The organism is Streptomyces sp. HUAS 15-9, from assembly GCF_025642155.1.
Classification (GTDB): Bacteria; Actinomycetota; Actinomycetes; order Streptomycetales; family Streptomycetaceae; genus Streptomyces.
Genome location: NZ_CP106799.1, coordinates 1 through 56,612, shown reverse-complemented (window position 1 = coordinate 56,612; position 56,612 = coordinate 1). Strand labels below are relative to the sequence as shown.

Here is a 56,612-nt window from a genome sequence, read left to right as displayed (position 1 = left end):
GGTGACGAGCGGCAGGACTACGAAGAGTTCTTCTCGCGCTACGACGCCGCCAAGTACCGGCTCGAACCCCACATCCCGGGATGTCTGGACAGGCTGGGCGTCTCCGGCCGGCGACTTCTGGAGATCGGGCTCGGACAGGGCTCCGAGGCCGAACAGCTGATCCGCCGGGGCGCACGGTGGACGGGAGTCGATCTGACCGAGACGGCGGTCGGAAGAACCGGCACCCGCCTCGCCCTGCGCGAACTGCCGTACGAGGGACTGCACCGGGCCAGCGTTCTGGACCTGCCGTTCCCCGACCGGTCCTTCGACGTGGTCTTCAGCCACGGGGTGCTCCACCACGTCCCCGACATCCACCGGGCCCAGCAGGAGATCCATCGCGTCCTGAAGCCCGGCGGGGAACTGGTGGTCATGCTGTACGCCCGCTGGTCCCTCAACTACCTCGTCTCCATCGGGCTGTTGCGGCGCATGGTCCTCCTTGCGGCGCACCCCGTGGCACGGCTGGTCGGCCTGCCCCGTCCCAAGGGGCTCATCGGCGCCCACCTGGACAACGCGCGCAGGCTCGGGCTCGCGCGGTATCTGCGCCTGCGGACCTTTCTCCACAGCAACACCGACGGGCCGCACAACCCGTACTCACAGGTCTACGACGTGCGCCGGGTCCGCCGGGACTTCCCGGACTTCGACGTCCGCCACGCCGAGAAGCACTTCCTGCACGCCCCGCCACTGCCCGTGCACGGCCTCGGCAGCGGGAAGGCACTGGGATGGCACCTGTGGGTCCGCATGACACCGCACGCCCGCTGACCAGAAACCCGTCGTGACCAAGGCGACTTGCGAGCCATGGGCACAGTGCTGGACTCTCCCACCGTGGGACGGTCCAGCATGATGGCGTGCAAGTCGAACTTCTCACCATCGGGCGCTTCGCCCGCCTGTGCCGGCTCAGCGTCAAGCAACTACGGCACTACGACGAGACGGGGCTGCTGGCTCCGGCCCGCGTGGACGCCGGCTCCGGCTACCGCTACTACGCGCCTGAACAGGCCCGCGACGCCCTGACCATCGCCCTGCTCCGCGAGATGGACCTCCCCCTGGCGGTGATCGCCCAGGCGCTGGCCGCCGAACCCGAGCACCGGGCACGGATCCTGCGCGCCGAACGGGACCGGCTGGCCGAACGGATCAGCAGGGACCGGGCCCGAATGGAGATGCTGGAGCGGCTGGCCGAGGGCGGTCTGCCCGGCTACGAGGTGACGCTGAGCAGGGAGCCGGAGCGACGGCTGGCAGTGGTGCGAGCGGTCTGCACCCCCGCGGAGATCGGGGCGAAGGTCGAGGAATGCGTGGGACGGCTGCTGCCCGCGCTCGGCAAGGCGGGCATCGCGTGGGAACCGCCGTTGTGGGGGCTGTACCCGCTGGACCTGGACGAGCGGATCCGGATCGCCGTCGGAACGCAGATGCCGCCGGGACAGGGAACACCGGGCCTGGAGTTGGAGACGCTGCCCGGCGGACTCGTCGCCGAGACCGTGCACATCGGGCCCTACGGCCAACTGCGCGTGGCCTACAACGCACTCTTCGCCGCCGTCCACGAGCGCGGACTGCGCCCGCAGGCGCCCGTACGCGAGGCCTATCTCGTCGGACCGGCAGAGGCACCGGAGGAAGAACTCATGACCCGGCTGATCATCCCCGTCCAGGAGGACAAGGCATGCCCACGCTGACAGACATCGACGCCCGCGGTACGCAGCACTGCGAGACGTCGGCTCTGGGGGTGCTGCTGCGGCACCAAGGACTCGATCTGTCCGAGCCCATGCTCTTCGGCCTCGGCTCGGGTCTGTCCTTCATCTACTGGGACAGCAGGAACCTGGGCTTTCCCTTCCTGGGCGGACGGGTCAAGCCGTTCGACCTCACCAGAAACCTGGCAAGCGGGCTCGACCTGGGGCTCCTGGTCCAGGAGACCATTTCGCCCCGCAGAGCATGGGAGAACGTGGCGGCTCCCATCGGCGCGGGCCACCCCGTCGGACTGCAGCTCGACAGCTACTACCTGGACTACTTCACGTCGAAGGTGCACTTCGGCGGTCATGTCGTCGCCATGTACGGCTACGACGACCGCGACGCCCACCTGGTGGACACCGAGCAGCAGGGCGGAGCGGTGTCCACCAGCCTGGCCGGCCTCGCCGAGGCCAGGGCCGCGCGCGGTCCGATGACCGCCAGGAACCGGTCCTTCACCCTCACCGCTCCGGCGGAACTCCCCTTGCTACGGGACCGGATCATTCCCGCCGTCACCGCCTGCGCCGACGCCTTCCTCAACCCGCCGATCGCCAACCTGGGCCACCGCGGCATCGAGAAGGCGGGGGAGCGGGTACGCACCTGGCTCCAGCGCACCGACAACCCGCAACGGGACCTGCCGCACGCCGCCCTCATGATGGAGAAGGCCGGTACCGGCGGCGCCCTGTTCCGCAACCTCTACCGCGACTTCCTCGCCGAATGCGGCCAACTGCTCGACAGCGGCCACCTGCGCACCGGTCACAAGCTGTACGCGGAGGCGGCCGTCCTCTGGACGGAAGCCGCGGCACTGATCACAAAGGCCGGTGAAGCAGGAGATGAGCAGTGCCTCGAACGGGCGGGTACCGTCCTGTGCGACCTCTCCCGCATCGAGCGCGAGGCCATGCAGGCGCTGAGCCGACTGAACGGTGAAATCCTGCCCTCGTAGCGGAGACTTCGCGGCATGCGCAGGCCAGAAGCGTGTTTCACCCGGCCGTATGGAGATCTTGGTCCGTCTGGTCCGCTGCCTGGGAGAAGGCCCATATGCCGGTGAGCCGCCCTCCGTACAGTGCGCCGTGGTCCTGCCCCTATGACCGGCCTGGCGCAATTCGGGAGCACAACCATGAAGAGACTCGAATTCGGTGTGAACGCATGCTTTGTCCGACACGGCCGGGTGGGTGGCTCCGAGCAGGCAACCGTCAACCTTCTTCAGGGGTTGCGTTCCGAGGCCGCCGCACATGAGCGTTGGGTCGTCTACGACCGCGAGCCGCTTGTCACCCGAGAGCCGCTCGCCCCGGTCCGTGAACGCACACTACGCGACATCGCCCCGGTGAACCGCATGGTGTACGAGCCGGTCGCGCTCTCCCTGATGCGTCAGCCGTCCGCATGGCTTCACCTCAACTACGTCACACCCTTCGGGCTGCGCGCGCCGTCGGTGACGGTCGTTCATGACCTTCAGTACCTGTACTTTCCCGAGAACGTCCCCGCGGTGAAACGAGCATGGCTGAGCCGGGCCCATGCCATGACCGCGCGTCGCGCACAGGCGATCGTCGCCATCTCACAGTTCACCGCGAAGGACCTCTACCGGTTGCACGGCTCGACCATCGACGGCAAGGTCGAAGTCATTCCGAACGCGGTTTCCTTCGACCGCCTCATCGCGGCGGCACCGGAAGAACTGCCGCCCCGTCTCGTGCCCAGGAGACCATTCCTGCTCGCGGTCGCCGCACAATACCGGCACAAGAACCTCAAAACACTGATCGCCGCATACGAGTTGATCGCAAAGCGACGCGAAGTGGATCTCGTACTCGTCGGCCAGCGCCTCGATCAGCTCAGCGGCCATTTCCGTGCTCCCGCCGTCGAGTCCAAAGAGGCACGCCCCGGCATCCGTTTCACGGGCTTCGTCCCCGACGCCGTCCTCGGCGCCCTCTACCGCTCCGCGAGCGTCTTCGTGTTCCCCTCCCTGTTCGAAGGCTTCGGTCTGCCCATCGTCGAAGCCCTCGGCCTGCGGGTTCCCACCGTCACCACCCGCTGCGGAGCGATTCCCGAGATCGGAGCCGACCACCCGGTCTACGTCAACGACCCTTGCTCCGTCGGTGAGTTGGCCGAGGCAGTCGAAGCCGCACTCGACAAACCCGACATCGCGCGTCCCGACGAAGCGGATGCGGAAAAGCTCAGAGACGTCTACTCGCCCTCGGCAGTCGCGGCCAGATACGCGGACCTCCTACGACGCGTAGCCGGCCAATGCCGTTGACCGACGGCCGTTGTGCGCCGTATGGGGGGTCAAGCGGCCACGACCATGAGTGATTCCCGGAATTCTTTCTACGCTGTGGTCGAAGGAACAAGGAACCGGCGTGTTATGGACAGCCCATTTCCGTCGGCATCGGCATAGGAGTCGCGTGTGACAGCCAGAACGGCGCTCATCACCGGAATCACCGGCCAAGACGGTTCCTACCTTGCCGAGTTGCTCGTGGCAAAGGGATACACCGTCCACGGCATCGTCCGGCGTGCCTCCACATTCACCACGGGCCGTATCGAGCACCTGTACCAGGATCCTCATGACGCGGACACCCGGTTGTTCCTCCACTACGGTGATCTGACCGATGCCAGCAGGGTGGCCGGCCTCCTGGAGCGCGTACAGCCCGACGAGGTGTACAACTTGGCCGCGCAGTCGCATGTGCGCGTGTCCTTCGACGAGCCCTTGTTCACCGCGGACACCACGGCGTTGGGCACCACACGGCTTCTGGAGGGCATCCGCACCACCGGCCTGCCCTGCCGTTTCTACCAGGCGTCGAGTTCGGAGATGTTCGGCGCCTCGCCTCCGCCGCAGCACGAGCGGACGGAGTTCCACCCGCGTTCTCCCTACGGAGTGGCCAAGGTCTACGCGTACTGGATCACGCGCAACTACCGTGAGGCATACGGGCTCTACGCGGTCAACGGCATCCTCTTCAACCACGAATCACCCCGCCGCGGGCCGACGTTCGTCACCCGCAAGGTGGCCATGGCGGCGGCCCGTATCAAGGCGGGCCTGCAGGACACCCTTTACCTCGGCAATCTGGAGGCGCGCCGCGACTGGGGGTATGCCGCGGAGTACGTCGATGCCATGTGGCGGATGCTGCAGCAGGACGAACCGGACGACTATGTCGTCGCCACCGGCACCAGTTACAGCGTGCAGGACTTCGTCGAGCACTGCTTCGCCCACGTCGGCCTCGACTGGCGTGACCATGTGCGCTTCGACGAGCGATACCTGCGCCCGGCCGAGGTCGACGACCTGGTGGGGGACGCGTCGAAGGCGGCCCGGGTCCTTGGCTGGCAGCCGACCGTGCTCACCCCGGAACTCGCCGGGTTGATGACCGACGCGGAGCTCCGGCAACTCCTCGGCTCGGACGGGGCAGCGGTGCCCGCTGTGCCCGCACCGGCGCACACGCTGGCCCCGCGCTGACCGGTTCGCGCGGCGATGAACGGCAACTCCCCTTTTTCTTCCGAAGGTTGTCCTCATGATCAAGCTGATCAAGTCCAGCTTCCACCGCGAGGCGGACACCAAGCGAGCCCTGGCCGACTTCGTCCTCAGTCATGACGTGTTCAGCATGACCGAACAGTGCGCGGCATTCGAGACGGCCTTCGCCGCGAAGCAGGAGCGGGCGCACGCGGTGTTCGTCGCGAACGGAAGCGCGGCCAATCTGCTCCTCATCCAGGCACTGCTGAATCAGGGCACGCTGCGACGCGGCGACCGGGTCGGCTTCTCCGCCCTGACCTGGCCGACGAACGTCATGCCCCTGATCCAACTCGGCCTGGAACCGGTGGCGTTGGACTGCGAACTGGACACCCTGAACGTGTCGCCCGAGACGTTCGAAGCCCACATCTCACAGTGCAAGGCGTTGTGGCTGACGAACGTCCTGGGGTTCTGCGACGACCTCGTGGCGCTCAGGTCGAGGTGCGAGGAGCGCGGAGTCCTCCTGCTCGAGGACAACTGCGAGGCGCTGGGCTCGCGCATGCACGGCACACTGCTCGGCAACTTCGGGGCGGCATCGACCTTCTCGTTCTTCGTCGGCCACCACCTGTCCACCATCGAGGGCGGGATGGTGTGCACCGACGACGAGGAGCTGTACCACCAGCTGCTGGTCGCGCGGGCGCACGGTTGGGACCGCAGCCTGCCCGCCACGGCACGGGCCGCGCTGCGGGCCGAGGCGGGTGTGGACGACTTCTACGCCAAGTACACGTTCTACGACCTCGCCTACAACGTCCGGCCGACCGAGATCAACGGCTTCATCGGCAATCAGCAGATCCGCTACTGGGACGAGATCGTTCAGCGCCGCGCGTCCAACTTCGCTCTCTTCCACGCGGCGATGACCGGCAACGACGACTTCCATCAGCTGGACGTGAGCCACATGGACTGTGTCTCCAACTTCGCGATGCCCGTCGTGTGCCGCACACCGCAGCTGGCGGAGAAGTACCGTGCCGCGTTCGAAGCCGCCGACGTGGAGATCCGCCCGGTCATCGCGGGGGACGTCACGCAACAGCCGTTCTACCGCAAGTACGTCAAGGACGACGCCGGACGGCCCCATGCGCGTCTCGTGCACACAGCCGGCTTCTACTTCGGCAACAACCCCGAGCTGACCGACGATGAACTGGCCACCCTGCGCGAGCTGCTGCGCGGCTGACCGGCACGGACGGAAACCATCGGGAGAAGGGCGGCCGCACATGGACCGGCACGCGAAGATCTATGTCGCCGGCCACACCGGGATGGTGGGCGCGGCGATCGTACGGCACTTGAGAGCCGGCGGGCATGAGAACCTGCTCCTCGTCACACGCGGCGAGCTCGACCTCACCGACCAACGCGCCGTACGCGCCTTCATGGTGAGTGAGCGGCCCCGGTACGTCATCGACAGTGCGGCCCGGGTCGGCGGCATCCAGGCGAACATCAACCATCCGGCCGAGTTCCTGTACGAGAACCTCCAGATCCAGAACAACCTGATCTGGGCGGCCAAAGAAGCAGCCGTGGAGACGTTCCTCTTCCTCGGCAGTTCCTGCATCTACCCCCGTATGTGCGCGCAGCCCATGCGGGAGGAGCACCTCATGGAGGGAAAGCCGGAACCCACCAACGAGGCCTACGCCTACGCGAAGATCGCCGGAATGAAGCTGTGCGAGTACATCCACGCCCAGTACGGCATGAACTTCATCTCCTGCATGCCGTCGAACATCTACGGCCAGAACGACAACTTCGATCCCGAGACCTCCCATGTGATCCCCTCGCTCCTGCACCGGGTCCACCAGGCCAAGGCGACGGGCCGGCCCGAGGTCGTGATCTGGGGGACGGGGGCGACGCGACGCGAGTTCCTGTACGTGGACGACCTGGCCGACGCCGTCGTCTGGCTCCTGGGCAGCTATACGCAGCGCCAGTTCCTGAACGTGGGAACGGGCGAGGACGTCTCGATCCGCGAGTTGGCCGAACTCGTCCGCGACGTGGTCGGCTACGAGGGATCGCTGCGCTTCGACGCCACCAAGCCCGAAGGCATGCCGAGGAAACTGCTGGACGTCAGCCGGCTGCACGCGGCCGGGTGGCGCCACCGCACCGGGCTCGCCGAAGGGCTCACACGCACCTACGACTGGTACCTGGACCGGTATGCGGGCACGGCGTCGCTGGAGCGCCGTACCGTCACTGCCGACCGGTGACCGCGCGTCGCCCGGCCGAGGTGACCAGGGCCAGCGCCCAGCCGCCCACGAAGGCGATGTCCTGCAGGCCCCGCATGCAGGACACGGGGCGGGCCGTGACCGTACCCGACAGGACCCGGCACAGGCCCCGCGCGCCCTTGCCCGCCCTGCGGACGGCGCGACGCGGCGCCGAGAGGTCTTCGATCGCGGCCTCGACGACGACGGAGGTACGTCCCGCGCGATAGGCACGGCGCACCACTCCGGTGGGCGTCAGCCTTTCCGGGTCGGGTGTTTCCCACACCATGGCGGCACGGGTGAAGAACAGCCGCGCCCCTTGCCGGACGAGCTCGTTGAAGAACACCGCGTCCTCGCCGCCGGTCTCGTCGAAGGCGGAGTCGAAGCGCAGTTGCGTACGGTGGACCACCGACATGCGCACAAGTGTGTTGCCGGACTGGCCGAATCCCTGCAGGGGGCCGTCCTGCTGCGTCCGCACCTCGCGGATCAGCCGTCCCTCGTCCAGCCAACGCGGCGCCCCGGGCGGCAGACGCACCGCGACGGGACCGATGACGACATCGGCGTCGTCGGCCTCGGCAGTGGCGACGAGGGCGTGCAGCCAGCCGGGAACCGGCTGCTCGTCGTCGTCGATGAACACCAGCGCGGCGTAGGTGCGGGCGGTGTCCAACGCCGCGTTGCGGACCTGGGCGAACCCCTTCCTCGCCACCCTCATGCACTCGATGCCGCAGGCGTCGGCAGCCGCACGAGCGGACGCCGAGCCGGTCGTCGAGTTGTCCAGGAGCACCACCGACACCGTATGTGTGCCGTCGCTCTCCAGAGCGCGGGCCTGTTGGACAAGCTCATGGAGCAGGGGCCGTACCGATCGGGCCCCTGTCGTCGGTACGGCGATGAGAATGCTCTTCAGCGTGCTGGGCATCGAAGTGGCTGCCTGTCAGAGCGGAAAAGAATTGGGTGCTGCGCGGGAGGTGCCGCCGAGCTTAGTGATACCGCCGCGGGCAACTGCGGTCCGTCGTGCCGGACCCGGGGAATGTCACCCAACGAGCCTAGGAACGCCTTCGGGCTCCTCGCCCGCAGGCGCAACCCCTGGCGCCGTCGCCGGTATCCGGTCGTCAAATGAGCCCGAGGCCACGCATGTTCGTCAGTGCCGCCGTCACGCGTGTGCTCAGGTCTCCGACCTCCTGAAGCCGGCTGAGCGCCCTGTCGGCGACGGGCTGGAACCTGTCCGGTGAGGCGAGGATGTCCAGCACCTGGCGGGCAGGGTCGTCCCAGTCGACCTCGATCACCGGGTTGAACCCCATGAGGTCCACCAGCTCCGCGGGAGCATGCCCGAGCAGGAGACAGCCTGAAGCCATGCTCTCCAGGTAGCGCTGTGTCATCGTCTCCACCCGGCCGGAGCGCTGGGGGTGGGTCAGCGAAGAGGGGAAGCAGACGGAGATCACCGCGTTCGACAGTCCGCGCCGCAAGGCGTGTTCGTCCGGGTACACCAGTTGGCCCGGTTCCGGCTCGTACAGGTGGGGAAGCGGTGAGTGCATCTGGACGGGCCGTGTGATGGCGTCGTGCCATGTTCGGTGGCGTCGGCCGAGCTCCAGGACACCGACCGTTCTGTCCGCAAGGCGCAATCCGGCGTCGTGCCGGGAGATGCGCGTTGCCTCGGGGAGGTGGATCACCGTGGAGTCGGGCAGGGACTCCTCGAGGACACGTGCCGCCTGTTGGGCGGTGACGAAGACGGCCGGGGGACGCAGCGGCCGTAACCCTGCTACCCACAGCTCCCATCCGGGTTCAAACACGTCCCAGCAGTAGGGCACGACGCTTCCGGCGAGGGCGGCCTCGTAGAGCTGGTCGAACAGGGCTCCCATCATGGGGACGACGATCGGCCCCCGACGGCTGCGCGGAAGGGGAATGCGGGCCTTGGCCAGAGCCTTGCCGAACAGCGGGGGTTTTGTGATCGGTTGCGCAACGGCGCCTTGTCTGATGAATTGCTCGACGAGATGCCGCACTGCATGGTGCGCGGGATGCTTTTCTGACCGGGGGTCGCAGCAACTCGAAGCCGCTTCGAAGAATATGACGAGAGTCGGTGGCGGTGGGCACTCGTGGGTTCCTCATTACGAAGCTGACCGAGCATGTACCCGTGGTTCATTTTCTGCGCCCAGCTGCGAATGTACCTCGATTGTCACAGGCACTGTCGTAGCATGCTCAGGCACTTCACTTTGAAGGGAAGTCCGCACGTGGATCTTGGCACTCACCGTTCTGTAAAGCCGTTCGTGTCGTGACCGGTGAGAGAACCCCACGCGGAGGTGTCAAGGAAGTAGCCGTCCAACCGTTCCCGCCCGCGAAACCCCCACCCCGTCCTGCGCAGCCGTCATCGGACCCGAGTGACGTCCCCGGCGCCCGTGGTGCTGGCCTGGGCCCCCATCTGCGGTCTGCCGGGCGGGCATTGGGCGTCAAGGCGGTGAGTCTTCCCGTCGCGGCCATGACGACGCTGGTCGGGACACGGGCTGTTGTGGACGCTGTGGGCCCGTCCGGGTTCGCCTTCGTTGCGCTCGTCACCACCCTTCCCATGCTGTTGCCCCTCAATGACCTCGGTACCGGCGCAGCCATCGTGGACGCGATGGGGAATAGGCGCGGCGCCAATGACGCCGCGTTGCGCAGCACCGTCATCACCAGCGCGCGGGTACTGACCTGCATGGGAATTGTGAGTTCCTTCGTGGGTGTCGTTCCGGCCTGTATGGGTGCTTGGGGAACCCTGCTCAATTCCGCAGCGCAGCAGTCGGTCGAGTTCGCCGTCGCCGTCGCCTTCATCCTGTCTGGATGCAGCCTGCCACTGAATCTGGGGAACTCGATTCTCATTGCGCTGAATCGGTCCCATGCCTCTCTGCTTTTTCAAATGCTGGGCAGCCTGCTCACGCTGGGGCTCATCCTGCTGGCGCAAGCGGTCCACGCACCCCCCGTCGCGTTCATCACGGCGCCTCTCGCCACACAGTGCCTCATCGGCGTCGTCTCTTTGCTGTGGGCGGGGCGGATCCTCGCACTGCCGGTGCTGGGCTGGATTCTGGGCAGTCTCAACCCGCGGCATGCCGCCAGGCGCATCTGGCACCTCGCAGGCCCCATGGCCGTCATCAACGTCGCTCTGGCGGTGGCCTTCGCCACCGACCGGGTGGTCCTCGTCCACGTCGCCGATCCGTCCGCGGTCGCCGCGTACTCGGCCGGCGCGCGACTGTTCGCTCCCACACTCGCCCTGGCCAGCGCGACCGGCCTGCCTCTGTGGACCGTCTTCGCCCGGCAACGTGGCACGTGCGTTGGCCCCGGCCCCCGGGACATTGCCCGGCTGACGGTGTATTTCGCCATGGGGGGTGCCCTTCTGGGCACCGGCCTGATCCTGTTCGGCCCCGGGTTCGCCTCATGGATGTTCCGCGGTCAGGTCGAGGTCGAAACCGGTCTCATGGCTGCGTTCGCGGTCCTGCTGCTGATCCAATCCGCGGCGTACCCGACAGGCATGTGGCTGACCGACGCCCAAGGGCTGAAGTTCCAGGCCAAGACATCCGTCGTCATGGCCGCGGTGAACCTTGCCCTGTCGATTCTCCTGGCGCGGCACCTCGGCGCCGCCGGGCCGGTCATCGCATCGGCCGTCGCGGTTCTGACGTGCCTCTTCCTCCCCAACTTCAGGCGGTCCATGTCCCATGGCTGACACTCAGACGGCACCGGCTCCACCGGCGGCATCAGCGGCCCCGGCAAAGGCTTTGCTCGCACCTGCGGTCGACCGGCCGCGTACCCCGGGCGGCGCCCTGCCGGCGGCGGTACTGGGTCTGGGGTGCGCCTGGAGCCCGTTCTCGCAGACCGGCCTGACGCTCGGCCATGCGCTCACCCTGCTGATCGTGCCCGTGTGCCTCGCCGCCGTGTGGCGGGTGAAGGCGGCGCGGTGGTACATCGGCCTGCTGTGCCTGTGGCTGCTGGCCGCCGCCGTGGCCGAATACGCCGCCGGCGACTCGCTTCACCAGACGCTGCTGGCCCTGTCCCGTCCCGTCGCCGTGTTGTTGAGCTTCTGCGGTGCCATGTGGGTGCTGCAGCACAAACCCGCCGTCGTCCGCGTCTACGTGGTGACGTTCACCATCGGGCTCCTGGCGAACATCGCCCTCTTCCTCCACCGCCATCCCAGCACGGACCCGTGGAAGTACGGCTACGGTCCCGTCGTCGGTCTGGCGGTCGTCCTCATCTCTTTCCGTCTGGTCAGCCGGGAAAAGCACGCAACCGCCTGTGTCCTCATCCTCTCGCTCGCCCTGGTCAACATCCTCCAGGGATTTCGCTCGGAGTTCCTGGTCGTCAGCCTGGCGGGAGCGGTGGCGATGCTGGTCGGACGTCGTGTCCGCACGCCCGACCGGAAGAGGATCCTCCTGGTCGCCGCAGCCCTGGTGTGTCTGTTCACGGCTGTCGGGGCCGCCTACGGGCACCTCGCTTCCAGCGGGAGCCTGGGGGTGGAGCAGCAGAAGCGATGGGAGCGGCAGAGCGGTGGGGAAGGCGGCGTTCTGGTGGGCGCGCGGCCGGAGATCGCGGCGTCCTACGTGATCGTGGAAGACTCACCGCTGATCGGCCAGGGCTTCAAGCCCGCCGTGGACTACCGCACCCGCAGCGCGTTCATGGAGAAACTACGAGCCGAGGACGGCGACTTCAACCAGCTGCGGGAGAACTTCTACTTCGGCAACGGCCTGTATCTGCACTCGGTCCTCTTCCAGCTCTGGGCTGAGACGGGCGCCGGAGTCCTCCCCGGGATCGTGTTCCCCCTGGCTATGGTCTTCCTCGCGCTGGGCCTCGCCGTCAAACGGGGCGCCAAACCGTACGCCCTGCTGTTCACGTTCCTGTGTGCGCAACTCGGCTGGGACATCCTGTTCTCGCCCTGGCCCAGGCTCGAAGGACTGTATCTCGGCACCGCCACGGCGGCCGCCGTGCTCTATCGCCATGCGTGGTCGCAGTCCGCTGCCGTGGTGTCCCCTCAACGTCGGTGAACCAGAAAGGCTTTCCCATGCAGGTCGGTATCGTGGTGCCCACGCTCGGTGATCGTCCCGAGCTCCTCACGGTATGTCTGCGGTCGCTCATGGCCCAGACCTGCTCCGCAGTGCGCCTCGTCGTGGTGTCGACTCCCGTCGCGGTGGAAGAGGTGACGCGATGCGTACCCGCGGACGTGCCCGTACTCGCACAGGACGGGTCCGGAATCGTCGATGCCGTGATGACCGGATGGAGGCACTTCGGCGACAGCGTGGACGTACTGGGCTGGCTCGGCGACGACGACCGCCTGCCGTCCGGGTCGGTCGCCCTGGCGCTGCGTACTCTCGAACGCCACCCCGAAGCAGCCATGGCCTACGGCCAGGTCCGCTACATCGACATCGACGGAAAGGCCATCAGGTGGGTACGGCCGGGGCGGGTGGGCTCGTGGTGGTTGTATCTGGGGCACAACATGGTGCTTCAGCCCGGCTGCCTGTACCGGCGCTCCGCCGTGGAGGCCGTCGGAGGACTGGACGGCAGCCTTTCGCTGGCGTTCGACGTCGATCTGCATCGTAGGCTGGCCCGGCAAGGTTCACTGCGGTACGTCGCCACGGTCCTCGGTGAAGCCCGATCGCACCCGGGTTCACTGACGGTCCAAAGACGAGCGGAGTCCCGCCGGGAAATGGACCTCGCTCTCAGCCGTCAGATGCCGGCCTGGCTGCGCCGGTCGAGGGGGCTGTGGCGGCCGACGGCCGCCTTCTTGGTCCGCGTCACGGCCAAAGTCGTCAGCCAGCCGCTCACAACGGGGTGAACCGACAGTACGGCGACCATGCTCACTGCCCAGCACGGACAGGAGTACAGCCGGGCACGAACCCGTAGCGGATCAGGTCTGCGCTGCGCCTGCTGAGAGCTGCCTTCGACTGGAGGAAGTCCACCAACCAGACCGGGAGCTCGCTGCCCACGTCCATGGGCACTCCCCGGGTGAACGCCACGCCGCCGCCGGCTTCCTCTTGCCCGCCATCGGCGCCGGTCGGCCCCGACTGCCGCTCCGGCATGGGGGGCCGGAGGCTGAGGAGATCGCCGTATTCCAGCATATATGGCCGATACCAGAGATAGGGAGCGTCGGACAGGAAAGCCGCCAGCATGGAGAACGTCGACACCGAGCAGACCAGCAGATCGGCGGACGTCATGAGCGAGAGGTCCTCGAACATGCTCCGCGAACGGGTGGCGCAGAGGCTCCACTTCGGCAACGAACGGGCCACCAGCTCGGGTTCGTCGCTCACGATGTCGATGTGAAGCATGTCCCCGAAACGTCGCTGCAGAGTGCCGAGCACGTCCTGGTACCAGTGCCAGGGGATTCGACGGTTGCAGGCGCCGATCCGCGGTCCGACGGCATCGGGGGCGAAGTCACCCAGCCGGATGTGGACCGCGACGCGGAGTTGGCGTGCGCGGGCATCAGGACTCCAGGCACAGTCCTGTTCAGGAAGGTGCCCCAGCAGTTCATTCCGAAGATAATTGCGAGCCCGCTCAATGCCGAGATGACCTCCTGCCATTCCTTTGTGAAGCAGGATGAGCGAGCGCCGTTGAGACCATTTGTACTCACCGTCGAGCACACGCACGGCGGTTCCGTAATCGGTTTCCCCGGTGGACTGGATCATCTCGTCGGTGACCGTCATGACCGGCATGGCCGCCCGTAGGGCCAGGTAGCCGACCCAGTCCAGGCGAGATGTGCCGAAGTCCCGCCAGTAGCCTCTGGAGTTGAGACCCCAAGCAGGTCGGAAGTGCCGGAAGCCCAGCTCGCGACTTGCGAGATATGCTTTCGCCCAAGGGAAGATCTCGTTCCCCAGACCCCCGCCTCGCCATCCCATGCGCTCCGGCATGCAAATTCGGAGTGATGGGGGAAGCAGCTGCGTCATCGGCGCTCCTATTCGGACGTGGGAACGGCTCACTCTAGCCCGCGACATGGGTGCTTCCGCTGGGCACCACACGTGTCTTGGTCCATTCGACTGACTCCTTGAGAACACGCGGGAACGGCGGTACTGGACGCGGGAGTGGATTTCCTCCAGTGTCCTCAATGCCCCTGATGCGTACCAGAAGGGGCAGCCTGCCTCTCGAGTCCCTTCGCCAGCTCTACCAGTGAGGAGTGTTCGTGTCGGAGAAGACGGCGCTCATTACCGGTATCACGGGCCAGGACGGTTCCTGTCTCGCCGAATTGCTCCTGGCCAAGGGCTACACAGTGCATGGTATTGTCCGCCGGGCCTCGACGATCAACACCAGTCGAATCAACCACCTCGACCGTGATCTGCACGATCCGGAGATGCGGCTTTTCCTGCATTACAGGACGACCGGGGCAACCGACCGTGCGCACACCCGAGTTGGCCGGTCTCATGATTGATGCGGAACTCGAGGCGCTCCTGGGGAGGGGCGGGCCCGCAGGGCCCGCCGTGCCCTCTCCCGCCCGCAGGTTCGAGACGGCGTGCCGTCCCACGGAAGAGGTGTGATGTGCATCAGCGGAGAATCACCATTGTGCAGCCGTATGTTGCGCACTACCGAGTGCCGTTTTTCCGTCGCCTCGCAGCAGATCTCCACAGGCAACTGGGAGCGGAGCTGATTGTCGCACACAGTGCACCACCTCCGGAGGCGGCTGAGGGCCGCGATCGGGGAAGCGCTGAGTTGGAGTGCGCTGTTCGATTGGTCCAGCACTCCTGGCGGATCGGCGGGTTTCCGGTCCGTGTGAAACGGCTCGGAGATCTTCCCCGTCGGTCGGACGCGGTGATCGTGCCGCAGGATCTCCACAACCTGGAGACGTTCCCCTTGGTGGCCAGGGCGATGTGGCGGGAGGCACGGGGCAGATCTGGCCCTGCGCTGGGAATGTGGGGCCACGGCCGGACTTACGACAAGCATGCAGGCCCTCTGCTACGGACAGTGAAGCGTACCCTGACCCGGCAGGCGAACTGGTTCTTCGCCTATACAGCGGGTGGCGCCGACCACGTGGCTGCACAGGGATTTCCGCGCGACCGCATCACCGTGGTACAGAATTCCACGGACACCACGGCCCTGGCAGAGGCCCGCAAGCAGGTCACGGATGAGCAGGTTGCCGAGTTCTCCTCCCGGCATGGGTTGGTACCCGGGCGTACCGGGCTCTACCTCGGGCGCCTTCATACCACCAAGCGGCTCCCATTTCTCTTGGAAGCGGTTACTCACATCGTCAAGCGGATGCCCGATTTCAAGCTTCTCGTTGCGGGTGACGGCGCTTGCCGGTCATTGATCGAGGCCGCGGCCGAGCGCGGAGAGGGAGTGGTGTACGTGGGCCCCGTCCACGACGAGCGGCGTGCGCTGCTGGGGGCCGCATCACAGCTCATGCTCATGCCTGGGCTGGTTGGGCTCTGCGCGGTTGATTCGTTCGCACTGGGCACCCCTTTGGTGACGACCGCCTGGCCCTATCACAGCCCGGAATTCGAGTACTTGGAGCATGGTCGCAACTCCATGACGGTTGAGGGTGGTCCGGAGGAGTATGCGAAAGCGGTGGTCCACACCCTGTCCACCCCCAGGCTGATGGCTCGCCTCAAGGATGCCTGCGCGTCGGATACCGACAGATACACAGTGGAAGCAATGAGCGCCCGATTCACCGAAGGTGTGGCGGGGTTGTTGGAGACGCGCCCTCCCATCATTTCAGGCGGCTGACTGCGAGGCGCGGCACGGCCTCCGACTGGTTCGCCGCCCCCAGCACGATCGCGACCGCCAGGCGAACCAGCACTGCTGCACGGTCCCGCCGACCGGCCACCGAGGCAATCCGGCGGGACTTGGGGCGAGCCCGGTACTCGGTAACGGTCCCGCCGGGTTCGGGAGGTGGTGCGGGGAAACCCACCAGCAGCAATGCCGGCAGTGACGAACGGTGCTTCGAACTCGCACCACCGGCCGCTCCCGCCGCTTGACAGACGCATGCGGCCAGTGCCGGGAGGATCTGGAGGTCCTACACCGGCAAAGGGCGCGAGGTGTTCACCCGGGACCCCTCAATGCGTCGCAGCTCAGGTAGTCCCTGCACCTCGGATCTGACGCTCGGGGCCACTAGGATCACGCAGCCGCGTCGGGCACCACTTTCCTTGCCCGAAGGGCAGTTCGGCCAAAATGCCTCATAGCGACCGATGGCCTTACTGCCCAGATAATCCATCGACAGCTCGTCATCGCCGTATGCGTCAAACCCGTAGCCGCTGTCGTCGGGAACCTTGAAGTCGTCGATGACAATGATCGAGTCCGCCCACCGGCTGGTGATCATATCGACCTCCTCCCGCAGAGGAAGATCCGCTTCCCAGTGAGCGTCGAGATAGAAGAGAGCACGCGAGGCAGGGAAATCGTTGGAATCTCTTAGAGATCTCAGCGCAGCTCGAGAATCACCCGAAAGAACCCGAATTTCTGGAATGGTGCGGAATCGCCTCTTCGCGCAGTACGCCCAGCCGCGATTTTTCTCGACGGTCCAGATCGGGCGACCGGAAAGAGTCCAGAGAAAATGCGTTGAAGCCCCACCGTAGGTACCAGATTCGAAGATGGCTTCAGGATCAAACGCGCGGATCAGGGAACGGAACAACCTTTGACGGAAGCGCTGCCCATTGAGGGCGGAGGGATACCGTCCATAAATCCAGGGCTTTGCTGTGACAATAAGCCCCTGTGCCGATCGCCGAAGTAGATTGGGCATGCCTTGAGGAGGCCCGCTGATCGGGTCGCCACTCATGCTTGCCGGAGGCTGCAACATTTGGCTACTCCCATCGACGAGGCATTTACTTTAGGCTATTGCCTATCCACACCTGCCAAGTGCTGAGTTCAGTGTGTCGACACGTTACTTCACCCAACTGACGCAACGTCAGCCTCGATTCTTCGGCGGTCGCGATTGCAGACAGCGCCGGGAACGGCTCGGGTCCAGCAGGTTGCGGCCGTCGAAGAGGACCGGTTGCCGCATCCGCTCAACCGCCCGTGCCCAGTCCGCTTGCTTCGGCTCAGACCACTCCGTGAGGGGCGGAGCACTTCGACGGAGTGTCGGTGTACTCCGCCCTCGGGTGGACGGTCTGCGGGAGGTGGCCCGCGCTGTCATGACGGCTGTTTCGGGTCGTCGTTGAACTTGGAAGTCGACCAGAAGTAGCCGAGCACCGCGAGCCCCAGGCACCAGGCGACCGCGAGCCACCCGTTGTTGCCGATCCCGGTGCCGAGCAGCAGACCGCGCAGCGTCTCGATGGCGGGTGTGAACGGCTGGTACTCGGCGATCGGCTGGAACCAGCCCGGCATCGAGTGCAGGGGGACGAAGGCGCTGGACAGGAGCGGCAGCAGGATCAGGGGCATGGCGTTGTTGCTGGCGGCCTCGGCGTTCGGGCTGACCAGTCCCATGCCGACCGCGATCCAGGTGAGCGCCGTGGCGAACAGCACGAGCAGCCCGAACGCCGCGAGCCACTCCAGCACGGTGGCATCGGTGGAGCGGAAGCCGATGGCCACGGCGACCGCGCCCACGAGGACCACGCTCGTGACCGACTGCAGCACACTGCCGACGACATGCCCGACGAGCACCGAACCGCGGTGGATCGCCATCGTGCGGAAGCGGGCGATGATGCCCTCGGTCATGTCGTTGGAGACGGAGACCGCCGTCCCGATCGTGGTGCTGCCGATGGTCATCAGCAGGAGCCCCGGGACGATGTAGGCGATGTACTCGGAGCGGTCCGGACCCCCGCCGCCGATGCCCGCGCTCATGGTGTCGCCGAAGATGTAGACGAAGAGCAGCAACAGCATGATCGGGGTGAGCAGCAGGTTCAGCGTGAGGGACGGATAGCGCCGGGCGTGCAGGAGGTTGCGGCGCAGCATCGTGGAGGAGTCGCGTACGGCGAGAGAGATCCGGGTCGGGCGGGCGGGAGCCAGGGGGGAGCTCATCGGACAGCCTCCTTGGGCTGGTTGGGGACGCCGCCCCCGGTCAGGGCGAAGAAGACGTCGTCGAGATCGGGGGTGTGCACGGTCAGCTCGTCGGTCTCGACGCCGGCCGAGTCCAGCCGGTCGAGTACGGTGCGCAGCTCGCGCTGGCTGCCGTCGCTCGGGATCCGCAGGGTGAGCGACTCGTCGTCCCGGGAGGCCGCGCGCAGCGCTCCGGCGGCGCTCTGGTAGGCGGCCGGGTCGGTGAAGCGGAGCCGGACGTGTCCGCCGGGGACGATCCGCTTCAGCTCCTCGGCGGTGCCCTCAGCGGCGATCCTGCCGTCGTCGAGCACGGCGATGCGGTCGGCGAGTTCGTCGGCCTCCTCCAGGTACTGGGTGGTGAGACAGACGGTGACGCCGCCCGTGACGAGTTCGCGGATGATCTGCCACATGGTGTGCCGGGAACGCGGGTCGAGGCCGGTGGTCGGCTCGTCGAGGAAGATGATCCGCGGGGTGCCGACCAGGGTCATGGCGATGTCGAGGCGGCGCTTCATGCCGCCGGAGTAGGTGGAGGCGGGCTTCTTCGCGGCCTCGGTGAGGTCGAAGCGCTCCAGCAACTCGGCGGTGATCCGCCGCCCTTCACGCTTCGACAGGTGATGCAGGTCCGCCATGAGGAGCATGTTCTCCTCGCCGGTGATCAGCCCGTCGACGGCGGAGAACTGCCCGGTGACGCCGATCGCGGCGCGCACGGCCTGGGGGTCGGCGGCGAGGTCGTGGCCGCCGACGCGGATCTGTCCACTGGCGGGGCCGGGGGAGACGAGGGTTGAGAGGATCTTCACGGCGGTGGTCTTGCCGGCGCCGTTCGGACCGAGCAGAGAAAAGATCGTTCCTTCCGGGACGGCCAGGTCGACGCCGTCGAGCACGACCTTGTCGCCGTACGACTTGCGCAACCCGTTCGCCACGATGGCCAGGTCGGTCATGAGCAGTACCCCCTTCTACTGACTGCGGAGTTACAGGCTGCGGGCGGTGATGTCGCCGTGGGAGGTGGTGGCGCGGATGTCGAGTTCGGCGCTGCCGTCGTTCTTGAGGGCGTTGCTGATGCGGCCGTGGCCGGTGCCGGCGTCCAGGGCGGCCGAGACGCCGGCGGCGGCGCCGACCGAGATGCTGCCGGACTGGGTACGGAGCACCACCGTGCCCCGCACGGCCTCGGCGATCCGGATGTCACCCCGTGCGGTGCTGATCTCCGCGGGCCCGCCCAGCCGCCCGACCTCGACGTCGCCGTCGATCGCGGTGAGGCGGACGCTCGCGGCTTCGTCGATCTTGATCTGCCGGTACGCGCCTTCGAAGACGATGTCGCCGAGGCGCCCGACGCCGCGCAACTCGGCGCAGGCGGCCTTGCCCTCGATGCGGGAGCCGGCGGGCAGCTGAACGGTCACCTCGACGGACCCGGAGTTGCCGAGGACCCGGTTCTTCGCAGCCGGCGCCTCGACCCGCAGGACGCCGTCGCCGAATACGACCTCGATCTGCTCGGCCGCCTTCACATCACGGCTCTTGGCGGCATCCACGGGCAGGACCTCGACGGTGGTGTCGGCCCGGTCGGCGGCGATGAACCGGATACGCCCCGCGGGGATGTCGAGGACGACGGAGACCGGGGCGGGGGTGTCGTACTTCTGCATCGTGCGCTCCTTCGGTTCTTCGTTTCTGATGAAGGAAACGCTACGTTGCGTTTATAGATCCGGCAACAGATTCGTTGCGCACAACTACTATCTATGCAGGTAAAAGCAGTGAAAGTGTTGCAATGGCTAAAAATCTAACGCAACAATCCGCGCCACGCACGTTGCAATGAATGAGAAGTGAAAGCTACAGTGAAGACACCACCGACGACGAGGGAGGCCGCGATGCCGGGAGGCAGACTCACCCAGCAGGAACGCCAGCAGATCGCGCTGGGACTGGCCGACGGCCTCGCCTACGCGGAGATCGCCAGACGCCTGGACCGCCCGACCTCGACCATCACACGCGAGGTCATGCGCAACGGCGGCCCCACCGCCTACCGCGCCGACCTGGCCCACCGCGCCACCGAACGCCGCGCCCACCGCCGCAGGCGGACCACGCCCCGGGACTCGAACACCCCCGCGCAGGCCCATGGACGCGACGCCGACGCAGTGCGCGAGTACGAGGAGGCGTTCACCACCCTCCTCATGCAACAGGGCCTGCCCAAAATGATGTCCCGGGTGCTGACCTGCCTCTACACCACCGACGACGGCAGCCTCACCGCGTCCGAACTCGTCCGACGCCTCCAGGTCAGCCCGGCGTCCATCTCCAAGGCGATCACGTTCCTCGAAAGCCAGGGCCTCATCCGCCGGGAACGCGACGAACGCCGCCGCGAGCGCTACCTCGTCGACAACGACGTCTTCTACGAGTCGATGATCGCCGCCGCCCGATCCAACGCCCAACTCGCCGAGACCGCACGGCAGGGCGTCGGCGTCCTGGGCCCCGGCACCCCGGCCGCCGTACGCCTGGAGAACATCGCCCGCTTCGTCGACTTCGTCTCCGAGAGCCTCACCCGCGCCGCGGAACAGGCCCGCGACGTCCTCTACACAAAACCCGAAACCGATTGACGAGGACCGGGGCCGACACCACCAAGCCCAAAGGTTGAGCGACTTCGAGAGAGGACCCCATGCCCTGGTCCGAACGCACCGTGCGGCGTGACGGCGTCCGCATTTCCTGTCGTGACTGGGCAGGTCCCGGACGCCCTGTCGTACTGCTGCACGGGCTGGCCGGCCACGCGGGCGAATGGGATGCCCCTCGCCCGGCACTTGAGTGCCCGGCACCGGGTCGTGGCAGTCGACCAGCGCGGCCACGGCGCCGGCGAACGCCTTCCCGCAGACGTGTCCCGGGCCACCTACGTCGCCGATGTCGTCGCCGTACTCGACCAGCTCGACTTGCGGATGCCCGTCCTCGTCGGCCAGTCGCTGGGCGGCCACACCGCCATGCTCACCGCTGCCGCGCACCCCGACCTCGTCCACGCACTCGTCCTGGTCGGTGCCGGACCCGGCGGGCCGAATCCCCGTGTGCAGCAGGAGACAGGCGATTGGCTCGACTCGTGGCCGACCCCCTTTCCGTCACGGGAGGCCGCCGTGGACTTCCTCGGCGGCGGGGCCGTCGGCGAAGGCTGGGCCGCCGGCCTGGAGGAGCGCGACAGCGGCTGGTGGCCCCGCTTCGACCTTGACGTCATGGTCGGCTCGTCGGCCGAGAACGCCCGTCGCTCCTTCTGGGACGAGTGGACGAGGATCGCCTGCCCGACCCTGGTCGTCCTCGGCGAGTTGGGCATCATCCGGCCGCAGGAGATCGACGAGATGCTCCGCCTGCGACCGGACACCGCGGCCGTGAGCATCCCCGGAACAGGCCACGACCTCCACCTCGAACGAACCGACGTGCTACGGCAAGTGCTCCAGGACTTCCTCTCCGGCAGCCCCCGACGCCCCCCGAAACCCCGCCCGCAGCCGCGCCTGACCCCCGTCGGGCGCGATACGGGCGGGTACTAAGCGAGTCCCGCCGCCTCCCGTTCCGCGTGGCTCAACGGAGGCCCGCTCAAAGGGCCCTTGCGCTGCCCGAAGGCCATGTTCCACAGCATGTCCGGGGCGAAGAGGCGGGGGGCGGGTGTCTTGAGGCTCATCACGTCCAGCAGAGCGCGCAGGGCGTGTGGGTTCTCGGCCCCGGCGGCCACTGCCCGGTCGACGTAGGCCGAGAGTGCGCGTTCGATCGCGGTGGGAGGGTTGGGGGCCGCACCGGGGTAGTAGGCGTCCTGGCCGACGGCAAGGTTCCAGGCGTTCGCCACGGGCCGCGCGGCGGCTCGCTGGATGCGACGGCCGTTGCCCTGTGAGACCGGGCCGTGCCGGTCCAGTACCTTCCGCATCGCGATCACGGACTGGGCCGCCACGGTCAGCCCGTGCCCGTAGACCGGGTTGTACCCGGCGATCGCGTCACCGAGTACGGCGAATCCCTCGGGCCAGCCGGGGCTGTCCTCGTAGTAGCGACGACGGTTGCGGGTGCTGCGCGTGGTGACGGGGTCGGTGATCGGGGTGGCCCCGCGGAGCAACTGTCCGATGATGGGGTCCTGCAGACCGGTCAGCGCGAACTCGAGGAATTCGTCCGGGGCGTCCGTCGGCTCACCGCCGCGGGTGCCGGAGAGGGTCACCATCCAGCGTCCCCCTTCGATGGGCACGATGACGCCGCCCCTGCCCGGCGCACTGCGAGGGTCGGCCTGGACGTTGACGATGGGGTAGGGCAGTTCTGCCGTCGTGCCGGGCGCTCGGTACAGGCGGCTCGCATAGACGACTCCGGCGTCCACCTCCCGCTCGACGACCGGCGGATGGCCGAGGTCCCGCAGCCACTTGTGGGCCTGTGAACCGCGGCCGCCGGCGTCGATGACAAGGTCTGCGCCGAGGGTGCTCATGCCGCTGTCGGCGGACAGGCGAACGCCGGAGATGTGGTTCTTCTCGCCGGTCAGGCCGTGGACTCTGGTGCCCTCGATGAGCGTGATGCGCGGCTTCGGCAGGACGTGGTCACGAATGGCGGCATCCAGCAGATCGCGACTGCAGGTGATCATGTGGTGCCGGGAGTTGTTGAATCTGCGGAACCACTGACCTGAGGGCGCCTTGCTCACCAGGTCCGTCATCACGTTGACGAGCCTGGCACCCCGGGCCACGAGGATGTCCGTGATGGTGGGCAGGAGTTCCTCGAGGGCGGCCACCCCGCCGGACCAGAGCAGGTGGGCGTGGTGGGCCTGGGGGAGGCCTTTGCGGTGCTCGACGCCTGCTGGAAGTTTGTCGCTCTCGATGACGGTGACCTCGTCGAAGCGGGTCGAGAGCACGGAGGCGGCGAGCATGCCGGTTGTGCTGCCGCCGATGACTATGGCGCTACGGTGGCGATTGCTGGGTCTTTCAGACATGGGAAGTGACGCCTTCTGTCGCGGCCGCCTGCCGGCGGAGTGTGTCGATCGTGGCCGAGTGGGCCCGTAATGCGTGTGAGATGGCGACCAACTCGCTGTCGGGCCGCACGCGGTCGCTCACCGGCTGGTCGGGTGCCTCATGCCGGGGCGGCGGGGCAGCGAGGTCCGAGGCCGTCCTCAGGAGGCTGATGGCGACGAGGATGTCGACGGCACCGGCGATGGCCCGGGACTCGGCCTCGGGGAAGCCTTCGACGAGAGCGTCGCGGCAGGCCTGTTCGCGTCGGGAACGGCTCAGGTGCGGGGCCAGCTCGAGCAGACCGTCGTTGATGCGTGCCTTGCGGTGCTCCAGTTGGAGTTCCGTCCCGCTGACCCGTCCGGTGGCCGGGGCCGGTGCGTCACTCACCGTCTGCATCAGCGCCCACAGCGGTGCCAGACGCTGATGGGTGCGCCACATGTTCCAGCGGTCCTCCGCCAGCGGGCCGACCTGGCCGCCGATGAAGCCCACCGCCACGAGGAGCGCTTCGGCGATGGCGAAGGGCGGAGCCACATAGGTGGACAGCCAGTCGAGGTTCCGTCCGCTCCACCGTGCGCCGATGGCCACGACCTTCGCGATGTCGAAGATCAGCCCGAGCGCGTACGCCACCTGGAGGCAGATCACCGCACGGCGCAGCCACTTCTGGTTCGCGAGTTCCTTGAACCAGGCCCACAGAATGGAAGCGGCGACGACAGCCGACACCATGTGGGCCACGAGGTAGAGCATCGAGTGCTCGACCATCCACGGGGTGTTGGCGTAGTAGACGTCGAGATCCCGAAGGCGTTCGACGCTGTGGTCGCCGAGGAAGAAGGTCACCCACAGACCGAGGATGATGACGCTGTACGAGACCCAGACCATCCGGGTGCGCCTGCTGCGGGCCGCGGAGGGCGGTTCCCGCCAGACGATGATGAGCCACAGGCATGCTCCGCAGTAGGCACTGAGCAGGGAGTAGACCCATACGCCGGCGAAGTTGGGCACACCGGTGACCGTGTTGATGCGGTGCAGGTTGTCGGGCGGCAGGGAGGCGAAGACTACGGCGCCGATGCCGAGCAGCAGGGCAGTGGCCCGCAGGATCGGGTCGCGCCAGGCGCGCCGCAGGAGCGGGAGTTTCATCACGAAGGCCACGAAGAGCAGCACGGCCGGGATGGCATAGCCGAGGAAGGATCCGGCGATGTCCCAGCGCATCACAGCCCGCCGAAGTTGCCGAGTGAGGACGAGAGCCGGTCCGCCAGTGTCTCCTGGGTCGGGTGGCCGGTACCTGCCTGTGGGCCGACGAGCTTGTGGAACTTGGCGGCCAGGCGCAGTCCGCACTGCTCCGCTTCCCACTCGGCCTCGGGGTCCGTGGCGTCAGCCGATCGAGTGGCCATGGCCGCGACCTCGTCCCAGGGGACGTCGTCGTCGTTGCGGGCCAGTAGACGCCGGGCGGCGGCGCTCAGCCCCGTGGGGTAGTGGACACCGAGAGTCTGGAAGTAGCAGTGCCCGAGTTCGTGGCCGGCGATGACGAACTTGTGCTGATCGGGGGCGGTGTCCTCCACCACGACGATGTATTCGTCGTCCTTGGCCAGCGTCACTCCCGATATCCCCATCTCGTTAGGGAACTTCACGAACTTCAGCCGGACGGGGCGATCGAGCTGAGGACTCAGCGTCGCGCACACGGCGTTCAGTACGGCTTTGGGGTCCGTCGGCGGCGTCAGCGTGCGCGCGGTGTCCCGTAAGAGCTGGTCGAGGAAACGCTTCGGTGTCTTCTTGCTCATTGGTCATCCTTGAGGGCGAGGATCAGCAGCGCCGCCATCTGGTGGGGCGACGGCTTCGTCCCACGGAAGGCGATCGCGTCGGGGTCGACCTTGAACTGCTGCATGAGGGCGCGCAGTTGCTCATTCTCGTCGAGCCCCCTGAAGCGCTGCAGGAGGTCCTCCAGTGTGTCCGAAGCCGTGGCCGACGGCTCGGCGGGCTTCGGCTCGGTACGCAGGCGCAGCTTGTCCAGCTCGGGGGCGAGGGCGAGGTCGAGTGCCTCTGCCGCGGTCATGCCGAAGAAGCCGCGGCTGACTCCGAAGAACCGTTCCAGCCCCAGCAGGGTCGGAACGTTCGGCATCTTGCGTCCGCAACACAGATCCGTGGCCCACCTGTCGGAGCAGCCGAGGGCCGCGGCCAGACTCTTTCGGACAGCGGCTTCGTTGCTTTCGGCGGCCTCCACGTGGATTCTGAAGGTCTGGGAGATTCGCCTCGTGACATGCTCTTCGACCGTCCGCGGCTCCCGGACGGTCTTCCCGTCCAGCAGCGCCCGAGCCTGCTGAGGTGTCAGTGAGGAACGGCGGGCGAGCTCGGGGATGTCCAGCTCTTTGCTCAGGTCAAGGCCCCTGCCGCGGATGAGCTCGTGCAGAGCTCTGAGCGTCCCTTCAGGAAGGGGCTGTGATGCGTTGGGGAGGTGACTCACCTGGCAGCCTCCGGGAATTGGGGGGTGTACGGAGTACGGGCAGACCCTATGTCCTCGAACAGTTGAGTGGCCAGATACACCCTGCCGGGCACGATCGTTCCTTACTGTTGGAACGAAGGATCGTTGACATCCAGGCGGTCTTCATAGCACGATCCAGGCGCGAACAGATTGTCGTGCACACCTCCACGCTGAGCGACCAAGCAAGCCACAAGCGGTCCGCGACTCCACGCGGCGGACCGTGATCACCGACGGGTGCCGGAGCGCGATGCGTCCGGCGCCCCGTCATGCGCGTCACAGGGGGATCGATTGACCACGCAACACCCGACCAGCACGGACTTCACCCAGGCCGAGATCGCCGAATACCGCAGCCTGGTGACGGGCCTGCTCGCCGCCTGCAGGCGGGTTGCGGACCAGCACTCTCCTGGCGGCGCCTGGGCACCGTCTTCGCACGACCTTCCCGACCAGTTCGGTGAGGCCATGGGGATCATCGCGGACCTCTCCCGTGTGCTGAACGGCACACGCCACGGGATGCGCCGGATCCACGGCCGGGCGCGCGAGCGGTTGCACAACTCGGCCGCATCCAGCGGCAATGGGCGCTCGTCGCACCCATGGAGGCCTCACTCGCTGCTGGCGTCCTCCCCGTCCGGCGGCAGCGATCGGACCGAAGGACATGACACCCTGCGCGGCGGCTCCTGAACCACGTGATGGCCTGACGTCCGGCACCGGAGCCACGATCCCAGGACACTCCGTCGACATTGGGACTTCGTCACAACCCAGTCACAGGAACCCCATGGCGCCGCCAAGAGCCTGCATGATCTTCTTCGGCATCAGCAACCACTGGGGGAGATATGAGAGCCCGCACAGCCGCCTGCACCGTCCTGCTCGCCCTCTCGGCAGCTCTTACAGCGTGCGGCAGCAGCGACTCCAAGGCCGACCCGGCTGCCTGCAAGGCTGCCATGGAGAAGCAGTTCAAGGACGCCATGGCAGCCGGTGACAAGGCCAAGGCCCAGGACCGGCCCGACGCGTGCGTGGGCGTGGACGACCAGACCGTGAAGAAGTACGCCACCGAGATCATGCAGAAGCAGCTCGGCGACACCCTGGACAAGGACAGCGACACCCTGGACAAGGATCTCAAGGACCTTCAGACCGCCCAGCCGTAAGGAGCCCAGCAGGTTCTTACGACGCGTGCCTCGGACCGAAGAGCGCGGGCACGCGGGCCTCGATGACATGGGGGCCGGGCTCGTTGAGGGCCTTGGCCAGCAGGGTGGTGAACTCCTCGGCGGTGGCGGCGTGGAAGGCGGGCACTCCCATCGCCTGGGCGAGTCCGACGAAGTCCAGGTCCGGCCGGGACAGGTCCAGCAGGTCCCGGCCGGCCCGCCCGCGACCTTGGCCCTCCGGCGTCGGTACCAGGCGGTCGTACTCCATCTCCAGGACGGAGTACGACTGGTTGGCGTAGACGACGGTGGTGATGTCCAGGCCCTCGCGGGCCATCGTCCACAGCGCCTGGGCGGTGTACATGGCGCTGCCGTCGGCCTCCAGGCACACCACCGGCCGGTCGGGGCAGGCGATCGCGGCGCCGACGGCCAGCGGCAGGCCCTGGCCGATGGCACCGCCGGTGAGGGTCAGCCAGTCATGGTGCGGGGCACCGGCGGTGGCCGAGGGCAGCCACAGGCCGGACGTGTTGGCCTCGTCCACCACGATCGCCCCCTCCGGCAGCAGCGCTCCCACAGCGGCCGCGACCGACTCACCGGTCAGCCCGCCCGCGGGTGACTCCGGCCTGGCCAGGCCCGCCGTGGTCGCCGTCGCGGGCGGCAGCAGGTCCGCCAGATGCGCGAGGGCCTCTACGACGTCGTCGCCCGGGCCGGCCAGGGTATGGACGTGGCAGTCGCGAGGGACGAGGAGGCCCGGTGTCTCCGGGTAGGCGAAGAAGGACACCGGGGTGCGGGCACCGACCAGCACCAGGTGCCGCAGACCGTGGAGTTGGGCGAGAGCGCCCTCGGGCAGATATGCGAGCCGCTCGACGGCGGGCAGGCCCGCGCCGCGCTCCAGGCGCGCCGGGAAGGTCTCGCACAGCAGCCGGGCCCCGGTGGCCGCGACACGGGCCGCCGCGCGCAACGCCGCGCGCGCGGGTGGCCGGGCCACCGAGCAGGATCGCGGCCGGTTCTCCGGAGCGCAGCGCGGCGGCGACGGTCATCACCGTGTCGTCCGGCACGGGTGCGGGCGGCTGGGACGGCAGCGGCGGGGCCGGGGAGGCCCCGGCGACCAGGAGATGTCGGCGGGCAGGATCAGCGTGGCCACCTGGCCGGGGGGAGCCGTGGCGGCGGCCACGGCGGCAGAGGCGTGGATACCGGCGGCCGGCGCGTCGCCGCAGCGGCGCACCCAGCCGGAGACGGTCCCGGCCAGCGCGTCGATGTCCGACTCGAGCGGGGCGTCGAGCGGTTTGTGGTGCGTGGCGTGCTCACCGACGAGGTTCACCAGAGGTGTGGCCGCGCGCCGCGCGTTGTGCAGGTTGGCCAGGCCGTTGCCGAGGCCCGGTCCGAGATGCAGCAGGGTGGCGGCGGGCCGGCCGGTCATCCGGCCGTAGCCGTCGGCCGCCCCGGTCGCGACGCCCTCGAACAGGCAGGGCACCGCCCTGACCGCCGGTTCCCTGTCCAGCGCGGCGACCAGATGCATCTCGGATGTGCCCGGGTTGGCGAAGTACACCTCCACGCCGCACGCCCGCAGGGTCGCCACGACCGCTTCCGCACCGTTCACGTCTCGTCCCGTCCTCGCCTGGTGATGGTCATGTCCGTGGGCAGAAGAAACCGGCGGTTTCAGTCGAGGAGCACACCGGGATTGAGGATTCCACCCGGGTCGAAGGCTTGCTTGATCCTGCGCATCAGCTCGACCCTGGCCGGGTCCTCCAGCTCCAGGAAGTACGACTTCTTCGCCCTGCCGATCCCATGCTCGCCCGAGACCGCGCCACCGCGCTCCAGGCCCGCCCGGAACAGCCGCCGCAGCACCTCGTCACGGCGGACGGGGTCCGGCTGGAAGACCGACAGATGCACGTTGCCGTCGCCGGCGTGGCCGCAGCCGGTGACCAGCGACCCGGTGTCCTCGGCGGCCGCCCGGGCGGCGGCCAGCAGCCCGTGCAGCTCGCCGCGCGGCACGACCACGTCCACGATGTCGTCGGCACCGGCCGCCTTCGCCGTCCAGAAGGCTCGCTCACGGGCCTCGACCAGGCTCCTCGCCGTGGCCGCGGGCAGCACGAAGACGTCCGCCGCGCCGAGTTCGAGCAACTGCTCGCCGACCGCCTCGACATCCTCCTGGAGCCGCGTCCCGGAGCGGTCCTCCAGCACGACGAGCAGATAGCCGAGCGCGCTCAGGCGCACGGACGCGGGAATGCCCAGCCCCTTGCCGTGGCCGTCCGCGATCGCCGCCATGGCCAGCGGGTCCACGTACTCCAGCGCGGCCGGCTCCAGGCCCCCGCCCGCCAGCGGCGGAACCGACCGGAAGGCGTCCTCGGCCGACGCGAACGCCGCCAGTACGGTCGTGGAGTGCCGGGCCCGCGGCCGCAGCCGCAGCGTCGCCTCCGTGACCAGGGCGAGCGTGCCCTCGGAGCCGACCAGGAGCTGGGCCAGGTCGTAGCCGGTGGACGTCTTGACGTACTTGCCGCCGCCGCGCACGATCTCGCCGGACGCCAGGACGGCCTCGACGGCGAGCACATGGTGGCGGGTGACCCCGTGCCGTACGGCGTGCATCCCGCCGGCGTTGGTGGCGATGGTGCCGCCGATGCTGGCGGTGGGTTCGCCGAGCCGCACCGGATACTGCAGGCCTGACTTGGCGGCCTCGTGGTCCAGTTGGTCCAGGGTGACCCCGGGCTGCACGACGGCCACGTGGTTGACGGCGTCCACTTCCAGGACGCGGTTCATCCGCTCGAACGAGACCGTGATCCCGCCCGGCCGGGGCACACATCCCCCCGACATGCCGGTCCCCGAGCCGCGGGCGGTCACCGGGATCCCGGCCTCGCCGGCGATTCTGAGCACGTCCGCCACCTCGGCGGCCGCGGCGGGCCGGACCAGGTACGCGGGCGTCTGCGGCAGGGCGGTCAGCGACTCGTCACCGGCGTACTCAGGGGGGACCTCCGCCCCGGCCAGAACGTGCCGTGCCCCCACGGCGCCGGCCAGCAGCGCCTCGGTGTCCGCCATCGCACCCCCTCCTCGGCCCCCGCTCCCGCGATCCTTGCCGCGCACCCACTCCACCGGAGGGGGCCGTCCGGCCCTTGCCCAGGGCCATGTGGACCGGCATGCGTTGTGGACCCCCTCGGGCGGCGGCTCGCCGACGGCGGGTGTGTGGCAGGATGCGGGTGACGGATGCGGAGGAAGTCCGGTGCGGGCCCGATGGCCCAAGTCCGGTGCGGGCCCGCCACTGTAACCGGGGAGCTGCCTCCCGCTGATGGCCACTGGCAGCCGGTGCGAACCGGCCGCTGGGAAGGCCGGGAGCCGGCGCCGGTACCCGTGCTGCACAAGCCGGGCGCCGAGATCCGGGAGCCAGGATATTCCGGCCGTCCCGCAGCCAGGCACTACCCGCCCGGGCACGGCCTGTTCACGGCGGCGTGGAGAACCGTCGACAGCGGAAGGAACTCCCTTCATGGTGCCCTCGTCCGGCTCCGACCCCACCCTTCGGTCTGCCGCCGACCCCGCCGTCGGCCAGTTGCTGGAGCGCACCCTGGCCGCCATCACGCCCGCGGACCCCGACGCCCGCACCGCGGCCCGTGACCGCCAGAACAACCTGACCAAGCCGCCCGGCTCGCTGGGCCGGCTGGAGGATGTGTCGGTCCAGCTCGCGGCTCTGGCGGGAAGCTGCCCGCCGCCGCTGCCGGAACCGGCCGCGGTCGCCGTCTTCGCCGCCGATCACGGTGTCCACGCCCAGGGCGTCAGCGTCTGGCCGCAGGAGGTGACGACCCAGATGGTCGCCAACTTCCTGGCCTGCGGCGCCGCGGTGAACGTCCTGGCCGCTCAGACCGGAGCCAGGGTGGTCGTGGTGGACGTGGGCGTCGCCACCCCGGTGGCGACCTCGGACACGAACCCGGACATGCTGCTACGACGCCGGGTCCGGGCGGGAACCGCCGACATGACCCAGGCTCCGGCCATGACCCGTCAGGAGGCCGTCGACGCCATCGAGGTCGGCATCGGCGTCGCCACACAACTCGTCGACGACGGCTGCCGCTGCCTGCTCACCGGCGACATGGGCATCGCCAACACCACCGCGTCCGCGGCACTGATCGCCGTGTTCACCGGTGCGGACCCGGACGACGTCACCGGTCACGGAGCGGGAATCGACGACACGGCCCGACGGCACAAGGTGGGGGTGGTGCGCAGCGCCCTGGAGCTGCACGGGCCGGACCCGCACGACCCGGTCGGGGCCGTGGCGGCGGTCGGCGGCCTGGAACACGCGGCGATAGCCGGGTTCGTACTGGGCGCCGCCATGCACCGGGTCCCGGTGATCCTGGACGGGGTGATCGCCACATCGGCCGCTCTGGTCGCGGCCGCGCTCTCCCCTGATGCCCTGGCCGCCTGTGTGGCCGGACACCGCTCGGTCGAACCCGGGCACACCATCGCCCTGCGCCACCTCGACCTGCATCCCATGGTCGACCTGGGACTACGGCTCGGCGAGGGCACCGGTGCCGTGCTGGCCCTGCCGCTCGTACAGGCGGGGGTGCGCGCCTTGCGCGACATGGCCACATTCGACTCCGCGGAGGTCTCGAGCAAGAGCCTCTGAAACAGCCTGCCTGCCGCGCCACAGGCAGGACACCTACTGCGCCCGCCGTCCACGAGGCGGGCGTCTTCCACCGGAGCCCGGTTCAGGACGTGCCTGAACCGGGCTCCGGTCACGTCCGCGACACCCACTGCGACACCCACTCATTACGACGCCCGCTACTGAACCCGGGGGAGGGATGGCGCGAATTTTGGTTACGGTATCGTAGGTTACGGAACCGTAAGTACGTGTTCCGGACCCGGCTAGCATCCTTGCGAGGACCCATGAGCACACCCCGGACGAGGGCAGACCTGCCCTGGCTGATCCAAGGCGGAATGGGGGTGGGCGTGTCCGGCTGGCGCCTGGCTCGTGCCGTCGCGCGTACCGGACAGTTGGGTGTCGTCTCCGGTACCGCCCTGGACACCCTGCTGATCCGGGTGCTGCAGGGCGGTGACCCCGGCGGCCACCTGAGGCGGGCGCTGGCCGCCTTCCCCGTACGGGAGCTTGCCGATTCCATACAGGAGCGCTACTTCGTCGAGGGCGGGATCGGCGCCGACGAGCGCTTCGCGGCCACACCCCGGCTGACGGCCGAGGAAGCGTGCCCGGGCCGGTCGCTGACCGTGGTGGCCAACTTCTGCGAGGTGTGGCTCGCCCGGGAAGGCCACGAAGGACCGGTCGGCATCAACTACCTGGAGAAGGTCCAGCTCGCCACGGTCCCCGCCATGTTCGGCGCGATCCTGGCCGGCGTGGACTATGTGCTGGTCGGTGCGGGCATTCCCGCACAGATCCCGGGCATCGCGACCCAGCTCGCCCAACTGCGGCCCGTCACCGCGCGACTGGACGTCGACGGTGACGACAAGCCCGTGGACCTGCGCTTCGATCCGGCCTCGATACTGCGCGGAGCGCAGCCGGGGCCCCTGCGCCGTCCCGACGTCCTGGCCATCGTCTCGCTGCCGGCCCTGGCGTCGTATCTGAACCGTTCCCCGGAGACCACCCCGGACGGCTTCGTCGTCGAGGGCCACCGCGCCGGCGGGCACAGCGCGCCACCGCGCGGGCCGATGCGCCTGGACGAGCAGGGCGATCCTCTCTACGGCCCCCGGGACACCCCTGATTTGGCGAAGATGGCCGCCCTCGGCCTGCCCTTCTGGATCGCCGGCGGCCAGTGCGGACCGGACCATGTCCGCCGGGCCAGGGCAGTGGGCGCGGCCGGCGTCCAGCTCGGCAGTGTCTTCGCGCTCTGCGAGGAGTCCGGCCTTGACCCGCAGTTGCGGCGGGACATGGTCGAGCGTGAGCTCCGCTCCGAACTGACCGTGCGCAACGACCCCGCGGCCTCTCCGACCAGTTTTCCGTTCAAGGTCGCCGACCTGCCGGGCACGCTGGCCGACCCGGGCGTGAGCTCGACACGCCCCCGGGTCTGCGACCTCGGCTATCTGCGCACCCCCTACCGCACCGAGCGCGGCACCATCGGCTATCGCTGCCCGGCGGAGCCCACCGCGATGTACGTCCGCAAGGGCGGTACGGCCGAGCAGACCGAGGGACGGCAGTGCCTGTGCAACGGTCTGCTGGCCGCTGTCGGGCTGGGGCAGCGCCGTCCGCACGGCATGGTGGAGCCCCCCATCGTCACGATCGGCCAGGACCTCGGCTTCCTGCGCCAGATCGCTCCCCAGGGGCGGCCGTACCGCGCGGAGTCGGTGGTGCGCTGGCTGTCGGAGGGCCTGGTGGAAGCACCGGTGTGAGCGGCGCGCCGTTGGACGGGCTCACCCATGACCACGACCATATGCCGGTCGACGATGGCGAGTTGGAGTTGGGCGCGGTTCTTCTGTGGTGAGACCGTCGGTCAGGAACGGCAACAGCGCTGTGTACGACGACCAGTTCACGGCGGACGCCACCGATGTCACCTACGTCCGTACCGCCTACCACGGCGGTACGGAGACGGGCCGCGCCCACCGGGCCCGCCGTTCAGAAGACGCGGCGCGAGCCTGTGATGGACGGCCTGACCTGCCGCCAGGTGGGCACAAGGCCGCCGTTGCAAAACTCCAGGCCCCTGCGCGAAGACGTTCGCGCCCGCCGGACCCGGAACAGCACCGCATCATGGCCGGACACGCGGGCTACGGCTACTGCCGCGGCCACTCGCGGTTCATACCGGCTGTACCTGCTACCACCGCCGAGGGCATGACGGTCTCCTGGTGCCTGGCCGGCCCCAAGCTCGGCGAGCGAGAGGTGGTGACCGCGTTACTGGAACGCGATCACCACCTGATCCGGGCCGGGCAGGTGATCCTGGCCGACAAGGACTTCGCCGGGCGGGAGTTCGAAGGATTCGTCGCCGAACGGCTCGGAGCTCACCCGGCGCGGCCGGACCGCACGGACGAACCGGCCCCCTTCGGAAAGACCGGAGTCGCGATTCCATGGGCTTCGTCGAGCAGCGTGAGGTGCGCGGTGCAAGCTTGATCGAGGCGCCACGGCCGGGCGCAGCAGCAACGGTGCGCACGGCCGCGGCCGGCTGGGATGTCAGCCGACGAACGTGAACCTCTGGTAGGACAGCGCGTTGTACCCGAACGCGCGCAGACCGAAGTCGGTGCTGTCGTCGATCACGCGGCCGGTGTTCTGATTCCTCAACGTTTTCGTGCCGTCGGACTGGTAGATGATCGTCCACCGTTGGTAGGAGAGGTAGTTGCAGCCGAACGCGCGCAGGCCGTAGTCGGTGCTGTCGTCGATGCAGCGGCCAGTGTTCTGGTTCTGGACGACCCAGGTGCCGTCGGTCTGTTTGTACCAGTTGAAGTTCTGGTAGTTGAGCCCGTTACAGGTGAACGCGCGCAGGCCGTAGTCCCAGGAGTCGTCCACGCAGCGGCCAGTGTTCTGGTTCTGGAGCGCGTAGTAGTAGATCTGGCCGTCGGCGATGGCCGGACCCTTGGGCCTGGGTGTGACGGCGTGCGCGGCCGTGGTGCCGGCCAGCAGCAGCGCCGCAGTGGCGAGAACAGCCGCCGCCGATCTCGCGGTGGCGGTAGCGAGGGCAGTGCGCAGGCTCATGATGGTCCTCCGTTGGCGGTGGCCCGCTGTGGTCGAAGGGCGGGCATGGGTGCGCGGCCGTGTGCTGTGATGCGGGGCATCACCCAGCCGCGGATGCCTCGCACACGCTATGGGTCAGGCATGAACACTACAATCCGACGTGCGGCGTATTATCCGATATGGCCGGTTCTGCACGGTCTGACCCCTGCCAAGGGAAATCTGCTGACCCGGGGCGCGACTGTCCCTACGGGCGAAGCCTTTGGTCCGGTGGCGTCAGAGCGGCTGTAGCTGCCGGTGCACGGCACGGATTTCCAGTCGCAGCTTCTCGTGCTGCGCGCCACGCACGTAACGCTGGAACCGGTCTGCTGTGCGAGCAGCAATTGGTCAGGGACTGTGGCTGCTGCACGGGCGGCTCGTGGTCCTGCCACTCATATCCCTGGCGGAGGCTGTCGTGCTGCAGCGCAGCATTCGCACGGTCCGGGCAGCCGCCCAAGGGATGCCGGGTCACCCGCATGGGGTTTTGTTCAAGTCGGGCGTGAGAACGCACGCTGCGAGGTCGCAGCTCCCGTGTCGAGGAGGACCTTGTGCCCGCTGAAGCCGACGTCCTGACCCCGCCGCAGACAGTGACCGCGCAGGTGGCCCAGTCGGAGGCCGTCCTGGATGACGCCGTACCAGCGAAGTCGGGCGGCTCGAATTCTCCTGGTGGCGACCTGGAACCTGCGAGCCTTCCGTGACCTGACGAAGGCGTGGCGGACCCCGAAGGCGCCTCGCCGAAGCGGAACTTCACCGACGTACACCTCATCGCAGCTCAGATGACACCGGCCGCCGGCGCCGCTTTGGCCCCAGGTGTCGACCACGAGTGTGGCGTAGCCGAGCGCGGGCCACAGCAGGTTGTCCAGAACATGGCCGCGGCCTTCGCCGTAGCCGAGGAACTGGACGGTGCACGCGTACGGGCCGTCGTTCTCGCCGCGCGCGGGCAGGGTGAGCCAGGCACACCTCTTACTCCTCCGGTGAGGCGGTCACCGGAGCGAACGGCTCTGACCTGTACCCGGAGACCGACCACCCTGAACTGGACAACGTCGACCCTGCGACCGGTGAAAGGACGAGTGACACCACAGGCGCCCTCAAGGACTGGCCCCGAAGTGGCTGCACGACTCCGTGCGGCCGCAGATCGCCCTGACTCTGAACGCCATGCACACCCAGGCCCCGCACGCGGAGGTCGTCCTCATGGGCTACCCCGCCTGGTGGAGAAGGACCACAGCTGTTTCCCCGGTCCCTACGAGACCGTCAGAACGACTGGGTACGGGATCTGGCCGACAGTCTCGCGGCCGGGATGAAGGGCGCCGTCGAGCAGCTCGGCGGAACGTGGGCAGTCTTCGCCGACCCGCGGGCCAACTTCGACGGCAAGGCCGCCTGCGGCAGTCCGGAGACCATTCACGCCGTCGTGGAGAACGGACGGGAGAAGGCGGACACCGAAAGCCCGAAGGCGTCCATGCAGACCCTCCACCCCAAGATCGCCGGTGCCCGTATCTACGCGGACACCTTGGAACAGACCCTTCGGAAGCCATGACCGACAACTGACCCGGGGGCCTGAGTACCGGTACTCAGGCCCCCGGCCGTCGCATACGGAAGGCTGCACGACATGACCACCCCCCGTACAGAACCGGCGCCCGCCCTGCCACGGCTGCTGGGCGCCGCCGCCAGCGGAGCTGTCCTGGCCACCGGCGCCTTGGCCTACCTGTCATGGGTCCACCGGCGCAGTGACCGCATCTGCGGTCCGGACCCCGGCGTACTCTGCTTCACCGGATGGAACCTGACAGCCATTCCGTTCCTTTTCGCGAGCTCCTTGACCGTGCTGGTCGTCGTGTACAAGGGACTGGGCATCCGGCCACGGCTCGCCGTCATCCCACCGACGCTGATACTGGCGCCGATTCTGCTCGGGGCTGCGCACGCGACAGCCGGCTGGTGGGCTGTCGCGTGCACGGGCGGGGCCTGGTCGTTCTCATGCGCCCTCGCCGCATGGAGCCGTTACCGGATTCCGGCCCTCGCAGCCTCGGCCGTGCTGCTACTCGCCTCCATGGTCGTCCTCTACGGCTGACGGGCACTGACTTGCCGCGGGGGTGCTGTCTGGCAGGGTTTCGGTGTGGGAGCGGGGCCCGCCATGGCGCTGGCTTGGTGATTGGTGGGTTTGTGCCAGTGCACGGACAGAAATGCAGATCCGCTGAATGACGCCGCCCTGCCTACGGGCCAACAGACCTCAGAAACCAAGGAGCTATTTATCAACAGCTCCCTGCTCATCACCGTGTGAAGACCGTTGCGATCTTATCGGGAGGGGGGTGGTGCCGTGGGGCCGCCTTCCCGCAGAGCTTTCCAGACCGAGGCGAGGGCCACGATCTGCGCCAGAAAGAATGCGACCGAGGCAAGACGCATCCGGTAGATGTACACGACCAGACTGGCGCTCGTGGGCCAGTAACGCCGTTCACTCTGGAACGTTTGCACATCCATAACCAAACCTGTAACGGTCAACACCGATGTGAAGGTGGCAATAGCGGCGACCGTACCTTGAAGGCTCTGCCCGCTGAGTTCGCCAAGAATCCGGTGAACGCCAACGGGAATTGAGAAAGCGACAGCGACCCAGAATGCTTTCGTCGGCCCATGACGGCCGGGAAGGTCACGCCAAAGCGCTCCCAGAAAGAATGCTCCGCCCATCCAGGTGAGCTGCCAGTAGAGAACGTCAAGCACGATTGAAGGAAATACAGGGGAGACAAGGGTTGTCAGGACCCAGTTGTTGTTTCCGACCATGTCGTTCCAATACATCACCGCGGTCGCGGGGAGGCCGACGAAGCAGGCGATGATCGCGCACCTGCAGGCATTGGCCCACCATGTGGCCATGGGGCCCAGGGCGAAGGCCACGTCAATGGGCCTGACCCCTTCGGGCAGGCATCGATCCAGTTGATCGATTTGCTGCTCGATCGACTGAGTCACCGTACGTCCGGCCCCGTTTCCGGAGTCGGCGTGATGAAGCTGATCCTGGAGCTCTCGATAGTGGCGCACCATGCTCAACAGGTGCGATCGATCGGTCTGTGAAATGACTTGGCCCAGGGGAATGCCCCCTGCGGAAGACTGTCGCAGCACGGACTTGGAACGCGCCAAGGACAGAATCATCCAAGCAGCACAGAGACCGATAAGTGGGCCCAGAATGTAACCCGCGATGCCGAAGTAAGTTGAGTAGTCAGGCAGCGCAACCAGTGCGAAAAAGACCACGAGAAGAAACATTTCCGGCCGAGTGGGCGTGAACGAACCAGTGTCACTTCGTTCTGCTCGGCAGACGCGAAGTGCCCCCAGCAACACCAGCGCCGTCAAGACAATCCATGTACATTCCCACAGATACGGAAGTGCCGCGTCAGGGAACCTGTCCCACCACAAGTCGTATGACTCATTAAATCTTTCCTTGTATGTCGGCCAGGCGGGGTCGGCAAGCCAAGTGCGGCGATTCCAGTCGCGGAGAAGGGCCGGGACCTCCCACAGGACAGTCAACACCGAAAATCCTGTGGAAATAGAGACCAGCTGCCATGTCGACAATCTTCGCCCCTCCGGCGGCAGAGGTCTCTGCCCTGCCGAAATTATGCCCACGCAAAACACAAAAACTGCGGCCGCATACGCGATCAGTACTACGCGGGTTCCGGCAGGGGAAATATAGACATCAGATACGGGCAATAGTGCATCTTCTGACAGTTCAGAGCCGACGGAAAGTCCGACGATAGATAAGGTCAGTGCGCACGCGAGGGCAAGCAAGGACTTCTGCAACTTTCCGAAGAGACAAAGTGTGAGCCCCAGGAACAGCAGCGAAAACAAAGCCACGGTTGACCAGTAGTCGTGAATCCAGGAAAAGCGATCCGCCATGAAGTAGTAGACATTGTCGCCCATGTAGACGAGCAGGCTGAGGCCCACCTGCAGGAGTGCCCAAGTGTGCAGTGTTCTCAATGCCTTTTCTTCCTCCTCGATCGGATGTCGCCCAAGCCCTTGTCGAAGTTTTCTAGCCGCGATGAGCAAGAGGGCACCTGCCACCACGTTCCAGGCCGCGGCCGATCCGCTGTAGACCCCCAGAGCTTCCCAGGCCTGCCCCCACGACACCGCGATTGCTCCCCACTGCTGGGCTGCGGGCGGGCGGAACGTGACCATGCAGCCAGTCGGCCTCTTGTTGTGCCAGCTCATTAGGGTGCCGTTTTCGCCACTGGCCGGCAGCGGGGCGACCGACAACGGCCGGGGACCCCCCGTATGGACCTGCACGTCTTCCCACGCCGCCTTGGCAAGACTCACCGGGGGCGCCAGTTGGATACTCCAGATGCTCTTGCCGGCCGCTAGGCTCCAGGGGCCAACGTGATACGTGCCAAGCCCTTGCACCCAAGCAACGGCCTCGTAGTGAACCACTACGCCCTTCTCGTCGGAATGCACCGTGAGCGGCTTCAACCGCCACTCATTCTCGTCATAGAAATCCTCTTCGGAGACTTTCCCAAGAAGGCAGCGCAGCACCTCACGATAACGAGACGCGTGAGTGTCCAGGAGTAGATCCGCGGAGCGCCCCCATCCGGCCGGAATCTTGATTTCCATCACGCTGGTGACCATGCTGTAGTCTTGGCCACGGTGATCAAATTCTGCCGATGCGGCTACCTTAACGCCACGAACCTTGTCGACACCGCAGGAGTCGGCCTGATAGGCCTCGGCCGCATGAGAAATGACTGCAGTGCCCGACATGGAAACGAGAGTCAGCAGGAGAACGGACAGCAGGTGCGGCACGGAGCATCTACGACGGATCACCGCTACAGGATCTTCCCGCCCGAGCCGTCGTACTTCCGGTGGCACGGCGGGCACCTGCAGGTCCACCCTGACAGCCGATGGTGCCTTCCCCCATGGCCGGAAGCTGCCGAGCTGATCCGCCCCGCATCATGCGGCAGCGATCGCCCATAGTCCGTTGTGGCGGTGGCGAGGTATCGCAATGCTCTTCGTTCGAGGAACACACCCGATGTGGGCAACCACGCTGGCCAGATAGCTGTCGATAAATAGCTCGTTGGGTCTACTGTCGTGCGGCCTCCTGAACCCCCGGCCGCGGGCGGGATAGGCCCGTGGTCACGTTCCCGCGCGCTCGCCGCAAGCGGCTGGCGCGGAATCGATGTCCCATGACTACCGCCCAATCCAGCCGTACGTATCGCGATGAAGCATCTGAGCCGTCCGGCAGGACAACCGGATAACTCCGCTGCAGGTCAAAGCACCTGCAGTGGACAAACGCCAGACAGCATGGGGCGCGCGCAACGGCCAAGTGCGCCCCGAGCCCGAGCGGCGCAGACGCCCTCTGCCGGGTGTTCGTCACGGCCAGCAAACTGGCTCCGTCCCGGACGCGACGGACTGTTCGATCCATCCGAACGGTCCGGTGGACCCTGAACCGCCTGAAGGGTGAGGGGCACTGCCTGTCCGCAAGGGCACACGAGCGATCCAGCAGCTGCCAGCCTCGCCGGACGGGACCCGGCCGGAACACCGGACCTGCCATGTCCGGCAAGCCGGTCTGGGCCCCGAGGGGCCGGGACACAACAGTGAAACCGCCGGGACGTGTCTGGTACAACCGGCGTCGCACGCGCGGCGTCATGAGTGTCACACGGCCAATGAGCCGCTCCGCGCAGCAGAAGGGCAACCGCGTTGTCAGCTCCACTCATACTCCGGCGAGTACTCCCCGCCACCGCACTCGCCTGCATCGCGGCGATCGCCACCGGCTGCAGCGCGGGCTCGGCCGGCTCCTCCTCCGGTGGCACCGCCGCAGCGACGGTTTCCGACGCACCGGCTACTTCTGGCGCACCGGCTACTTCCGGTGCACCGGCTACGACGGCGTCTGCCGCGGCGGCTGCAGTTCGGGCCAGCGGTACGGGCACCGGCACCGAGGCGCCGGCCGGCACCACGCATAGGGGTACCGCCGCCTGCCCGACCCGCTATCTGAACGCCAGACCGGGTGTCAGCCAGGGCGCCGCCGGCAGCGTCTACCAGGTGATCGACTTCACCAACATCTCCAAGACCGCCTGCACCCTGTACGGCTACCCCGGGGTGTCGCTCGCCGGGGGCAGCCCCGTCCGTCAGATCGGCCCGGCCGCCACCCGCAACACCACCACACCCCCCACGCTGGTGACGCTGGCGCCGGGGGCCACCGGCAACGCGCTGCTACGGATCACAAACGCCGGCAACTACCCCGCGGAGCAGTGCCACCCGACTGCCGCGCAATACCTGCAGGTCTACCCGCCGGGTCAGACAACCCCGATCTACGTCGCCTACAGCTCGACTGCCTGCGCCGGGACGCTCGGCAGCCTGAGCGTCAGCACCGTCCGGCCAGGCGCGGGGAGCGCGTCGTAGCACGCCGATCCTGACCCCGACACCCAGCGGTGCGCAACGACATCACCGTCCTCCTGCGCGCCTCGGAGACCGGACGGCCGATCACCGGCCCTTGATCAGAAGGTGGGCAACCTCCAGGCACAGCTGAGTGACATCGCCGAGACGATGGACCGCAATCAGGCGCAGATCGTCGAGCTGCTGACGCAGTTGGTCGGCCGGGATCCCAACGTCGGCTGAACCTGCCCGCTTGAACGGCTGTGGCCCCGAACACCTGCGTGTTCGGGGCCACAGCCGTATACGTACTGGGCAGGTGGTCCCTTGGTGGACCGAGCGCGCGAGTTGGCTGATACGTAAGGACGGTTCATGGAGGAGCCGACGCGGCCGGAGTCGGAGCGGTTCTTGTACCTCGACGACGTCGACCGCGAGCTGAGCGGGAAACGGCGAGGGAATCACAACCGTCTGGGGTTCGCGCTCGAGATGTGCACGGCCCGCTGCCTGGGACTGTTCCTGGAGGACCCGCTGGATGTGCCATGGCCGGTGGTCGAGTACCTGGCCGAGCATCTGGGCATGGAGGACGCCTACGGGCGGTCAATTTCCCTGCGCCCGCAAGTTCGCAGCAGCAGCCTGGCTGTGCCAGGAACCGGAGAGAACGGTGCACGCATCCCCCTATGGGGGCAATCCGAACCGATCGATCCGACGTTGTGGGGAAGTGGCCCGTGCCTGGCCATGGGTTGTCGGCAGCCGAGCAGATGCTGTGGGATGCATTCTCCATCGGGGGGATGGTCGATCTCGGCGATGCTGGCCGAGGTTCGGCTCAAGGCCCCGATGCCATCGTGCCAGCCGAGGTGATCGCCGGAGCCCGGATACGTGCCATCCCTGCGGCTACGCGGCGCAGTAGTGGCAGGGGTACTGGATCTGACGGGCTGTCACGTGCCCTATGCCCTGGCAATGACGAACTGCACATTCGAGCAGAGGCCATGCCTCGAGGCCGCCTCCATGAAGCTGGTCGATCTCAGCGGCTCACAACTGCCCGGGTGACTCACACCAGCCCCCGACGCCCTGCGGGTTCGAAGTTGGCGGAGGCTCAATGCCGACGACGGTCCAGGTCAGCCACTGGCTCGGGCCGGTCAGGGCGTTCAGCAGTCCGGGCTTGGCGAGGATGACACCGGACAGATAGACCGCCTTTGTGGGAGACGCTGCCTGATCGGCGGCGGTCTCCCGCTGGAGACAGGGGACGGTCAGCTGCGATCGCCGTGCCGGGCCAGCCGCTTGAGGAGGGCGACGGACTCCGCGAGCTGTTGCTGTTCGGCGGGGGACAGCTCTGCCCTAATGGCCTCGGCGAGCCAGTCGGCTCGGCGGCCGCGACGTGCCTGGAGTGCCCGCAGGCCCGGATCGGTCAGCATGACGAGGACCTTGCGCCTGTCGTCCGGATGGGGCTTCTGGCGGGCGAGGCCTAGTTCCACGAGCTGGCCGACGACCCGCGCCGCCGACTGGTGGCGGACCTGCTGCCGGGCCGCGAGCTCGCTGGTGGTCATCGGTCCTTCGCGGTCAAGGAAGCCCAGCACTGCGGCCTGCGCCTGCGGCATGGCATCGGTGGTCCGTGCGTGCCGCACAAGGTTTCCGAGGACGGCTCGCAGGTCGCTCGCGATCTCCTGCTCGTTCACGGCATCACCGTACCCGCAGCACAGAAATACAGCAATGCTGTACAGTTTGGCTGTATAAAAGGAAGGGAGACCAGTCATGCAGATGACTTCACTGGGGCATTCCTGCATACGGCTGCAGCACGAGGGCTGCACCGTCGTTATCGACCCCGGCTGCTTCAGCGATCCGGACGCACTGGAGGGAGCCGACGCGGTGCTTGTCACGCATGAGCACGTAGACCACTTCGTCCCCGACCGACTGCGGGAGGCCAGCGGCGACATCGACATTTGGACCAACCCGGCGGTCGCCCGCCACCTCACCGACCTCGGCGGTCGCGTCCATACCGTCCGGCACGGCGACGTTTTCGACGTCGGTCCTCTGGAATTCCACGTGTACGGGGAAATGCACGCCACCATCCACCGCGACTTCGCCGAGTTCGACAACGTCGGCTTCCTAGTCGACGGGGTTTTCCACCCGGGCGACGCGCTCACTGTCCCGGAGGAGGAGGTGCGCACGCTCCTCGCGCCGGCCGGTGCGCCGTGGGTGAAGCTGGCCGAGGTCGTCGACTACGTCAGGGAAGTCGGACCCGGCGAGGTCTTCCTCGTTCATGACGCGGTGCTGAGCCCCCCGGCGCTGACCGTCCACACTCAGGTGCTGAGCAGCTTGGTCGGCGGACCGCACGGCTCGGCCGTCCGCACATGGTCCGAAGGGGACGGAGTCGGCCTGTCCGGAGCCGGCGGCGCCTTGAGCCAGGCGGTTCCTCGGACCTGACGGCTGACCGGGCCGAGGCGGAGGAAATGCCTCGGCCCGGGAGCTAGCGGGGGAGTTGTCCCAGGCAAGGCGGACATCACGGCGGCCGCTGCCGATGGCCGCGCGGCGGTTCGCGCAAGCGGTCAGGCGATCAGGGTGTGTATCGAAAGTGGATCTTGATGTCGCGCATGATCACCGTTCATGTGAAGTACGAGATCGATCCCGACCGCATCGAGGCCTTCGAGGAGTACGGCCGCCGGTGGGTCGCCCTCGTCGGCCGGTTCGAGGGTACGCACCACGGCTATTTTCTGCCCAGCGAGGGAGACACCGACATCGCGTACGCACTGTTCTCCTTCCCCAGCCTTGCCGTGTACGAGCAGTACCGCACAGACAGCGCGCGTGACCGTGAGTGCCGGGAGACGATTGAGCTGGCTCGTCGGACCCGGTGCATCCACCGGTACGAACGTCGCTTCCTGCGGCCTCTCGACAAGACGCCCAATGCCTAGAGACCTATCAAATCCGCTGGTCACAGCCACTCATTGATGGCTGCGACGAGGACCGTTGCCTCGTAGCGAACTGCCAGCCTGTCCTACCGCGTGGCTATGGCCCGGGTCTGATGCAGGCTTGGGTGACAGGGGCCGCTTCTGTGGCTTGCGACAGCTTCGCCGGATCAGGGTCCGCGGGCCGGGTCGAGTCCACTCGGGAGACGTCACGAATAGGTGACTGCTACACCGAAACAGCACCCCAGACGTCACAGCCGGCGCTACGGTCAGCGCTGCCAACACGTCCTGGGGGGACATATGACTAATCCGTACACCATGCCGCCACAGCCGCCTCTCGGAACGGCCCCGAAGTGGGCGCGGAAGCGGTACGTGCTGCCAGCGATCGGTCTCGCCTTCTTCCTCGGCATCGGCGCCGGCGGACAGGGGAACGGGAAGGATGCGAAGGCAGCGTCCGACAACGTGCAGCCGACTGCCACGGTCACCGCGACAGCCACGGCGACAAAGACCGCAACACCGAATCCTGCGCCGACAGTGACGGCGACGAAGACGGTCAAGGTGAAGGTGACCGTCACCGCGAAGGCGGCCGCCGCAGGTTCCGGAAGCAGCGGCAGTTCGTCCGGTGGGTCATCCGGGAGCGGCGGCTCAAGCTCTTCAGGGGGTTCCAGCACTCCCGGAAACGGCGCCACCGCTCTTTGCAATGACGGCACCTACGGGCTCCGTCCGTGGTGATCTCAGCGGCTGCTCCTTCTGGTACGAGCAGAACAGCCACAAGTACAAACAGGTACTGCACTGTCAGACCACGATCCGCCTCGGCAAACCGCTGCCGGACGACAACTGAATCGATGACCAGCGCGCCCCCTCGACACCGAGGGGGCGCGCTGTTGCTGGTGGACGAGAGCGGCTGGCGGAGGGGGAACGCTACCGATCTCTGGGTGCTGCGGTGATGTGGTGATGTGGGGGTGGACCTGGTCCTTGCTGATGGGACGAGGGAGTGTCTGGGGAGGCTGCACGAGATCGTGCGAGGGAGTTGATCATCTCGTCGGCCGTTGTGGAACCCCGGTGCGCGTGCCCGCATCTTGTTGTCCGGTGGGGCAGGAGCGGCGGCATTCGGCCCCGTGGGAGTGGCGTCACCCAGGGGGAGTTCTCATGTCACGGCGGGCAGGGGCGGTCTGCACGGTCGGCCTGGTGATGCTGTTGGGTGCCGCTGCCTGCGGCCAGAGCGGCAGCGGCTCGGAAAGCCGGATCGCCGCATGCGCAACGCCCCAGCTGAGCTGGAAGATGACCCTGCTGCCGGGCAAGCCGCACGACACGCCGACGGCGATGCTCAGCGCCGCGCACAAGGGGTCGAAGCCGTGCGCCTTCGACGGCTACCCGGAGCTCAGTGTGTACGTCGGCAAGGGGCCGTCGGCCGACTCCAAGCCGAAGCAGTCCACGCCGGTCCATCTGGTGCTGAAGCCGGGTCACAGCATCGCGATCCCGGTCTTCTACGACGCGGTCGGTTCGCCGTCCGGGTCCTGTGAGGTCATGGCCGAGTACAACCCGCGCGTCGAGGTGCGGCCCCCGCATCCCACGGCGCACGACTACGGCTCTCGTGTGCAGTTGACCGATGAGAAGGGGCACCACCGGCGGGCACAGGTGTGTGACCTCGACATGCTGCTGGGAGCACCTCAACTGCACTGACACAAAGCCGGATAAACAGTGTGCATTCGTGCGCCCACCATGCGATCATGACGGCTGCGACCGCTGACCACGGTCGATCGAAAGCTGCCGTACGGCGGTACGGGGGAACCCATCGGGGGTTGCTGTTGCGTGCGGTGAGCGCGGAGCAGGCCATTGGAAGGCAGATCACGCGTCGGGCTCAGTAGCAGCGTCATGCCTGCTGTCCCGCAACAGGCGCCTGCCCTTCAAGTCCTCGCGCCGTCCGGCCTGCCTCTTGGAGAAACCTGAATGCAGAAACCTGAATTGCTCCGCAGACCCATACGTCTCGGGGCTGTCGCGGTGCTGAGCGCCGTGGTGCTGCTGGGCAACGCCGCCGCGGCCCAGGCCGATACCGCGACCCCTGCACCCGGCACCCCCACGCCGGCCGTGTCGGGGCCCTTGCAGAGCGCTGCCCCCGAGCCGAAGCCGCCGACCGGCCCGATTCCCGCAGACTCGACCGGCCCGGCGCCCGCGGACTCGACGGGCCCGTCTGCCGAGCCCTCGGCTTCGGACACAGCGGTGCCGGCCGCCGATGACGACTGGACGGCCGAGGCCGCCATCCGCTTCTGGACGCCCGAGCGCATGGACTCGGCCACCGACCCCGCGGGTCGTAGTGCCCCGCCGAAGGGGCTGACGGCAGCCGCCCAGCGGTCCTCTGCCGCCGGCATCACCGCCCAGCACTTCAAGGGCATCAAGTCCGTTGGCACGATCTTCAGCCAGGACAAGGGCCTCAAGGGGCACCGTTGCACGGCCAGCGTGGTGCGCAGCGCAGGCCACAACCTGATCCTCACCGCGGGTCACTGTGTCGGTGCGAAGTCCATGTTCGTGCCCATGTACGACCACACCAAGACCGCGGCCGCGCAGCCGCACGGCGTCTGGGCGGTCGACAAGTGGTTCCGCGACAAGAGGGCCACCTGGGACAAAGCCAAGACCTCCGACCTGGACTACGCCTTCGCGAGCCTGAAACCGAATGGCGGTAAGAACGTCCAGGACGTCGTGGGCGCCAACACGCTGGCCCGTACGCCGGGTTACGCCAACAAGGTGACCGTCATCGGCTACCCCAAGCTCGAGCACAACCCGCCGGACCAGGCGGTCCGCTGCCCCGACATCTACACGACCGCACTGTCGGGCTACAACCAGATGCAGATCTACTGCGCCGGGATGTGGGGCGGCGTCTCCGGCGGGCCGTTCTTCTCCGAACTCGACGCCTCCGGCGACACCGGCACCATCATCGGCAACGTGGGCGGGTTTCTCCAGGGCGGCCCCGATGTGCCGGGGTCGGACCCGCGGTACAACGAGATCACCTACAGCCCGCTGCACGGTGACCGCTTCTTCCGCCTCTACGCCGACGCCCAGCAGGGCCGCAACCCCGACTACGGTCCGTACGACCAGCCGCCGCTGCCCTACACGATGGGCTCCGGCGAGACCTGGAAGCACGCCAGCCTGATGGCCTCCGGCGACTTCAGCGGCAAGGGCCACAGCGACATGGTCGTGGTGTGGTCCGACGGTGAGGTCACGCTCTACAACAGCGACGGAAACGGCCACTTCACCAGCGAGCGGCAGTTGCTGCCCAAGAACTCCACCTGGAAGAACGCCAAGACCATCACTGCGGGCGACTTCACCGGGTCGAACCGTTTCGACCTGATGGTCCGCTGGTCCGACGGCGAGGTCACCCTCTACGGCGACGTCGACACGAAGGGCCTCGACTGGGCGGGCACCCAGATGATCAAGCCCAACGACCTGTGGAAGGACGCGACCCAGATCGCGGCGGGCCGCTTCAACGCCTCCCAGTACGTCACCGACCTGATCGTCCGCTGGGTCGACGGCGAGGTGACCCTCTACACCAACGTCAGCGCGGGCACCTTCGGCCAGGAGCACAAACTCAAGGACAAGAACGACACCTGGAGGGACGCCACCCTTCTCACCAGCGGTGAGTTCTCCGGCAACCAGAAGTGGGACCTCATGGTGCGCTGGACCGACGGCGAACTCGACAACTACGTCGGCACGACCACATCGGGCCTCGGCACCGAGCGGCGCATCCTGGACCCCAACGGGCTCTGGAAGCACGACACCGTGATGACGACCGGTGACTTCACGGGGAACCACCGGACCGACGACCTCGTCATCCGCTGGTCCGACGGCGAGACCACCATGTACAGGGACACGGGTGCCGCCCACCTCGGCAGCGAGGAGACCCTGGTTCACGCCGGCTGAGCCCATGGCCGGCGCTCCACACCCGATGCCCTCGGCACACGACCGTGCCGGGGGCATCACGTATGCGGCTACCCCCGTGGGCCAACTTGCTTGCGCCGTGACCCGTGCGGGGCAAACGCGCTTCAACATCGTGGAGAGTCACGTAGCCCTCCGAGGCTGGCACGCGCGTAGGCCCGCCTCTGCCCGCCCGCGGTCCTCTTACCCGCGGCCAGGTCTCCTTCTTCCACACCTCGACCGCATCGTCGTCCCGCTCGATGGCGCGCCGGGCCGGCTGCTGCCAGCTCCAGCCATGCCGCTTCAGTAACCGCCACGTGCCCTCGACGGTGTAGGAGACGTGGAACAGCCGGCCGATTAACGACTTGACCCGCGCCAACGTCCATCGCTGGTCCGCCCAGCCGTGGACCAACGGGCCACGCTCCAACTCCCCCGCCAGCCTGACGACCTGGGTTCCACTGAGCCGGGACCGTCCCGGAGAGCCCAGCGACAGGACCCCGACCTGGCCGCGCTCGCGCCAGGCCCGGCGCCACCGCTCCACCGACCGCTCGCTCACCCGCAGCGCGGCGGTGACCTCTCGGTTCTTCTCCCCGGCCTCGAAGCGGACGACAGCCTGCAACCGGATCCGCTCCCGCGCGGCCCTCTCGGTGTCGGTCAGCCCACCACCCTGCGCGTATCTCACTCCCCAGGACCTACCGGCGCCAGCGGCCGCTGTCAGGCGACCCCTCCCGACATCACTCGATCAAGTTCAGTAGCACACCGTAATAGGGGCGGTATTCACACGTCCGTACCCTCGGGGCGAGCGAGAGATGTCTCATTCCAGCGATAGGCCGGCCCGGGCTGCCGGAGTCCGGCGACTCCGGCAGCCACAGCGGGGAGGACTCCCGATTACGGTTCCCGCGCCGCCCAGCCAAGCTCGCGTGTCAGCCGGCTCGACTCCCTTGGTGACGGCCGAGACCCTGCCACTGGCCGACGGTGTTATGCCCACTCAACTCCGAGTTCGGTGAGTGCGGCCCGTTGGGGTTCGGTGAGTTTGTCGCGGCGGGTGCGGGTGTTGCTGATGAATACGCCCAGTCGTACGGATACCGACGTGCTTTCTCCGTGGCGGGGACCTTCCACGGTGATGGTCTCTGTGTGGGCCCTGGGTACGCGGTGGTGGCCTTCGCGGGCGATGTATTGGGCGAGGGCAGCGAGGCCTTTCTGGAAGGCTGCTGACGGTTTTCCGGACGCCTTCTCGCCGCCCGTGGCCGTCAGGGCCGGGGTGGGCCGGTGGGCGGGTGTCAGGCCGAGCCTGGTCAGTCGTTTCTGCTGCTCGTCGGTGAGTTCGCTCCAGCTTCGGGTCTGCCGTAGGACCCATGCGCCCAAGTCGTCACCCTGAAACGTCACGCCGGGGTTGATGTCGGGGAGCCGGTGGTCGGGTTCGTCGGCGGCGAGCTGGGCGAGGATGCGGTAGTGGCGTTGCCAGTCGAGTGGCCAGGGGCAGTTCCAGTCGGTGTCGATGGCGGTGAGCTGTGTGGCCCGGTTCTGGGCGCGTTCGGGGTTTTTGCCGAGGCCGTGGGGTCGGCGGAGGTTGGCCATGAGCTGGCCGATGGGGACGTTGGTGCCGTCCGGGCCGTCGGGGTCGGGGCCTTCCCACTGGGCGTCTTGGCGGGGTGCGAGGTGTCCGTGGGCGCGGTGGTAGGACCGCAGGACGGCGAGCCGGTTCTCCCATGCTTGGTCGCCGGGTTCCCAGACCATGCCTTCGTCGTCGAGTTGCTGGATGCGGTGTGAGGCGAGGTCTCCGTTCCGGCGGGCTTTCCTCTGTTGGTGAATCCATCGCCCGAGGGGGTACGAAGCGGTCACGCCGACGGGGCCGACCTGGGTGTCGTAGGGGACGGCGTGCAGGCCGGTGATGCCGTGCTCGGCGCGCCACTTGCGAAGGGCTTGGTAGCCCTCGAGCCAGACCCGTGAGTCGGGCCGGTAGACGCGGTTGCGCAGGAACGCGGCGATGGTCGCCGCGTTGCGGGGGCTGGAGAAGTGGAGCAGCGCCGAGTGCGTACCGCCGCTGGCCTCATGGGCCGGGCCTTCACCTTCCGTGCCGGTGAGGGCGGCGATGATGCGGCCGTCGGCGTCGCGTTGGACATGGACTTTGCGCTGTCCGCTGGTGGTGGCGGGGGAGGCGAGGTCTTCGATGAGGTGTTCGGAGTGGGAGCGCAGTCCTTGCAGGACGGCGACGAGCGGGGCATAACTGGCGCTGGCGACCATGTCGGTGGGGTTTTCGCCGGGCTGGGGGAAGACGGGTACGAGGATCCGTGCGGTCTTTGTCGTCCCGTCCGGGTTCGGCCTGAGCGCTCTGCCGATGTTCTGGACGATCTCGACTTGGGAGCCGCGGGTGTCGGCGAAGCAGATGGCTTCCACGCCGCGTTCGCCGACGATGTCGACGCCTTCGCCGAGAACCCGGACGGAGGCGAGGAACGCCCGGTGCACCCGGTGCCCCGCACTGTCGATGCCGTTGGCGAACTGGTGGATGGTTTCGCGGCGTTCGGCGACGAGGTGGTCGCCGCACAGCCATGCCGACCACACTCGCTCCGGCGGCACATGCCGGCCGGGCTCGAGCTCGTAGAGCCGGGCGTCGATCACCGACGCCGGCAGCTGCTCCGCGTCGGCGAGGGACTGCTCGGGTACCTCGGTGGCATACAGCTCGGCGGCCGTCTTGGGCAGGCTGTCCGCGAACGCGGCGGCTTCTTCCACTCGGTGGTGGAAGGTCATGACGGTGTGCAGGTTGTGGTGGGCGGCGTGTTCGAGGAGCGCGGTCTGCAGTAGGGCCAGGCGTCGGCCGCGCACCTCCTGCTCCGAGGCCCCGGTCTCCGGCTCGGGGTCGTGGATCTCCAGAACGTCGATCTCGAAGGGGGCGAGGATGCCGCGTTCAATGGCTTCGGCGAGCCCGAGTTCGTAGATCCATTCGCCGTAGGGGCCGTCGGGGTCGGAGGTCATGGAGGCGATCTCGAGCTCGCGTCCGTCCGGGCCGTGTACGGGCAGGGGGGAGGCGAGGATGCGGGGGGTGGCAGTCAGGTAGAGCCGGAAGCTGGCGGGGATGCGGGTCTGGTCGTGGATGGCGGCCCAGGCCTTGCCCAGGGCGCCGGCGGTGCCGTGGGCCTCATCGACGACGGCCAGGTCGAAGGGCTGCATCGTCTGCCCGTACAGCCGCGGCCCGCCCGCCAGAGCCGTCTCCAGCGGCCCTGGCACGATCGCCCGGCTCATGGGGTCGTCGGGGTCTTCCCGGTCGACGAGGGAGGCGTACGTCGCCAGGACCACCACCGGTCCGGATCCGGCCCACAGTGCGAGCTGGATCGCATTGGTGGTCGTGGGCACCTCGAGCGCGTCCAGGACGGTGTCGCCCTCCAGGGAGCACACCGCGACCATGGGCCCGTGGTGGCCGACCTGCCGCCAGGCCTGGGCGGTCTGCACCAGCAGGTCGAGGGTGGGCACCATCACGAGGATCCGCCCGCCCCGAAAACTGTCGAGCGCGGCCGCGGCAGAGGTGATCGTCTTTCCCGACCCGGTCGCGGACACCAGCGTGGCCCGCCGTCCCTCCTCACCGACGGCTGATCGCGTGGGAAAGCCCGCCCAGGCACGGACCCGCGTGACCGCGTCCACCTGGTGCTCCCGCAGCTGAATCCCCGGCATGGAGGCATTCTCCCAGACCACATCCCTCCAGTGGGAACACCAGACCTATCCATGGCTCGGGGTCCGCCGCCTCCTTCGCACGGTGCCGATTGGTCACGTAGCGGAGGGGCCTCGTCGGCCTGCACCAACTGCGCGATCACCGGGGCCCGGTTCTCGTCGCCCGAGGGTGCCGGCGCGGCCGCACGACCTGCAGCAGTTTTTGCCGTGCCTGTATCGGTCGATCTGCACGCATGCCCAGGCCCGGGTACCGCACCCCAGCACTCGGAGCCGGATGTCACTGCGCATCCAGGCGCTGCGACCGTCTCCCCGGCGAACCATCGAGGCCGAAGGACCCGTGGCTGGCTGAGGCGGGCAAGGCGGTGTTCTGTCCGTCTGTTTCGTTGGGTCGAGGGGGCCTCGGAGTAGGCCTCTTCGGGGTTGTGCGGGCTGTATTGTCGGGGGTGCTCGTCCTTGCGTCATCTGGCTGCTGAAGGCTCATCGATGGTCTGGGACAGGGCGTTGCGGAGACCCTGGCGCGGCGCGGTGGAAGGCGTTCGCGGCCGGGGTCTCCGCCTGTGTGCGGCCCAGTGGACCAGCCTGTGAGCAAGCGCTTTCTATTTGCCAAGAATTGAGATGCATAAATTTGCTATACATGTAAATCGAGTGAGCAATTAGAGACCCACCTTTCGGGTCGTGTCGCATTTTGTTCATCGGCGGTTAGGAGCGGAATTTTCCTGTACGCCGTCGCAGGATCTGCAGAGGGTTGACGAGGCACGCCTGACGCGAGGGATCTCATCCCGCAGCGGGAAGTCCTGTGGCATGCTGCGTCAGCGTCAGAAGTGAGCGCTCGGGGGTGAGTTGGACCGCTAGAGTTTTGAGCGAGGGAACGTGACGCTCTGGGCGGTGCAGAGCTCGCCTGTGCGCTAAGTTCCCCTTCACTCCCGGTCTGCGGTGCGGGTGTCCCACGCTGGTCTTCCACCCGGCACGGGACGCGGTTAGCTCGCCCGCAGTCCACTTACGACAACCAACGACCGGCCTTCAGCAGCCAGATGACATCAGTAGCGAGGAGAAGAGCGGATGAGCAGTGCCCACACCGTGGATCTCGATGACCCGGCCCTGCGGGAAATGATCAGGGAAGCGCTGGGCAGCAGGCGAGGCCTCAAGCGCTGGAACCGATTCCTCCAGACACTCGCTGACCAGCAGCGCAGCGCCAAGCGTCTCGAGAAGCTCCTACTCGTGACGCTCGTCATCCTCGTCCTGGCGGTCATCGTTTTGGCTCTCTGCGCCTTGTGCGCCGTGGCCAAGGACCCACAAGCACCTGGCGCCGGGGTATACGGGACGGTGGCCCTGGTCACCAGCGGCGGAGTGGTGGGGTGCTTCGTGCTCCTGCGGATGCACCGTGCCCGCATGCAGCGTGCCGAACGGCGCGGTGACTGATGGCTGACAGCCTGGTGCCAGACGGCTTCCACCCCGCCACACAGCACTAGGCAGGCAGTCCCCCTGGCCTCAACCTCTGCAGTACACAGGGAGGTTGGGGCCAGACGCATGTTTACACGCAGAACCCGGCGCCCCGTCAGCACGTCCTCAAGATCCACAGCAGGTGCGATCCATCGTGCGACCACTGTTAGGTATCAGAACGCCGATCAGAGGCGGCGGTCGAGGCCCACCTCCATCCGGCCGCAAACCACCTTCCGTCGCCCCTCGGATCGCGGAGCACACCGCATCGCATGCCCTTGAGTCCGTCCCCGTGATCCTGCACGGCAGCGAGCCCCTGCTGGAGGGGCCTCCCCGGTTCAGGGCATCGGCGTGCTTCTCGCCCCCACCCAGGCCCCGTCACCACGCTCGATCTGCGCATTCACACCAAGGCAGTGCCTCTCAGCAGACGTCACCGGGACGTCAGCATGTCCGGGACGCCCCGCCGAACTTGTCGGCGCCCGGCCACCGTACGCCGACCTGCCGATCGGGGTCTTTGAGCCGCGGGAGGAGCAGGACTGCAGGTTTCCGGTGCCAGTTCGACCCGGTGCTCGGTACGCTGCGCGGCGGGTTGAGCCTGACTGAGGCGGTGGGGCTCGTGCTAGGCGATCTGGTCGTGATCGGGACCGACGGCGCCTTCGAGCAGGCGGGCTCGCTGAAGACGGCCAACAACGAGCCTTCGGAGTGGGAAGGGTCGTCCCTACCCGCCTCGACGACGGCGGGGCCAGCACCGGACCACTCCAGGGGTGAGCAGGAACAACCTCTTGAGAACCCAGCCGACGCAGGCCGGGCCCGTTACGGGGACTGTCACCAGTCACCCAGTCGTCTGTTTCTCCGGCCTCCCGGCGTTGTCGAGGACTGGGAGCCAGCAGCCGAAGGGCGAGCCCTGATGCCGGGCGGGCCCGCCGTCGCCCAACACACCCTCGTTCGTGCCGGGTCATCCGCGCCTGACGAACCGAGCGGGCGACGCCGACTATCCTGGAACAGGTGCAGCGCAGCGGGCAGTTCGCTGCGGCCGGCAATCCGGGGGCACCTGCGGCGCCTGCGCCACAACCGCACTTCACCAGCCACAACGACCTGCTCACCGAGCTCCATCAGGCCTCTCCGACCCATGCGCGGAGCCTCCGCCTGCACCCTGCTCGGCATGTCCGGCGTCGGCAAGACGCAGGTCGCCGCGGAGTACGTCTACCGCTTCAGAACCGACTACGACCTGGTGTGGTGGATCAACTTGGATCGCACATCCGAGCGGGGCCGTTTCTGAACTGGCCGTGCAGGCTTGGCCTGAGAATCGGCAGTGCGCCCTCCTCGTCGGCCCCGTCTGCCTCCGTCGCGTCTGCGGGGCCCTGGTCTTCCGGTGCAGCGTCAGGTTCGCGGCCTGCTCGGCACCGCGCTGCCGCCGTCCGAGAGATCATCCGCCTGCTGCTGGGACTGCCGGGATGAGACGAGGCAGTGGGCAGACCGCCGGTGATCGCGGTGGTCGTGGAGACCGACGGTGCTATCGAGCAGGTGGACTAGCTGAAGATGGCCTACGCCGGTACGCCCACGACGGGTCTTGCCGTCTTCCGGCGGCTCTTCGACGGTGTCCTGGAGCATCCGGGCTTCGTCGTCCGGCAGTTGGAACTCGATGGGCTCATCCGGCAGTGCCGCGAGTGCCCTATGGTCGGAGTGTGCGGAGACGGCAGCTACGACCACCGGTACCGCGTCGGCGAGGGTTTCCGCAATCCGTCGGTGTACTGCGGCGACCTGGAGCGGCTGATCTAGCACATCGCTGACCGGGGCGAGCCCCCGGTCAGCTGTGCCTCAGCCAGCGCAAGGTCGCAGGAGCACTGGAATGGTCACTCTCGAAGTTGATCCGCATCGAAACGGTTGCGGTCAGAGTCTCTGCCACCCATCTCCGCCTGATGCTCCAGGATTACCAGGCGACAACCAGCACGTCGTCATGGAACAGCAACAGGCCCCTCGGGCAGCAGGGGCCCGGTCCTGGCGGTGCGAGTTCGGCGAGGGCATCCGCGAACCGTTCCTGCAGCACCTCGGGTACGAGAGCGCGGCGGACATCATCCGCAGCTACCAGCCAAGCGTCATCCCTGGTCCTTTGCAGAACGAGACGGCGGCGCTCAGACCTTCTTCATCCTCGACGAGGCGGTGTTGCGTCCCCATGTCGGCGGACCCTTGTCCGAGGAGTTGGAGATGATCAATGCGGCGCTGTACCTGCGCCGCCCTCTGCTCGTCACCGGCAGTCCCGGCGCGGGCAAGAAGACGCTGGCCCACTCCGTGGCCTACGAGCTCGGACGGGTGACGCCCTGTGCCGGTCCATCGTCAGCCGTTCCACGCTCCAGCACGGCCTGCACCACTACGACGCCATTGCTCAACTGCAGGATGTCCAGACAAGCCGCGCAGAGCGGTACGGGGCGGAGCCGGCAGTCCCGGAGCCGTCGAGGCCATCGGCAGCTACATCCACCTCGGTCCGCTCGGCGCCGCGTTGCTGCCGTGCGGCACTCCGCGGTGCTGCTGATCGACGAGCTCGACAGGAGCGACATCAAACTGCTGAACGTCCTGGAAGGCGAGTTCGAGCTGATGCTCACGCACCTAGGCAGCCACGATTTCCGGCCTCAGTGCCGTTGAGCAGGTACAGCTTGGCTGGTGGGGTGAGCGGCGGCGCGCGGAGGACGACGCTCATGTCGACGTCGTGGGTGGAGCGTAGGCCCGGCAGGTTGTGCTGAAAGACATGGTCCTGGGCGTTGCGTATGGCCAGCCAACGCTGGTGGACGGGTTCTTCGTTCCCGAGGCCCCGACCGGGACCGGGAAGGCGAGGTCGCTCGCCGCCAGCATCAGGCCCCCGCGGTGAGGCAAGGCCGCCTAGATGCTCATGTGCGGGGCCGAGAAGGCCCCTGTGAGCGGGGCCAGGCTGACCATCGTCGGCTGGGGTTCGTTACGGGCCGGCGCTGGTTGTGCGGGGGCTGCCCGCTGATCTCCTGGGCCACGACCAACCACTACAACTCCACTACCACTAAGGGAAGTTGTCTGGAAGTTGTTTATGAGGAGGTACCAAGTGAGGACATCTTAGGCAGAGTTGGTTGCCGACTTGGTTGAACGATGTAAGTTCCGTTCCGGGCCCCATGAACCGTCCCGACCAGGGGCAGCCCTCCCCAGCACACGACACGACCGTCCGCGTGCTGCAGTTCACCTCGTCGGTCAAGCTGTACCTGCTCAACAGCGCAGAGGTGTTCTTCGCGTACTACACGGTCGCGCGCCGGGAGGAGTCCACAGCAGCGGAACGCTGGAGATGTACGACGCTATGGCTCCGATTCCTTCCTCTTCTTCTTCGAGGAGCGGCGGGGCCGACGGGGGTCGGCGTGACGGGGCGTTCGTGGAGCAATCGCAGAAGTGGTTCGACGCCCTCTGGGAAACATCACGACGGATCTGACGCTCTCCTAGTGACTTCTGATATGACAGCGAAAACTCGGACGCCCTAATAGAGAAGAGGTCTGACCCCTGCAGGGGCGGACATCTCACATCACTCTTGACGCCGTCTGGAAAAATCCGACTTGATTGCCTCAAGGTCCTTCCCATAGGTACCTCGTATTTCTGCCATTACTACATGGTGCATCATTCCAGATGTAGACCGGAGTCACGCCCCCACCCTCTCTTCTAGTAGGTGCGGGCGCGAAGGGCCCTTGTGCGGGGGAGTGGAGCGGACCAACATGAGGCCTGGAGCGAAGCGGAGGGCCGTGCGGGGCTTTGCCCCGCTGTTCCGGGAGCGGAGCGGACGGAGCGTCAATCCTCGGGCTTCGCCCGAGGATTGTGCGGCCCGCGGAGTAGGCCGCTGGCGCTCCCGCGGAGCGGGCGCAACCCCCGTGCGCAGCACGGGGGTTCGCTTGCCTCGCGCGCAGCGCG

General features: G+C 67.5%; 43 protein-coding genes, 11 pseudogenes and 1 riboswitch (1 of these 55 running past the window's edge). Of the genes and pseudogenes, 33 read left to right on the top strand and 21 right to left on the bottom strand.

Annotated elements, in window-relative coordinates; all coding sequences use genetic code 11:
- From N8I87_RS42475 to N8I87_RS42445, 7 genes are all read left to right on the top strand, one after another.
- A protein-coding gene (locus tag N8I87_RS42475) for a class I SAM-dependent methyltransferase (RefSeq protein ID WP_263217120.1) crosses the window boundary here: on the top strand, positions 1-798 show its 3' portion. Its footprint begins 72 nt before the window's first position; the window shows 798 of its 870 coding nt (coding positions 73-870); its start codon lies off the left edge, out of view; the stop codon is at positions 796-798.
- 86 nt (positions 799-884) lie between these two features.
- The gene (locus N8I87_RS42470; protein ID WP_263217119.1) at positions 885-1,700 is read left to right on the top strand and encodes a MerR family transcriptional regulator; all 816 of its coding nucleotides are present in this window, start codon (positions 885-887) and stop codon (positions 1,698-1,700) included.
- Positions 1,688-2,692 (top strand): BtrH N-terminal domain-containing protein, encoded by a 1,005-nt coding sequence (locus N8I87_RS42465; protein WP_263217118.1) that lies wholly within the window; start codon positions 1,688-1,690, stop codon positions 2,690-2,692. Before N8I87_RS42470 ends, N8I87_RS42465 begins: the two co-directional genes overlap by 13 nt.
- A gap of 174 nt (positions 2,693-2,866) precedes the next feature.
- Positions 2,867-3,994, top strand: coding sequence for a glycosyltransferase family 4 protein (locus N8I87_RS42460; RefSeq protein WP_263217117.1), 1,128 nt, complete (start codon positions 2,867-2,869; stop codon positions 3,992-3,994).
- Positions 3,995-4,141: 147 nt separating this feature from the next.
- On the top strand, positions 4,142-5,182 hold the full coding sequence (gene gmd / locus N8I87_RS42455) for a GDP-mannose 4,6-dehydratase (RefSeq protein WP_263217116.1): 1,041 nt from the start codon (positions 4,142-4,144) through the stop codon (positions 5,180-5,182).
- A 55-nt stretch (positions 5,183-5,237) separates the two neighbouring features.
- Positions 5,238-6,401, top strand: a complete 1,164-nt coding sequence (locus N8I87_RS42450) for a DegT/DnrJ/EryC1/StrS family aminotransferase (RefSeq protein WP_263217115.1) — start codon at positions 5,238-5,240, stop codon at positions 6,399-6,401.
- A gap of 40 nt (positions 6,402-6,441) precedes the next feature.
- The gene (locus tag N8I87_RS42445) at positions 6,442-7,413 is read left to right on the top strand and encodes a GDP-L-fucose synthase family protein (RefSeq protein ID WP_263217114.1); all 972 of its coding nucleotides are present in this window, start codon (positions 6,442-6,444) and stop codon (positions 7,411-7,413) included.
- On the opposite strand, the gene N8I87_RS42440 is transcribed toward N8I87_RS42445, so the two are convergent.
- Together N8I87_RS42440 and N8I87_RS42435 are read right to left on the bottom strand one after the other, a co-directional pair.
- Entirely contained in the window at positions 7,397-8,323 is a 927-nt protein-coding gene (locus N8I87_RS42440) for a glycosyltransferase (RefSeq protein ID WP_263217113.1), read from the bottom strand. The genes N8I87_RS42445 and N8I87_RS42440 overlap by 17 nt on opposite strands.
- Positions 8,324-8,516: 193 nt before the next feature.
- Complete coding sequence (locus N8I87_RS42435) at positions 8,517-9,266, bottom strand: hypothetical protein (protein WP_263217112.1); 750 nt, start codon at positions 9,264-9,266, stop codon at positions 8,517-8,519.
- Positions 9,267-9,877: 611 nt separating this feature from the next.
- On the opposite strand from N8I87_RS42435, the gene N8I87_RS42430 reads away from it, so the two are divergent.
- From N8I87_RS42430 to N8I87_RS42420, 3 genes are read left to right on the top strand one after another with little or no spacing between them, the layout of a single operon-like run.
- On the top strand, positions 9,878-11,092 hold the full coding sequence (locus N8I87_RS42430; RefSeq protein WP_263217111.1) for an MATE family efflux transporter: 1,215 nt from the start codon (positions 9,878-9,880) through the stop codon (positions 11,090-11,092).
- Positions 11,085-12,404 carry a hypothetical protein gene (locus N8I87_RS42425; protein ID WP_263217110.1) on the top strand — a complete coding sequence of 440 codons (1,320 nt, stop codon included), beginning with the start codon at positions 11,085-11,087 and terminating at the stop codon, positions 12,402-12,404. Before N8I87_RS42430 ends, N8I87_RS42425 begins: the two co-directional genes overlap by 8 nt.
- Positions 12,405-12,421: 17 nt before the next feature.
- Positions 12,422-13,192 carry a glycosyltransferase gene (locus N8I87_RS42420; RefSeq protein WP_263217109.1) on the top strand — a complete coding sequence of 257 codons (771 nt, stop codon included), beginning with the start codon at positions 12,422-12,424 and terminating at the stop codon, positions 13,190-13,192.
- 22 nt (positions 13,193-13,214) lie between these two features.
- On the opposite strand, the gene N8I87_RS42415 is transcribed toward N8I87_RS42420, so the two are convergent.
- The gene (locus tag N8I87_RS42415) at positions 13,215-14,057 is read right to left on the bottom strand and encodes an O-fucosyltransferase family protein (RefSeq protein ID WP_263217108.1); all 843 of its coding nucleotides are present in this window, start codon (positions 14,055-14,057) and stop codon (positions 13,215-13,217) included.
- Between the two features lie 473 nt (positions 14,058-14,530).
- On the opposite strand from N8I87_RS42415, the pseudogene N8I87_RS42410 reads away from it, so the two are divergent.
- Together N8I87_RS42410 and N8I87_RS42405 are read left to right on the top strand one after the other, a co-directional pair.
- Positions 14,531-14,719 (top strand): annotated as a pseudogene (locus tag N8I87_RS42410) (GDP-mannose 4,6-dehydratase); the annotation flags it as partial.
- A gap of 587 nt (positions 14,720-15,306) precedes the next feature.
- Complete coding sequence (locus N8I87_RS42405; protein ID WP_263217107.1) at positions 15,307-16,065, top strand: glycosyltransferase family 4 protein; 759 nt, start codon at positions 15,307-15,309, stop codon at positions 16,063-16,065.
- Positions 16,066-16,354: 289 nt separating this feature from the next.
- Here the strand turns inward: N8I87_RS42405 and N8I87_RS42400 are convergent, their stop codons facing one another.
- The 4 genes from N8I87_RS42400 to N8I87_RS42385 all read right to left on the bottom strand — a co-directional run bounded on the left by N8I87_RS42400 (position 16,355) and on the right by N8I87_RS42385 (position 19,943).
- Positions 16,355-17,110, bottom strand: a complete 756-nt coding sequence (locus N8I87_RS42400) for an O-methyltransferase (protein ID WP_263217106.1) — start codon at positions 17,108-17,110, stop codon at positions 16,355-16,357.
- Between the two features lie 353 nt (positions 17,111-17,463).
- Positions 17,464-18,291, bottom strand: coding sequence for an ABC transporter permease (locus N8I87_RS42395; protein WP_263217105.1), 828 nt, complete (start codon positions 18,289-18,291; stop codon positions 17,464-17,466).
- A complete protein-coding gene (locus N8I87_RS42390; protein WP_263217104.1) occupies positions 18,288-19,247 on the bottom strand; it encodes an ATP-binding cassette domain-containing protein in 960 nt (319 codons plus the stop codon). Before N8I87_RS42390 ends, N8I87_RS42395 begins: the two co-directional genes overlap by 4 nt.
- Before the next feature lie 30 nt (positions 19,248-19,277).
- On the bottom strand, positions 19,278-19,943 hold the full coding sequence (locus N8I87_RS42385) for a DUF4097 domain-containing protein (RefSeq protein ID WP_263217102.1): 666 nt from the start codon (positions 19,941-19,943) through the stop codon (positions 19,278-19,280).
- Between the two features lie 222 nt (positions 19,944-20,165).
- Between N8I87_RS42385 and N8I87_RS42380 the strand changes: the two genes are divergently transcribed.
- Together N8I87_RS42380 and N8I87_RS42375 are read left to right on the top strand one after the other, a co-directional pair.
- On the top strand, positions 20,166-20,885 hold the full coding sequence (locus N8I87_RS42380; RefSeq protein WP_263217101.1) for a helix-turn-helix domain-containing protein: 720 nt from the start codon (positions 20,166-20,168) through the stop codon (positions 20,883-20,885).
- A gap of 59 nt (positions 20,886-20,944) precedes the next feature.
- Positions 20,945-21,812: pseudogene (locus N8I87_RS42375) on the top strand (alpha/beta fold hydrolase).
- On the opposite strand, the gene N8I87_RS42370 reads toward N8I87_RS42375, so the two are convergent.
- The 4 genes from N8I87_RS42370 to N8I87_RS42355 are packed head-to-tail and all read right to left on the bottom strand — an operon-like array spanning position 21,809 to position 25,344.
- Complete coding sequence (locus N8I87_RS42370; protein ID WP_263217100.1) at positions 21,809-23,218, bottom strand: pyridine nucleotide-disulfide oxidoreductase; 1,410 nt, start codon at positions 23,216-23,218, stop codon at positions 21,809-21,811. The pseudogene N8I87_RS42375 and the gene N8I87_RS42370 sit on opposite strands and share 4 nt — an antisense overlap.
- Complete coding sequence (locus N8I87_RS42365) at positions 23,211-24,437, bottom strand: MAB_1171c family putative transporter (RefSeq protein WP_263217099.1); 1,227 nt, start codon at positions 24,435-24,437, stop codon at positions 23,211-23,213. The genes N8I87_RS42370 and N8I87_RS42365 overlap by 8 nt, the downstream gene beginning before the upstream one ends.
- On the bottom strand, positions 24,437-25,006 hold the full coding sequence (locus N8I87_RS42360; RefSeq protein ID WP_263217098.1) for a hypothetical protein: 570 nt from the start codon (positions 25,004-25,006) through the stop codon (positions 24,437-24,439). The genes N8I87_RS42365 and N8I87_RS42360 overlap by 1 nt, the downstream gene beginning before the upstream one ends.
- On the bottom strand, positions 25,003-25,344 hold the full coding sequence (locus N8I87_RS42355) for a hypothetical protein (protein ID WP_263217096.1): 342 nt from the start codon (positions 25,342-25,344) through the stop codon (positions 25,003-25,005). Before N8I87_RS42355 ends, N8I87_RS42360 begins: the two co-directional genes overlap by 4 nt.
- 648 nt (positions 25,345-25,992) lie before the next feature.
- Between N8I87_RS42355 and N8I87_RS42350 the strand changes: the two genes are divergently transcribed.
- Together N8I87_RS42350 and N8I87_RS42345 are read left to right on the top strand one after the other, a co-directional pair.
- Complete coding sequence (locus N8I87_RS42350) at positions 25,993-26,382, top strand: hypothetical protein (RefSeq protein WP_263217094.1); 390 nt, start codon at positions 25,993-25,995, stop codon at positions 26,380-26,382.
- Positions 26,383-26,534: 152 nt separating this feature from the next.
- Positions 26,535-26,846 carry a hypothetical protein gene (locus tag N8I87_RS42345; protein ID WP_263217093.1) on the top strand — a complete coding sequence of 104 codons (312 nt, stop codon included), beginning with the start codon at positions 26,535-26,537 and terminating at the stop codon, positions 26,844-26,846.
- A 16-nt stretch (positions 26,847-26,862) separates the two neighbouring features.
- Here the strand turns inward: N8I87_RS42345 and N8I87_RS42340 are convergent.
- Positions 26,863-28,440 (bottom strand): annotated as a pseudogene (locus N8I87_RS42340) (acetolactate synthase large subunit).
- A 59-nt stretch (positions 28,441-28,499) separates the two neighbouring features.
- A complete protein-coding gene (locus tag N8I87_RS42335) occupies positions 28,500-29,873 on the bottom strand; it encodes an FAD-binding oxidoreductase (protein ID WP_263217092.1) in 1,374 nt (457 codons plus the stop codon).
- A 171-nt stretch (positions 29,874-30,044) separates the two neighbouring features.
- Positions 30,045-30,225, top strand: a riboswitch (cobalamin riboswitch).
- Positions 30,226-30,315: 90 nt separating this feature from the next.
- On the opposite strand from N8I87_RS42335, the gene cobT reads away from it, so the two are divergent.
- The 3 genes and pseudogenes from cobT to N8I87_RS42320 form a co-directional block, all read left to right on the top strand.
- Positions 30,316-31,446, top strand: coding sequence for a nicotinate-nucleotide--dimethylbenzimidazole phosphoribosyltransferase (cobT, locus tag N8I87_RS42330; RefSeq protein ID WP_263217089.1), 1,131 nt, complete (start codon positions 30,316-30,318; stop codon positions 31,444-31,446).
- Between the two features lie 260 nt (positions 31,447-31,706).
- Positions 31,707-33,158: a nitronate monooxygenase gene (locus tag N8I87_RS42325; RefSeq protein WP_263217088.1), complete on the top strand. Its 1,452-nt coding sequence runs from the start codon at positions 31,707-31,709 to the stop codon at positions 33,156-33,158.
- Positions 33,159-33,513: 355 nt separating this feature from the next.
- Positions 33,514-33,831: pseudogene (locus tag N8I87_RS42320) on the top strand (IS982 family transposase); the annotation flags it as partial.
- Positions 33,832-33,930: 99 nt separating this feature from the next.
- Here the strand turns inward: N8I87_RS42320 and N8I87_RS42315 are convergent.
- Together N8I87_RS42315 and N8I87_RS42310 are read right to left on the bottom strand one after the other, a co-directional pair.
- A complete protein-coding gene (locus N8I87_RS42315; RefSeq protein ID WP_263217087.1) occupies positions 33,931-34,449 on the bottom strand; it encodes an RICIN domain-containing protein in 519 nt (172 codons plus the stop codon).
- 503 nt (positions 34,450-34,952) lie between these two features.
- Positions 34,953-35,411 (bottom strand): annotated as a pseudogene (locus tag N8I87_RS42310) (acetylxylan esterase); the annotation flags it as partial.
- Positions 35,412-35,761: 350 nt separating this feature from the next.
- Between N8I87_RS42310 and N8I87_RS42305 the strand changes: the two are divergent.
- Both N8I87_RS42305 and N8I87_RS42300 read left to right on the top strand, forming a co-directional pair.
- Positions 35,762-35,998, top strand: coding sequence for an SGNH/GDSL hydrolase family protein (locus tag N8I87_RS42305; protein ID WP_263217085.1), 237 nt, complete (start codon positions 35,762-35,764; stop codon positions 35,996-35,998).
- A gap of 72 nt (positions 35,999-36,070) precedes the next feature.
- Positions 36,071-36,526 carry a hypothetical protein gene (locus N8I87_RS42300; RefSeq protein ID WP_263217084.1) on the top strand — a complete coding sequence of 152 codons (456 nt, stop codon included), beginning with the start codon at positions 36,071-36,073 and terminating at the stop codon, positions 36,524-36,526.
- A 224-nt stretch (positions 36,527-36,750) separates the two neighbouring features.
- Here the strand turns inward: N8I87_RS42300 and N8I87_RS42295 are convergent, their stop codons facing one another.
- Positions 36,751-39,312, bottom strand: a complete 2,562-nt coding sequence (locus N8I87_RS42295) for a DUF6185 family protein (protein WP_263217083.1) — start codon at positions 39,310-39,312, stop codon at positions 36,751-36,753.
- Between the two features lie 807 nt (positions 39,313-40,119).
- Here N8I87_RS42295 and N8I87_RS42290 point away from each other — a divergent pair.
- Together N8I87_RS42290 and N8I87_RS44900 are read left to right on the top strand one after the other, a co-directional pair.
- Positions 40,120-40,821, top strand: coding sequence for a DUF4232 domain-containing protein (locus N8I87_RS42290; protein ID WP_263217082.1), 702 nt, complete (start codon positions 40,120-40,122; stop codon positions 40,819-40,821).
- 342 nt (positions 40,822-41,163) lie between these two features.
- Positions 41,164-41,376: pseudogene (locus tag N8I87_RS44900) on the top strand (DUF4158 domain-containing protein); the annotation flags it as partial.
- A gap of 662 nt (positions 41,377-42,038) precedes the next feature.
- Here the strand turns inward: N8I87_RS44900 and N8I87_RS42280 are convergent.
- Positions 42,039-42,464 (bottom strand): MarR family winged helix-turn-helix transcriptional regulator, encoded by a 426-nt coding sequence (locus tag N8I87_RS42280; protein ID WP_263217081.1) that lies wholly within the window; start codon positions 42,462-42,464, stop codon positions 42,039-42,041.
- A 76-nt stretch (positions 42,465-42,540) separates the two neighbouring features.
- Between N8I87_RS42280 and N8I87_RS42275 the strand changes: the two genes are divergently transcribed.
- Positions 42,541-43,212, top strand: a complete 672-nt coding sequence (locus N8I87_RS42275; RefSeq protein WP_263217080.1) for an MBL fold metallo-hydrolase — start codon at positions 42,541-42,543, stop codon at positions 43,210-43,212.
- 167 nt (positions 43,213-43,379) lie between these two features.
- Entirely contained in the window at positions 43,380-43,697 is a 318-nt protein-coding gene (locus N8I87_RS42270; RefSeq protein ID WP_263217078.1) for an NIPSNAP family protein, read from the top strand.
- A 20-nt stretch (positions 43,698-43,717) separates the two neighbouring features.
- Here the strand turns inward: N8I87_RS42270 and N8I87_RS44840 are convergent.
- Positions 43,718-43,813: pseudogene (locus tag N8I87_RS44840) on the bottom strand (IS5 family transposase); the annotation flags it as partial.
- 578 nt (positions 43,814-44,391) lie between these two features.
- Here N8I87_RS44840 and N8I87_RS42255 point away from each other — a divergent pair.
- The 3 genes from N8I87_RS42255 (at position 44,392) to N8I87_RS42245 (ending at position 47,606) form a co-directional block, all read left to right on the top strand.
- Positions 44,392-44,532, top strand: a complete 141-nt coding sequence (locus N8I87_RS42255) for a hypothetical protein (protein WP_263217076.1) — start codon at positions 44,392-44,394, stop codon at positions 44,530-44,532.
- 308 nt (positions 44,533-44,840) lie between these two features.
- Complete coding sequence (locus N8I87_RS42250) at positions 44,841-45,374, top strand: DUF4232 domain-containing protein (RefSeq protein WP_263217075.1); 534 nt, start codon at positions 44,841-44,843, stop codon at positions 45,372-45,374.
- 267 nt (positions 45,375-45,641) lie between these two features.
- The gene (locus N8I87_RS42245; protein ID WP_263217073.1) at positions 45,642-47,606 is read left to right on the top strand and encodes a trypsin-like serine peptidase; all 1,965 of its coding nucleotides are present in this window, start codon (positions 45,642-45,644) and stop codon (positions 47,604-47,606) included.
- A 188-nt stretch (positions 47,607-47,794) separates the two neighbouring features.
- Here N8I87_RS42245 and N8I87_RS44675 read toward each other — a convergent pair.
- Both N8I87_RS44675 and N8I87_RS42235 read right to left on the bottom strand, forming a co-directional pair.
- Positions 47,795-48,282: pseudogene (locus tag N8I87_RS44675) on the bottom strand (winged helix-turn-helix domain-containing protein); the annotation flags it as partial.
- Positions 48,283-48,578: 296 nt separating this feature from the next.
- Positions 48,579-51,266, bottom strand: coding sequence for a DEAD/DEAH box helicase (locus N8I87_RS42235; RefSeq protein ID WP_263217070.1), 2,688 nt, complete (start codon positions 51,264-51,266; stop codon positions 48,579-48,581).
- Between the two features lie 1,056 nt (positions 51,267-52,322).
- On the opposite strand from N8I87_RS42235, the gene N8I87_RS42230 reads away from it, so the two are divergent.
- The 4 genes and pseudogenes from N8I87_RS42230 to N8I87_RS42215 all read left to right on the top strand — a co-directional run.
- On the top strand, positions 52,323-52,682 hold the full coding sequence (locus N8I87_RS42230; RefSeq protein ID WP_263217069.1) for a hypothetical protein: 360 nt from the start codon (positions 52,323-52,325) through the stop codon (positions 52,680-52,682).
- Positions 52,683-53,829: 1,147 nt separating this feature from the next.
- Positions 53,830-53,979: a hypothetical protein gene (locus N8I87_RS42225; protein WP_263217067.1), complete on the top strand. Its 150-nt coding sequence runs from the start codon at positions 53,830-53,832 to the stop codon at positions 53,977-53,979.
- A 260-nt stretch (positions 53,980-54,239) separates the two neighbouring features.
- Positions 54,240-54,479, top strand: a complete 240-nt coding sequence (locus N8I87_RS42220) for a hypothetical protein (RefSeq protein ID WP_263217066.1) — start codon at positions 54,240-54,242, stop codon at positions 54,477-54,479.
- Positions 54,480-54,884: 405 nt separating this feature from the next.
- A pseudogene (locus N8I87_RS42215) lies at positions 54,885-55,292 on the top strand (AAA family ATPase); the annotation flags it as partial.
- A 31-nt stretch (positions 55,293-55,323) separates the two neighbouring features.
- Here the strand turns inward: N8I87_RS42215 and N8I87_RS42210 are convergent.
- A pseudogene (locus tag N8I87_RS42210) lies at positions 55,324-55,670 on the bottom strand (GntR family transcriptional regulator); the annotation flags it as partial.
- 209 nt (positions 55,671-55,879) lie between these two features.
- Here N8I87_RS42210 and N8I87_RS42205 point away from each other — a divergent pair.
- Positions 55,880-56,153, top strand: a pseudogene (locus tag N8I87_RS42205) (GntR family transcriptional regulator); the annotation flags it as partial.
- Positions 56,154-56,612: the final 459 nt, after the last annotated feature.

What these genes read in the sequence shown, in the direction of transcription:
- N8I87_RS42465 (WP_263217118.1), top strand. Translation starts at nt 1,688, where the DNA reads ATGCCCACGCTGACAGACATCGACGCCCGCGGTACGCAGCACTGCGAG.
- N8I87_RS42460 (WP_263217117.1), top strand. Translation starts at nt 2,867, where the DNA reads ATGAAGAGACTCGAATTCGGTGTGAACGCATGCTTTGTCCGACACGGC.
- N8I87_RS42450 (WP_263217115.1), top strand. Translation starts at nt 5,238, where the DNA reads ATGATCAAGCTGATCAAGTCCAGCTTCCACCGCGAGGCGGACACCAAG.
- N8I87_RS42445 (WP_263217114.1), top strand. Translation starts at nt 6,442, where the DNA reads ATGGACCGGCACGCGAAGATCTATGTCGCCGGCCACACCGGGATGGTG.
- N8I87_RS42440 (WP_263217113.1), bottom strand. Translation starts at nt 8,323, where the DNA reads ATGCCCAGCACGCTGAAGAGCATTCTCATCGCCGTACCGACGACAGGG.
- N8I87_RS42435 (WP_263217112.1), bottom strand. Translation starts at nt 9,266, where the DNA reads ATGATGGGAGCCCTGTTCGACCAGCTCTACGAGGCCGCCCTCGCCGGA.
- N8I87_RS42430 (WP_263217111.1), top strand. Translation starts at nt 9,878, where the DNA reads ATGACGACGCTGGTCGGGACACGGGCTGTTGTGGACGCTGTGGGCCCG.
- N8I87_RS42425 (WP_263217110.1), top strand. Translation starts at nt 11,085, where the DNA reads ATGGCTGACACTCAGACGGCACCGGCTCCACCGGCGGCATCAGCGGCC.
- N8I87_RS42420 (WP_263217109.1), top strand. Translation starts at nt 12,422, where the DNA reads ATGCAGGTCGGTATCGTGGTGCCCACGCTCGGTGATCGTCCCGAGCTC.
- N8I87_RS42415 (WP_263217108.1), bottom strand. Translation starts at nt 14,057, where the DNA reads ATGACGGTCACCGACGAGATGATCCAGTCCACCGGGGAAACCGATTAC.
- N8I87_RS42400 (WP_263217106.1), bottom strand. Translation starts at nt 17,110, where the DNA reads ATGAGTGGCGACCCGATCAGCGGGCCTCCTCAAGGCATGCCCAATCTA.
- N8I87_RS42395 (WP_263217105.1), bottom strand. Translation starts at nt 18,291, where the DNA reads ATGAGCTCCCCCCTGGCTCCCGCCCGCCCGACCCGGATCTCTCTCGCC.
- N8I87_RS42390 (WP_263217104.1), bottom strand. Translation starts at nt 19,247, where the DNA reads ATGACCGACCTGGCCATCGTGGCGAACGGGTTGCGCAAGTCGTACGGC.
- N8I87_RS42385 (WP_263217102.1), bottom strand. Translation starts at nt 19,943, where the DNA reads ATGCAGAAGTACGACACCCCCGCCCCGGTCTCCGTCGTCCTCGACATC.
- N8I87_RS42380 (WP_263217101.1), top strand. Translation starts at nt 20,166, where the DNA reads ATGCCGGGAGGCAGACTCACCCAGCAGGAACGCCAGCAGATCGCGCTG.
- N8I87_RS42370 (WP_263217100.1), bottom strand. Translation starts at nt 23,218, where the DNA reads ATGTCTGAAAGACCCAGCAATCGCCACCGTAGCGCCATAGTCATCGGC.
- N8I87_RS42365 (WP_263217099.1), bottom strand. Translation starts at nt 24,437, where the DNA reads ATGCGCTGGGACATCGCCGGATCCTTCCTCGGCTATGCCATCCCGGCC.
- N8I87_RS42360 (WP_263217098.1), bottom strand. Translation starts at nt 25,006, where the DNA reads ATGAGCAAGAAGACACCGAAGCGTTTCCTCGACCAGCTCTTACGGGAC.
- N8I87_RS42355 (WP_263217096.1), bottom strand. Translation starts at nt 25,344, where the DNA reads ATGCCGAACGTTCCGACCCTGCTGGGGCTGGAACGGTTCTTCGGAGTC.
- N8I87_RS42345 (WP_263217093.1), top strand. Translation starts at nt 26,535, where the DNA reads ATGAGAGCCCGCACAGCCGCCTGCACCGTCCTGCTCGCCCTCTCGGCA.
- N8I87_RS42335 (WP_263217092.1), bottom strand. Translation starts at nt 29,873, where the DNA reads ATGGCGGACACCGAGGCGCTGCTGGCCGGCGCCGTGGGGGCACGGCAC.
- cobT (WP_263217089.1), top strand. Translation starts at nt 30,316, where the DNA reads ATGGTGCCCTCGTCCGGCTCCGACCCCACCCTTCGGTCTGCCGCCGAC.
- N8I87_RS42325 (WP_263217088.1), top strand. Translation starts at nt 31,707, where the DNA reads ATGAGCACACCCCGGACGAGGGCAGACCTGCCCTGGCTGATCCAAGGC.
- N8I87_RS42315 (WP_263217087.1), bottom strand. Translation starts at nt 34,449, where the DNA reads ATGAGCCTGCGCACTGCCCTCGCTACCGCCACCGCGAGATCGGCGGCG.
- N8I87_RS42305 (WP_263217085.1), top strand. Translation starts at nt 35,762, where the DNA reads ATGAAGGGCGCCGTCGAGCAGCTCGGCGGAACGTGGGCAGTCTTCGCC.
- N8I87_RS42300 (WP_263217084.1), top strand. Translation starts at nt 36,071, where the DNA reads ATGACCACCCCCCGTACAGAACCGGCGCCCGCCCTGCCACGGCTGCTG.
- N8I87_RS42275 (WP_263217080.1), top strand. Translation starts at nt 42,541, where the DNA reads ATGCAGATGACTTCACTGGGGCATTCCTGCATACGGCTGCAGCACGAG.
- N8I87_RS42270 (WP_263217078.1), top strand. Translation starts at nt 43,380, where the DNA reads ATGATCACCGTTCATGTGAAGTACGAGATCGATCCCGACCGCATCGAG.
- N8I87_RS42255 (WP_263217076.1), top strand. Translation starts at nt 44,392, where the DNA reads ATGACGGCACCTACGGGCTCCGTCCGTGGTGATCTCAGCGGCTGCTCC.
- N8I87_RS42250 (WP_263217075.1), top strand. Translation starts at nt 44,841, where the DNA reads ATGTCACGGCGGGCAGGGGCGGTCTGCACGGTCGGCCTGGTGATGCTG.
- N8I87_RS42245 (WP_263217073.1), top strand. Translation starts at nt 45,642, where the DNA reads ATGCAGAAACCTGAATTGCTCCGCAGACCCATACGTCTCGGGGCTGTC.
- N8I87_RS42235 (WP_263217070.1), bottom strand. Translation starts at nt 51,266, where the DNA reads ATGCCGGGGATTCAGCTGCGGGAGCACCAGGTGGACGCGGTCACGCGG.
- N8I87_RS42230 (WP_263217069.1), top strand. Translation starts at nt 52,323, where the DNA reads ATGAGCAGTGCCCACACCGTGGATCTCGATGACCCGGCCCTGCGGGAA.
- N8I87_RS42225 (WP_263217067.1), top strand. Translation starts at nt 53,830, where the DNA reads ATGCGCGGAGCCTCCGCCTGCACCCTGCTCGGCATGTCCGGCGTCGGC.
- N8I87_RS42220 (WP_263217066.1), top strand. Translation starts at nt 54,240, where the DNA reads ATGGCCTACGCCGGTACGCCCACGACGGGTCTTGCCGTCTTCCGGCGG.